Here is a 55917-nt window from a genome sequence, read left to right as displayed (position 1 = left end):
CGTCGAGGCGCGAGCCGTCCCAGGCGCGACCCTGCGACTGCGTCCCGGCAGTACGCGTGGCCCGCCCGGCAGCGCGGCGGCGCATTGCCTCGATGCGTTCGATCGCGGCAATGTCTCGATGCCATTCCAGCATCTGCCGACGCAGCGAGGCGAGCGTGCGACCCTTCAGGCTGTACGCCGCATCGCGCTGGTGCACGGCGCCGATATAGTCGCATAGATCGTCGATCTCCTCCTTCGACGCGGGCTGCCCGCAGAAGAACCGTGTCACCTCGCGCCAGAAGGCCAGATCGTTACGTGGCGTGCGCGCGATTTTCGACTTGGCAAGTCGGGCCGCCAACCCGGAATCATCCGTGTAGGACCGGGCGATCGCCACCCAAAACGCCTCGTCGAACGTGAAATCGCCGGGCAAGTTCAAGAAGCAATGCACCTCCTTGCGAGACAGCCACGCACAGGCGCCCGCCTTGTAGAGAGAGTCACCACGCGCCACCGCGATATACCAAGCCTTGCGAAGCGCAATCTCTTCGGCATTCAACCCCGAGCTGTCCAGCCAGATACCCTCGAGCGCGGCTGTAACGGGGTAGCGCGCATAGAGATGACGCGCCGCGGCCAGCCGCAGCCGCGCGGGGTCGCGCGTCTTCAGCTTTGGACGCCACAGCGCGCCGTCGCGGATCGCCATGCCGGCAAACCGGCGACGTGCCTCGTCGAGCGCCCGCTCGAAATCCGGAGCGGGACGCGGGACGGGAAAAACCCGCCGCAGCGTTACGGCATATGCTTCAATGCGTTCGCGCTCGGCATCCTGCCTGCGCTGGATCATGGACTTTGCCATGGCCGTTCTTCCCGATTGGAACTCTGTCAGCCGCACGCAATTCCAGCGTCGGCACGGAATGTGTCGATCTGGATCGCCGGGTCATTGACAGGTCTCCTTTCAGGACGACGGATCAGAATGGGCGGCTTCTCTAAGCTCGCCGCCAATTTGACGCAAGAGCTATTCTTTCCACGCCCTCCATAGTTTGACGGGTGTTGCAAAGGTGCATCGTCGTCGCCATCACCGTGTCCGGCCGATGCGTTTCCAATAGATGAGGGTAGCTGTGAGCCCGCCATGCGGCTTCAGCGCATAATCCGGTATTTCGCCGGCCAGCGTGAAGCCGAGCTTTTCATAGAGGCCGGAAGCCCCCTCTTCTTTTGCCGTGTCGAGGACCAACAGGGTACGGCCTTTCTCCATGGCAACGACTTCCGCCGCCTCCATCAGGCGGGTTGCTATGCCCTTGCCGCGGTAATCGAGGCGGGTCATCAGCTTGGCGATCTCGGCCCGGTGCGGCTGGTTGGGAGGGCAGTCGAGCAGCAAGGTGACTGTGCCGACCAGCGCCTCGCCGTTCCAGGCTCCAAGCACCGCCCTTTCGCCTCTGGCGGCCGCTTGAAGCGACTTGTTCCAGAAGGCCGCGGCCATCTCCGGCGCCAGCAGATGCATGAAGCTGACCGAGCCGCCGGCGGCGACTGTTCCGATCAGCAGATCGACCAGCATTTTTTGCGTTCCGTGAGTACTGGTGAGTGGCCTGATTTCGATCGAACTCATGTGGTTTCCCTGCGCCGCCCGTCAGTCGAAATGACTGGATCGCTTCCGCTTCCTGGCCCGGCGGATTTCCGCGATGCGATCAGCGTCTTCCTCTTGCAGATGTCGCCCGCGTTCCAGCAGTTCGAGCGTGTATTCCTCATAGGTCAGGCCCAGCCGCTCGGCCTTGTCCAGCCGCATCAGCATGATCTCGCGGCTCGGCACTTTCCATGCCTGGGCATGGGCGGTCCGCCAGGCAAGAAAGACATAGGGATCGCCCTTGCCCCAGGGCGGACCGTTATAGTCGTCGAGCGGCGGACCGCCATTGTCGGAGCGTTTCGGACGGCGCGCCTTCACCTCAGCTCCTGGCCAACGCAACCAGATAGTCGGCGGCGTCCGGGCCCGGAGCGTGAAAGACGCAATCGGATGGCGCGCCGAGCGCCAGGCAGTCGCCGGGTTCGAGGCTGTGAACGATGTCGCCCTCGGTGAATTCCAGCCGCCCGGAGATCAGCCAGATCTGTTGCCTGATGAAGGCATAGGACGCCGCCGGGAAACTTACCTTGGCGCCCACCGGCAGTTGGACTCGGATCAGTTCGAGCGGCATGTCCGAAACCGGCGAAAGGTGCCGCCGCACATAACCGGTAGCCGGATCGCTCCAGACCGGCTGATCACGTTCGCGAAGCAGGCCGCCGCCTTGCAATTCCGCCCTTGCTATCAAAGTGGAGAGCGTCATGCCGAAGGCGGCCGCAATGCGCACGAGGAGTGCCGCCGTCGGGCTCGTCATGCCGCGCTCTATCGTGCTCAGCATGGCTTTCGAGACATCGGACCGCTCCGCCAATTCAGCCAGGGACCAGCTGCGAACCACCCTTTCGGCATGTATTCTTCTGCCGATGGTCGAGGATATGTCGTTCGCTATATCATCCATTAGTCCGATATATCGAAGATTTTTCGACGAAGCAACGACCGTTTCGTCCAGTTTTCGTAAACTCCTTAATGTCCGCTAAACCATCCGGCCTCATCCCACCTTAACCCCGTTCGCCTAGGCTCATCACTCGGGAAAAGGGGACCGGCCTGTCCATGCTCGTTGAACGCGAAGCCTCCATTGGAGAATCGACTTTGCTGGAGCGCCGCAGGGCGGAGCAGAACGACAAGCGGATTCTGGGCAATGTCGTGCAATGCGACGGGGCGCGCGCCACCATCAGCGCCTATGCCGACGATATCGAAGGCACGGTCACCGGTCTGTGGAGCGTCGGCAAGATGATCTCGATCAATCTCGGCACATCACGAACCGTCGGCCTGGTCTACGAAATCGGCAAGTCGGATCGTGCCTGGAGCAGCGAGGGCCAGAATCCGATCGAGGTCAGCATCGAATTGATCGGCGAGGTGCGCGACGGTGCCGAACCCGGCGCGAAGCCGGTCTTCGACCGTGGCATCACGACCTATCCGCATATCGGCGCCATTGCCCATCGTATCCGCAGCCGCGATCTGCAGGCCGTCTACGATCTCGCCGGTCGTCATTCGATCACCATCGGCACGTTGTCGCAGGACGAGGCCATCGACGCCAATATCGCCATCGACGATACGCTGGCGCGGCATTTCGCCATTGTCGGCACCACTGGGGTCGGCAAATCGACCGCCGTCTCGCTGCTCTTGCGCAAGTCGATCGCCGCCCGGCCCGACCTGCGCGTGCTCATCCTCGATCCACACAACGAGTTCGCCGCGTCGTTGCCCGAATATTGCGTCAGGGTCGATTCGACGACGCTCGACCTGCCCTTCTGGATGTTCAAGCTCGAAGAATTTGCCGAAGTGCTGTTTCGCGGCCGCGAGACGATCCCGGAAGAGGTCGACGCCTTGCGCGATCTTATTCCCGCGGCCAAGAACCTCTACCGCAATCCTAACTCCGGCAACTTTCTTCGGCGCAGCACCGATGCGCTGACCGCCGACGCTCCGGTGCCCTATCGCATTGCCGACCTCATCAAGCTGGTCGACGAGCGCATGGGATTGCTGGAAAGCAAGAACGATCGCCCGACCCTCAGGTCACTGAAGACACGTATCGAATTGGCGGCATCCGATCCGCGCTACCGTTTCATGTTCAACTCGCGCCTGATCGAAGACACCATCCACGAGACGATCGGCAACATTTTCCGCGTGCCGCATCATGGCCGCCCGGTGACCTGCTTCGAAATGGCCGGCATGCCTTCCGAGGTTGTCAATTCCGTTTGCTCGGTGCTGGCGCGGCTGGCCTTCGACCTGGCGTTGTGGAGCGAAGGCCGCCTGCGGCTGCTCTTCCTGTGCGAGGAAGCGCATCGCTACATGCCGGCCGATCTGCGTCTCGGTTTCGCACCGACGCGGCACGCGCTGTCGCGCATCGCCAAGGAAGGCCGCAAATATGGCTGTTATCTCGGCGTCGTCACCCAGCGCCCGGGCGAACTCGACCCGACCATCCTGTCGCAGTGCTCGACGTTCTTTGCCATGCGGCTCGCCAACGAGCAGGACCAGGCGATCATCCGCTCGGCGATCGCCGACTCCTCGGCTTCGACGCTGGCGTTCCTGTCTTCCATGGGCCAGCGCGAGGCCATCGCCTTCGGGGAAGGCGTGGCGACGACGATGCGGATGAAGTTCGAAAAGCTCTCCGAGGATTTGATCCCCGGCACGGCCAAGCGCGCGGACGCCTTGCCGTCCGAAACCGGCGACGAGGTCGACCTCGTGGCGATCGTCGAACGGCTGCGCAACGTGCCTAAATCACAGCAGGCAATGCCTTTCGCGGAAGTCGTCGATCCGGGCCGCCAGGCCGGCGATTCGGACTATCGCAAGCCGTCGGCCGCACGCACCCAGCGGAACGACGATTTCGACTTGCGCTACGGCCTCAAGCCGGCGACCTTCGGGCTGCGTCCCCCAGAGTGATTGAGCCGAGCGACTTTTAGGCAGCGCCCGCAGATATCACAGCTGAGCTTCGATGGCTGTCTTGTCTATAACTGACCACACCTGGCGAATTTTCCCTCTCTGAAACTCATAGAATACGTTCTCGGCAAACGAAATTCTCTTCCCGCTTACATCGAGCCCAAGGAACGTTCCCCTTGGCGCGCAGTCGAAGCTTAGCCGGCTCGCTATATAAGGCGGATCGGCAACCAATAGCTGAATGTCGAAGTAAAGGTCCGGAATTTCGTCGAAGTCTCTCACCAACATTTCGAGATAGCCGGACAATCCGAGCTTGCGACCGTTGTGGGTCACTTCATCATGAACAAACCGCCACAGATTTGGCCAATCCTGCTTGTTCAGGCATGCAATGTAGTCCCGGTAAAGATCGGAGAGGTCGGATTTGGTCACGGCAACACCTCTATTTCCGGCAAGCTCCGCAAAGGCAGCATCTCAGCTTGACTGGATGACGTCGGTCTGCGTGCATCGGAAACGCAGAAAACGATACCAGACGGCCAGCATCACGAATTCAATGACGGAATTTCAGGCACAGACGCGGTTGCGACCTTGCCTCTTCGCCTCATAGAGCTGGCGGTCGGCGCGGCGATAGAACTCCTCGGCGGTCTCCTTGCGATCCCAGACGGCAAGCCCGACGCTAGTGGTAATTTTCAGTCGGACATTGCCTGTCAGCACCGACATGTTGGCGATCGCCTTGCGGATGCGCTCGGCAAATTTGGACAGCAGCTCGGCGTCCATATTGGGCGTGACCACCGCGAACTCCTCGCCGCCCAGGCGCGCCACCACGTCGTGATAGCGTGTCATGTCCTTGAGACAGTTGGCGACGGCCCGCAACACCTCGTCGCCGACATCGTGGCCGTGGCTGTCGTTGACCTGCTTGAAATGGTCAAGGTCGAGGATCATCAGCCCTACTGGTTTTTCGATGCGACGGAACTCTTCGAGATATTCCTTCAGCGCATCGTCGAAGTAGCGCCGGTTCTGCATGCCGGTGAGGCTGTCGGTGAGCGCCGCATGCTCCAGCGTCTCCGAACGCGCGCTGAGCGAAACGGTCATGGCGCGCAGCTTGCCTTCTTCCGTCGCCTGCTTTCGGATCAACGGGTAGATGAAGAAAATGCCGAAGAACAGCGCAGTCGCCAGCAGCACGCCGGTCGCAAACAGCAGCTTGTTGAGATAGATGATTTCATCGAGTTCCGAAGGCGTATTGCTAATGTCGGCGGCCAGGGTTTGCAGGAGCCCATAGGCGTAAAGCGTCACCAGGCCGGCGGCCAGGATCACAAAAATAAAGACGAAAAAGGCTGATTCCGCCTTGTGGAAACGCATCTGCTCCCCGTTGGAAAGTTCCCATCGATCTTATGGCACGCGGGAACTTACGGACAGTTAACCTGGACAACTTCAACGCGAAATGTTCCCTCGGTGTCAACTTTTCAGGTTGCGCTCGAAGGAGGGGGTGAGAGCATCGAGTCGATGCCCTCACCAGGACGCAATCTCTGCCATTCCGGGCCCAATTGGTGTCTGAACCAGGTCGCCTGCCGTTTGGCATATTGCCGCGTCGCGATTTTCGCGCGCTCGATGGCCTCGGGAAAACTGAAGGCGCCGGCCAGCGCGGCCTGAAGCTCGCGAACACCGATTGCTTTCATCGCCGGCAGGTCGGGATCGAGGCCGAGCGCTGAAAGCTGTTTGACCTCGTCCAGTGCCCCCTTGTCCAGCATACGGTCGAAGCGGGCATCGATCCGCTCTAACAGCGCCGCTCGCTCCGGCTCGATGACGAAAAAGCGCGCGCTGCTCCTGTCGATCAACGGCCGGCCACGCGCGGCCTGCCAGTCCAGGATGGAACGGCCCGACGCGTCGAGCACCTCCAGTGCCCGCACGATGCGCTGGCCATCCGTCGGCTTCAGCATCATGCCGGCCGCAGAATCCTCGCGCAACAGGATGCGGTGCAATCTCACTGCACCCTGTTCCTGGAGCTCGTAGCGCCAGCGATCGCGGATCGATTTCGGAATGTCGGGCATCTCCGAGATACCTTCCGTGAGCGCCCGGAAATAAAGCCCGGTACCGCCGACGAAAATCACTGGCCGCTCCGAGAGCGTGCCGTCGTCGATCAGTTTCGTGACATCACGCAACCAGGCGCCGGTGGAATACGCGGTGGACGGATCGACGTGTCCATAAAGAAAGTGGGGAACGCGGGCGAGTTCGGCAGGACCAGGCCGCGCCGTCAGCACGTCGAGCACCGAATAGCCTTGCATGGAATCGGTGTTGACGATGACACCGCCATTGCGCTCGGCGAGGTCGAGTGCGAGCGCCGACTTGCCGCTGGCGGTCGGCCCGGCTATCAGGATCGCGTTCTTCACGCGGCCTTCGCCCGCCTGTCCGCTGGAATTTTCGATGCCGCTGATCGCCACGCTTCTATCCCATCCCGCCAGCCGCGCATTGACGCCGACGCTAGCGAATATGGCCTCGCGGTCGGTCGGCGCAAGCGCTGTTCGCTGGCTGGCCGAAGGCATCGCCTGCGAGCTCGACTTGCCGGAGACCGCCGACGCATCCGAAATAACGGCGCGCCTGCATGCCGCGTTTGCTTCCGAACCGATCGACGTGGCCGTCCAGCCGGCTGAGAACAGGCGCAAGAAGATCCTGATCGCCGACATGGATTCGACGATGATCGACCAGGAATGCATCGACGAGCTTGCCGACGAGATCGGCGTCAAGGATCGTGTCGCCGCCATCACCGCGCGATCGATGAACGGCGAGATCGCATTCGAGCCGGCCTTGCGCGAGCGCGTGGCCCTGCTCGAGGGTCTCGATGCCGCAATCATCGACCGCATCATAGATAATCGCCTGACGCTTGCCTCCGGCGGCCGCACGCTCGTCCAGACAATGGCGGCCAATGGCGCCTGGACGGCGCTGATCTCCGGTGGCTTCGACATCTTCACCACCCGCATCGCAGCATTGCTCGGCTTTCACGAAAATCGCGCCAACCGCCTGATCGAGCAGGATCGCCGATTCACCGGCTTGGTCGCCGAACCGATCCTCGGCCGCGCCGCCAAGGCCGAAGCCCTTATCGAGATTTCCGCCCGCCTCGGCCTGACGCCTGCCGATGCCATTGCCGTCGGCGATGGAGCCAACGATCTCGACATGATCCGTCTTGCCGGCATCGGCGTCGCCTTGCATGCCAAGCCGGCCGTGGCAGCCGAGGCAAAGATCCGCATCGACCACGGCGACCTCACCGCCTTGCTTTATCTGCAGGGTTATCGCCGGGAGGAATTTGTCGAATGACGCCGATCCGCACCGAGCGCCTGATCCTGCGCAACTGGGAAGATCGTGACCGCGAGCTCTTCCATCGCATCAATTCCGACGAGCGCGTCATGGAATTCTTTCCGTTTCGGCGCGATCGTGCCCAGTCGGACGCCAAGATGGAGGAGTTGCGCGCGGCTATCGATCGCGACGGCTTCGGCTTCGCGGCCGCTGAGATCGCAGCCACAGGTGAATGCATCGGCTTCGTCGGCATAACCCGCACCGATCATTTGCCATTCCTGCCGCCCGGCACAATCGAGATCGGCTGGCGGCTGGCACCCGAATTCTGGGGCCGCTTCTATGTCACCGAAGCAGCCGAAGCCTGGCTCACCTATGGCTTTGAAAGACTTGGCCTCGACGAAATCGTGTCCTTCGCCGTCAAGGATAACAGCCGGTCCACTGCCGTCATGGAGCGCCTGGGCATGATCGCCGACCCGGCCTCCGACTTCGACCATCCCGGTGTTCCGGACAGCCACACCGCACTCAGGCGACATGTCTTTTACAGGCTGCCACGCACAGACTGGCAGGCAAGAAAAAGGGCGGCCCGCTAGCCGCCCTTTTTCTTTTCAAGATCAGAGTGTTACAGGCTCATCCGGACTCAATCCATCCGGATCGTCACAAACCTCAGCTCGCCGGTCTTCGACGCCAGCATCAAAAGCGCGTTCTTGCGCCCTTGCTCCTTCAGCGCGCCGATCCGGTCCATGACGTCCTTGGGCGTCGCGACCGATTCCTGCGCGATCTCGGTGATCACCTCGCCCGGCTGGATGCCGCGTTCGGCCGCCGCCGAATCCTTTGAGACGTCGGTCACGACGACGCCGGAGACGTCGGCGGCGATGCCGAACTTCGTGCGCGTCTCATCGTTGAGCTCGCCGATCGTCATGCCGAGCACAGCAGCCGTCGAAACTGCAGGCGCCTTGTCGGCATCGTCCTGGTCGGTATTGCCATTTTCACCGCCGCTGGCAAGCTTTTCGCCATCCTCGAGCCGGCCGAGCGTCACCTTGACCGTCTGCTCGACCCCTTTGCGTACGATGATCACGTCGACCGCCTTGCCGACCGGGCTCTCCGCCACGACGCGTGGCAGGTCGCGCATTTCGTGGATGTCCTTGCCGTCGAACTTGATGATCACGTCGCCGGCCTGGATTGTGCCGTTGTCGACCGGCCCGCCCTTGATGACGCCGGCAACCAGCGCGCCCTTGGCGGTCGCCATGCCCAGGCTCTCGGCAATGTCGTCGGTCACCGGCTGGATGCGCACGCCGAGCCAGCCGCGCCGCGTCTCGCCGAACTGGCGAAGCTGGTCGACGACGCCCGATGCAAGCTGCGATGGGATCGAGAAGCCGATGCCGATCGAGCCGCCTGACGGCGAGATGATTGCCGTGTTGATGCCGATGACCTCGCCGCTGCTGTTGAACAGCGGTCCACCGGAATTGCCGCGGTTGATCGCGGCATCGGTCTGGATGAAGTCGTCATACGGGCCGGAATTGATGTCGCGATTGCGCGCGGAGACGATGCCGACCGTCACCGTGCCGCCGAGACCGAACGGATTGCCGATCGCCATCACCCAGTCGCCGACACGCATCGTGTTGGAATCGCCGAACTTCACCGCTGTCAGCTTGTGCCCTTTCGGATCGACCTTCAGCACCGCGACGTCGGTCTTGGTGTCGGTGCCGACCAGCGTCGCCTTGAGCGTCACCCCGTCGGAGAAATTCACCTCGATGTCGTCGGCATCGGCAATGACGTGGTTGTTAGTCACCACGATGCCCTGCTCGGCGTCGACCACAAAGCCGGAGCCTAGCGACTGCACCTTTTGACCGCCGCCGCCCTTGTCGCCGCCACGGTTCTTGAAGAAATCGTCGAAGAAGTCCTGGAAGGGTGAGCCTTCCGGGAGTTGCGGCATCGGCACCGCGCCCGGCCCCTCAGTGCCCTTCACCGTCTGCGACGTCGAGATATTGACCACCGCGCCGAGCAGGCCGGCGGCGAGATCGGCAACCGAGGGCGGCCCGTCGGCTGCCACTGTCGGCGTCACGAACGACGGAACGGCAACGGCGCCGACCAGAAGCGCAGCGGCCCCGGCGATGAACGTCCGCCTCGCTGAACGCAGAAGGGTGGTGGATGTCATCGAAAGGCCTCCGGGTGTTCTAAAAACGCGCTTCGGCAAAAACGCCGCGTCGCGTCATGTTGGCAAGAAATAAGGCACGTTTGCGGCTACGGCTACCGCCAGAGGATAAATCCTCCGTTACGCCGGCTATCCCTGCACCGGCCCTACTGGCCGGTGCCTGGCTGCGCCGCCGGTGCGGCGGGAGCGGCAGGTGGTGCTGCCGGGGCTGCAGGCGTTTCCTTGCTGTCCGGGTCGCGAAAGAAGCGGAAGAACTCGGAATTCGGCGACAGCACCATCGTCGTTCCGGTGCTGTTCAGCGCCGTGCCATAGGCATTCATCGATCGATAGAAATCGAAGAAGGCCGGATCGCGCTGATAGGCCCCGGCAAACGTCGCGCTGCGCTGGGCTTCACCTTCACCGCGCAGGATTTCAGACTCTTTCTGGGCTTCCGCGACGATTTCGACCACTTCGCGGTCGGCGCGAGCCCTGATCCGCTGCGCTGCCTCATTGCCTCGCGCCCTCAGCCGCTCGGCTTCGGCGAGACGTTCGGCCTTCATGCGGTCGAAGGTCTGCTGCGAGACTTCGGCCGTGAGATCGGTGCGGCGGATGCGGACATCCTCGATCTGCAGGCCAAGCGAGGTGGCATCGGGCCTCAGCTGATCGCGCACCTCGCGCATCATTACGGCACGCTCTTCCGAGAGTGCCGCCTCGAAGTCGCGCAGGCCGTAGACGCGGCGCAAGGCGGCGTCGAGACGCGTCCTCAGCCGGGCCTCGGCCAGTTCGATCTGGCCGGAGACCGCGGCGCGGAACACACGCGGATCCGAGATGCGATAGGCGATGAAGGCATCGACCTCATAGAACTTGCCGCCCGAAACCTGGACGCGGATGTTGTCGAGGTCGAAGCGCAGGACCCTGTTTTCGATCAGCTGCACGGTGTCGGCATCGAAGAAGGAGAATGGCGCCTTGAAATAGATGCCCGGCTGGTTCTTGACGTCGACGATTTCGCCGAACCTGAGCACCAGCGCCTGCTGGCGCGCATTGACGACGAAGACCGACGAATAGAGCAGGAACAGGATGACCGCGGCGATGACCGCAATGACGGGAAGACGGTTGGCCATCACTGGTTTCCTCCGGTGGCCGGTGCCGGCGCCTTCTGCTGCAATGCCGGCAGCGGCAGGTAGGGAACGACCCCTTGCCCGTTGCCTTGCTCGACGATGACCTTGCTCGAATCCTTCAGCACCCTCTCCATCGTTTCCAGGTAGAGCCGCTTGCGCGTCACCTCCGGCGCCTTGGCATATTCGTCATAAACCGAGATGAAGCGCTGCGCCTCGCCTTCGGCCTCCTGCACGACCCGGTTCTTGTAGGCGGCCGCGTCTTCGCGGATCTGTGCGGCCGCACCGCGCGCCTGGCCGAGCTTCTGATTGGAATACTGATTGGCCTGCTCGACGAACTTGTCCTCGTCTTGCTCGGCGCGCTGCACCTCGTCGAACGCGTCCGCCACCTCGCGCGGCGGCGCGGCGTCCTCGATCGAAATGGCGTTGACATTGAGGCCGGCCTTGTAGCCGTCCAGCGTCGTCTGGATGATCTCACGCACCGACGCCGCAATGCCTTGCCGGTCGTCGCGGAAAATGTCCTGCGCCGGGCGCCGGCCGACAGCTTCGCGCATCGCGCTTTCGGCGACCTGCTGCAGCATGCCGTCCGGGTCGGACACGTCGAACAGATAGGCCTTAGGGTCGGAGACCTGATAGGCCACAGAGAACTGCACATTGACGATGTTCTGGTCGCCGGAAAGCATCAGGCCGTTGCCGCTGGAACTGCCGCCGCCGATACTGACAAGCTGCTCGGCAATGTTGGCGGTCTCGACCGTTTCGATGGGCCACCAATGGAAATGCAGGCCAGGCTGCGAGAGCTCCGCCTTCGGCTGGCCGAACCTGAGCTCGACCGCAACTTCGTCGGGCTGCACTGTGTAGACCGCCTTGAACGCCCATAGCACCACCAGCGCCGCAGCTATCAGTCCGAACACGGCCGGGCTCGCGCCACCGCCGCCCGGCAGTGCGCGCCGCAACCTGTCCTGCCCACGCCGGATGATATCCTCGAGATCGGGAGGCGAGCCCTGCGGGCCGCTGGGTCCCTTGGGTCCCTGTCCCCAAGGTCCCTGATTGTTGCCGCCGCCCCATGGGCCGCCGCCGCCGCTCTTGTCGTTCCAGGGCATGAATGTCCTTTCGCTTGGAATTCCCTCAAGCGCCGGCTCGCCGGCGCAAAATCCAATATTATTCTTCTATAGGGATGCAACGGCACGCTTTCAACGCGATCGGCTGCCGTCACGGTCCACCTTTGGGTCCATTTAGACCTGTCGCGACGCTTTGTCGTCTTCAATTCACGTCGCGGCGACGCTCGTAAACCGAATAGCGTGTCGCATGGCTGTCCTTCTCACCGGCCTCAACCTCCTGTGAGCGGACGATCCGCCATAGCGCCGGGTCGATCGGCGGGAAATGGGCGTCGCCGTCGACCGCGGCCAGAACATGGGTCACGTGCAGCCGATCGGCCAGCGGCAGCGCCTGAGCATAGATCTCGCCGCCGCCGATGACGCAGATCTCGTCGGCGCCGGCCATGCAGCGCCCGCGCACCGTCGCCAGCGCGATTGCGTCCTCGATCGAGTGCGCGACTTCGACGCCCTCGGCGCGCCATGCCCTGTCCCGCGTCACCACGATGTTGAGCCTGCCCGGCAATGGGCGGCCGATGCCTTCATAGGTCTTGCGGCCCATGATGATGGGTTTGCCCATCGTATCGGCTTTGAACCGCTTGAGATCGGTGGACAGCCGCCACGGCAACCCACCCTCGCGCCCGATCACGCCGTTCTCGGCGATGGCGACATAAATCGCGAGGTCCATCAGCCGCCGTTTCCGCCATCGGATGGCTCCAGCAGCAATATGTCTATGTCGTGCTCGGGGTAGAAGTTCTGCGCCTTCATTTCGAACGTCGTCGGTCCGACCTTCCTGACGTTTTCGCCGCAAAACGAGACCAGGTTCTTCGGATCGCCCTTGTCGACGGTCAGCTTGAACGTACCGATGTTTCCCGACGCCCAGTTGCCGCCCGTGGTCAGGATATAGGCGATGCGGTTCTCGAAATATTTGGGGTAGCCGTCGGGATCGTCCTTGGCTGCCTTGCGCACGGCGTTTTCGAAGGCATCGTCCATGCAGTAGCGTGTCTTGTAGGCGGCATACTGGCCCTGGAACTGGCCATCATAGAAGAAGCTGACCGAGGAGGTGCCGCCGACGCTCGGCTTGTAGCGATGCGAGACATGGACCGCCTTGTTGGCTGGAAAAGTCGAGCGCCACCAATAGGTCGATCGCAATTGCCAGAACGGCGTGTAGACGGTCTTCATGCCCGAACCGTCGTCGGCAGTGTCCTCGATGATGATGCCGCGGTTGACCCAGTCGTCGGTGACCGCTTGCGGAAGCTTTGCCAGCGCTGCCTTGGCCGCGTCGCCGAACGGATAGAACGGCACGCCCTGCGCCTTCAGGTCGGCGCCGATATCGATGCCGAGCGCGAACACTTTCTGCTCGAGCTGCGGCTTTGCCGGCACCCCGTCGATCGTCACTTCGAAGCCGAGGAAATTGTCGCTCTGTGCCTCCGGAATCGCCGGGATTTCTTCGGGGTCGCCTTCGATGTCGGGCATCGGAAAGGCGACGATCGCATCGACATCCTTGTCGGTGTTGTTGCGGAAGACATAATCGACCGTCACCTTTTCCGGCGAGATGTAGAGATCCTCGCTTTCCATCGCCACCGCATCGCTGCGCGAAAGGATCAGCCCACCGGTGCCGAGTTCGGCAACCGAATCATTGGCGAGCGCAGGCGTAGCCGAGAGCGCCAACGCTGCGGTCAGGACGTAACGGAACATGGAAACTCCCCCGGCGAAAATGCCAACATGACTCTAGCCGTTCAATGTGGCCTTTCAAAGCCTTTCGGCAAACGCGCCAGCGCCTGCCGGCATGTCATGTCGGTCTAGACACGCCGGTCCCGATCGGGCAGGAGTTCGCCCATGCGCAAGCTTCTTGTCATTGGCATCGGCGCCGGCAATCCGGAGCACATGACGGTCCAGGCCATTAACGGCCTCAATCGGGCCGACGTGCTATTCATTCCCGACAAGGGCGCCAAGAAGAACGATCTCGCCGAATTGCGCCGCCAGATCTGCGACCGCTTCGTCACTAACCCAAACTCGCGCCGCGTTGAATTCGATGTGCCGGTGCGCGCCGAGCCGGCGCCTTCCTACCGCTCGACTGTCGACGACTGGCACGAGGCGATCGCCGCGATCTACGAAGGCCTGATCCGCGACGAACTCCCCGAAGATGGCTGCGGCGCCTTCCTGATCTGGGGCGATCCGTCGCTCTACGACAGCGCGCTGCGCATCCTCGAGCGCGTGCACCTCAGAGGCAATGTCGCGTTCGAGCTGGAGGTCATCCCTGGCATCACCGCCATCCAGGCACTCGCAGCCAGCCACAAAATGGCATTGAACCGCATCGGCGACGCTATTTTGATCACCACCGGCCGCCGGCTCGCCGAGGAAGGTCTGCCCGAAAACGCCGGCAGCACCATCGTCATGCTGGACGGCAAATGCGCCTTCAATACGCTGGACGACAAGGACGTTACCGTCCACTGGGGCGCCTATCTCGGAACGCCCGACGAGATCGTGATCTCGGGCCGGATTGGCGACGTCGGCGACGAGATTGTGAGCACCCGTGAGGAGGCCCGCCGGAAAAAAGGCTGGATCATGGACACCTATCTGCTGCGCAAGCCCGGCGAGCCTGAGGAGTAGCAGAGATCGAGCGCGGCATGAATTCCGCCGAATTCACGCAGCGTCGATCTCGGCCTGCAGCGCCTCCATATGCGCCGCCGCTGCTGAAGACGCAGCCCGCTCGATCGCGCGGAAGCGGCTGACCACAGCAAGGCCGACCGACGTCAACTGGGCGCCACCGCCTTTCTTACCGCCCGTCTGTGCCGCAACCAGCGGTTTACCGAACACGCGGTTCATGTCTTCGACCAGATCCCAAGCGTGCTTATAAGACATCTCCATGCCGCGCGCCGCGGCCGAAATCGAGCCGAAGGCGGCGATCTGTTCCAGAAGCTCGATCTTGCCCGGCCCGATGCGGCCGTCTGGGTCGAGATTTATCCGCAAACTCAGCGACGGCATTTGCTCCTCCGCGGTCACGCTATTCTACAAGTTCTCCAGCGATACCGCTATTCCAAAACAATATAGCGTCTCATCGGCCGTTCACCCATCCGCCTCGGCCGGCAAGCCGGCGCCGGTATTCGCCCGGTCGAAGCTCACTGTCTTGACCACCGCGAAGACTGTTCGACCAGGCCGAAGCCCCAGCGTCTGCCGCGATTGTTCGGTGATGCGGGCAAGCACGGTTGCGCCATTGCAGTCGAGGCCAATCTCGACCGTAGGCCCTTCGCCCGGTTCTATCGCCACAATCGTGCCCGGCAGTATGTTGAGCGCGCTGAGGCCGACCGGCTGCTCGGTGGCGATCATCACGTCGCGGGCACGGATGCGGACGCGCACCGGCGCACCGACCGGCGTTGCCAGAAGCGGCACACGGATCTCGCCCGCCAATGAGCCCAGCACGGTCATGCCAAACGCCTCGTCGTGGCGCAGAACCGCGGCATCCAGAACGGCACCGCCCTCGCCGCGCTCTTCGGCCGGCAACAGATCCAGACGCTGCATGATCGCTCCGGTCGGACCGGAAGCGGCGACCTTGCCTTGCATCAGCACCACGACGTCGCTCGCCAGCCGCGCGACTTCGGCGATCGAGTGGCTGACATAGACGATCGGAATTTTCGTCTCGTCGCGCAGCCGCTCGATATAAGGCAAGATCTCGGCCTTGCGCGCCTCGTCGAGCGAAGCCAGCGGCTCGTCCATCAGCAGCAATTTCGGACTGGCAAGCAGCGCCCGGCCGATTGCCACGCGCTGCTTCTCGCCACCGGAGAGTTTTGCCGGCCGCCGGTCGAGCAAATGGCCGATCCCGAGCAGTTCGACCACGCTATTGATATCCGCATAGCGCTCGGCAGCCGGCGTGAACCAGCGGCCATAGCGCAGATTGCTCGCCACGCTCATATGCGGAAACAGCCGCGCATCCTGGAACACCATGCCGATCCGCCGCTTGTGCTTCGGCACGAACAGGCCTGCATCGCTATCGACTAGAACGCGGCCCTCGGCCGCGATACGGCCTTTGTCGGGGCGGATCAGCCCGGCAATCAAATTGATCAGCGTCGTTTTTCCGGAGCCGGAAGGCCCGAACAGCGCAGTCAGCCGCCCGGCGCTCTCAAAGCGGGCATTGACGACGAAATCGCCAAGCCGGTGGCTGATGTCGACCTGAACCGTCATTCGATGTCCATCCGCCGGCCGACGCGCCGCGCCAGCACTTCCGAGGCCACGAGTGCAGCCATCGAGATGACGATAGAGATCAGCGTCAGCCTGAGCGCGCCGGCGTCGCCGCCGGGAACCTGCGTGAACGTGTAGATCGCCGACGGCAGCGTCTGCGTCTCGTTGGGGATGTTGGAGACGAAGGTGATCGTCGCGCCGAATTCGCCCATCGCCTTGGCGAAGGAGAGGATCGCACCGGCGATCAGCCCGGGCAGTATCAACGGCAGCGTGATCGTGCCGAATACCCATAGCGGATTGGCGCCGAGCGTGCCGGCGGCCGCCTCGATTTTGCGGTCGACCGCTTCGATCGACAGCCGGATCGCCCGCACCATCAGCGGAAAGCCCATCACACCGCAGGCGAGCGCGGCGCCCGTCCAGCGAAAGGAAAAAACGATGCCGAAATGCTCGGCCAGGAAAGCGCCGGCCGGACCGCGCTTGCCGAAAGTCAAAAGCAGCAAATAGCCGGTCACCACCGGCGGCAAGATCAGCGGCAGATGCACCAGGCCGTTGAGCAGTGTCTTGCCCCAGAACTGGCCGCGGGCGAGCACAAGGGCGATTGCTACGCCCGGCGGCAGGCTGGCAATCATCGCCACGGTCGCCACTTTGATGGATAGCCGGACGGCATTCCATTCGTTGGGAGCGAGATCCAGCAGCCAGCTCATGCTCAGGGCCGTTCTTCAGTTGCTCGGCGCGAGGATTGTAAAACCTTGCGCCTTGAAGAGTTCGCCAGCCTTTGCGGATTGCAGGCATTTCAGGAACGCCGGGGTATGCTTGCCCTTCGAATCCGCAAGCTGGGCAACCGGATAGATGATCGGCGGATGTGTATTGTCGGGGAAAGCGCCGATCACCTTCACGCCGGGCTCCGCATGCGCATCCGTGGCATAGACGATGCCGAGTGCTGCCTCGCCGGTCGACACCAGTTTTAGGGCGGCGCGCACGTTCTCGGCCTGCGCCACCTTGCCTTCGACGGAAGACCAGACGCCGAGCGATTCGAGGGCTGCCTTGCCGTATTTGCCTGCCGGCACCGCCTTGACATCGCCCATGGCAAGTTTGCCGTCACCGACCAGTCCGGCAAGATCGAACCCCTTTTCAATCCTGGCCTCGACCTTGGAATCCTGCGGCGCAATCAGCACGATCTGGTTGCCAAGCAGTTTCACTTCGGTTTCGGGCTTGGTCAACTTCCTGTCGGAAAGATATTTCATCCAGTCGAGATCGGCCGAGATGAACACGTCCGCCGGCGCGCCGCTTTCAATCTGCTTGGCCAGCGCCGAGCTCGCCGCATAGGAAATGGTTGCCGCCTCGCCGACATCGGCCTCGCAGGCCTTGTTGACGGCATCGAGCCCGTCCTTCAGACTCGCCGCAGCAAACACGACCACCTTGTCATCGGCATGGGCAGCCGACACCGCGGCCATCAGCATGGCGGTGAGACCCGCGATGGCAATCGTCGTCGAACCTTTGCGCGCCAGCATGAAACTCTCCTCGTCTCGGAACGCCCGAAGCCGTCCATCGATATATCCATGTGAACATAACAAGGAAAGGCTCTTTACCGGCGACGGCATTCTGAGCTCAGGTTTCTCGGCGTGCGATAACCTCCGTTGGATACAGCGGTATCGAGGCCAAAGGAAATATCACATGAAATCAGTACCCGCGGCACGGGCAAACGAGGGCGCAGCCGCAGTAGGCAATTTCGATATGGACAGTCAGGTAGGTCCTAGACCGCGATCGGCGCCTTGATCGTCGCGTCGGCGAAATAGTTCTCGAGCCGGAAATCCTCGAAGCGGAAGGCAAAGAGATCCTTCACCTCGGGATTTATCCAGAGCGTCGGCAACGCCTTGGGCGTGCGCCGCAATTGTTCGCGCGCCTGCTCGAAATGGTTCGAGTAAAGATGTGCGTCGCCGAGCGTGTGGATGAAATCGCCGGGTTTCAATCCGGTCACCTGCGCCACCATCAGCGTCAACAACGCATAGGAAGCGATGTTGAACGGCACACCGAGAAAGATATCGCCCGACCGCTGATAGAGCTGGCAGGAAAGCTTGCCTTCAGAAACATAAAACTGGAACAGGCAATGGCAGGGCGGCAACGCCATGGCCTCCACCTCGGCCGGGTTCCACGCCGAAACAATCAGCCGCCGCGAATTAGGATTTTTGCGTATCTCCTTCAGAAGATTCGCAATCTGGTCGATGGCACCACCCTGGCCGTCCGGCCACGAACGCCACTGTTTGCCATAGACCGGGCCGAGATCGCCGTTCTCGTCGGCCCATTCATCCCAGATCGAGACGCCGTGATCGTTGAGATATTTGATGTTGGTGTCGCCGGCCAGGAACCACAAAAGCTCGTGGATGATCGACTTCAGGTGCAGCTTCTTGGTGGTGGTGACCGGAAAGCCGCGGGCCAGGTCGAAGCGCATCTGATAGCCGAATACCGAGCGCGTTCCGGTGCCGGTACGGTCGCCGCGATCGGCGCCGTTTTCCAGCACATGCTGCAGAAGGTCGAGATACTGGCGCATCGGCTCCGATCCGATTCGGGTTGTCAGTCATCATAGCCGAATGACCGTCGGCCGAACACAGCAAAGCGAGACGATTCCACCGGAGCCCACCGGCACCGGCGGCGAGTTTGTTCAGAGCGAGCCGAGCATGCCCAGATCCTTGGCGACGAGATAATAGAAGGTCACCCGGCTCTTGCTGTTGTCGGCCGCCATCGCCTTGCAGGTCTTTTCGATAGCCGCATCTGCCTTGGCGCCGTCGGTGACGCCGAGCTTGCCGGCGACCCAGCTGTTCCTGACGCGCTTCAGTTCCTCCGGGTCGGTGCAGGACACCAGCGAGGAATCGCGGTTCCTGAGCGCGATGCCCAGATGCTTGACGATCTTGGCGACCGCGTCGGCATCCGCCGCCGCATCATATTTCTTTACGTCTGCGAGATAGTCGGCCATCGAATTTCCCCTCGTCGGCGCCACGGGATCCGGTCGATGAGGATTGTGGCGCGCTGCCGCAAATTATGCGCTAGGTCTCCTCACCGCCACAAAGCTTCGGTTGAGACCGGCGGCAAGTCAACCCCTCGATGATCCACTTTGACACGGACGAAAGTGGCATTCCGGCCTTTCATTTTCCACCGCCAGTCCCTATATTCGCGTCGTCGGCTCGACCGACTATGGTGATAAACAGGCGATGAAATAAGCCGTTCGGACCCGGGGGCGGTACCCGGCGCCTCCACCAAAAACCGCTGTTCAGGAGCGGCTTTTGCTGGGGGCGAAATAGGATCGACGAAGGTGTAAAGATCGTACTTTTGCCCGGCATTGTACCACCGTTATCGGGCTAAACTTATAGTTGCCAACGACAACTATGCGGAAGCACGTCTCGCCGCGTAAGCGGTGCGATAGCTTCAATTCAAGCCCTAGTGGTTCGCACTTCTAGGCGGGGTTCGGAGGTACCTGGCAACAGAAACCTCCATTTCTCCCTTTTTGATATGTGCGGCTGCAGGCCTGGGCTTTTTATGCGCCCTGATGCGCCGAAGGCGCCGCGGCGTTTATACCAGTCCCTGGCTGACCGTATCGATCGCACCGGCGAATGTTTCACCTGTGGCCGCGTCGTCGGGCAACAGCATCTCATTGTGCCCCCTGCCCGTCTGGATCATCGGAAAACAATTGGCGAGCCTGGCAACACGACAGTCGAAGAGCACCGGCCGGTCCACATCGATCATTTCCTGTATCGCATCGTCAAGGTCGGCTGGTTTGTCGCAGCGCAGGCCGACCGCTCCGAACGCCTCGGCCAATTTGACAAAATCGGGCAAGGCCTCGGAATAGGAATGCGCGAGGCGGTTGCCGTGAAGAATTTGCTGCCACTGGCGAACCATGCCCATATATCCGTTGTTCAGGATGAATATCTTGATCGGCGCGTCGTACTGGACTGCAGTCGACATCTCCTTCATGGTCATCTGAACCGACGCGTCGCCGGCGATATCGATGACGAGGCTGTCCGGATGCGCGATCTGCACGCCCAGCGCCGCCGGCAGGCCGTAGCCCATCGTCCCGAGGCCGCCCGAACTCATCCAGCGGTTCGGCTTTTCGAAGCCGTAGAATTGGGCCGCCCACATCTGATGCTGGCCGACTTCAGTGGTGATGTATGTGTCGCGATCCTTCGTCAACTCATAGAGGCGCTGCACCGCATATTGCGGCATGATCACGTCCTTGTTCATCTCATAGGAGAATGAATTGCGCGCGCGCCAGCCGGCGATCTTTCTCCACCAGTCCTGGAGGCGGCCTCGATCCGGTTTCTGAGGCAATGCGCGCCATTGACGAACCATGTCATCCAGAACATTGCCGACATCGCCTTGTATGCCGATATCGACATGGACGTTCTTGTTGATCGAGGACGGATCTATATCGATATGGATCTTGCTGGAGTTGGGCGAAAAAGCATCCACACGCGAGGTCACGCGGTCGTCGAAGCGCGCGCCGATACAGATCATGACGTCGCAATCGTGCATCGCCATGTTCGCCTCATAGGAACCGTGCAGACCGACCATCTTGAGCCAGTTCTTGCCGGAGGCGGGGTAAGCCCCAAGGCCCATAAGCGTCGAGGTGACCGGAAAGTCGGTCAGTTGAACCAGCTCCCGAAGCAATCTCGATGCTTCCGGGCCGGAATTGACGATGCCGCCGCCGGCATAAATAACGGGACGGCTCGCATTGGCCATCAATTCTAGCGCCTGGCCGATCTTGCCGATATCGCCCTGCAGCTTCGGTTGATAGCTCTTCAGTGCGACAACGTCCGAAGGCGGCGTGTACACGCCGGACGCAAACAGAACGTCCTTTGGCATGGCGACGAGAACCGGCCCCGGTCGCCCCGACCTGGCGATGTGGAATGCCCTATGGATCGCTGACGCCAGGTCATTGACGTCTTTGACCAAAGAGTTGTGCTTGGTGCAGGATCGCGTGATGCCAATCGTGTCACATTCCTGAAAGGCATCGGAGCCGATCAATGTTGTCGGCACTTGTCCGGACAGACAGACAATCGGCACCGAATCCATCAGCGCGTCTTGCAGGGGCGTCACGGCATTCGTCGTGCCTGGGCCTGACGTGACCAGCATCACGCCGACCTTGCCCGTGGACCGGGCATAACCCTCGGCGGCATGGCCGGCGCCCTGTTCGTGGCGCACGAGGATATGCTTGATGTCGTCCTGCTGGAATATCTCGTCATAGATCGGCAATATGGCCGCGCCGGGATAGCCGAAAATATGCTCCACCCCATTGTCTTTGAGTGCGCGGAGAACGATCTCCGCTCCTGTCATGCGGTTGCTCGTATCCCGAATGGAATTATCGCTTGTCATGGTTCTGTCCCGTAGCGTGATGAGGATGGGTTGACGGGGCATCGCCGAAATCGGGCGTAAGAGGATTTTCGGGCATAAAAAAGGCCCCGTCGGGAGCCTGTTTGTCGCGCACGGGTGGCTGTCGCCGGATGGTTACACCATCCTGCCCGTGCGCTTTCCTACCACTGCAAGAACCATTGCGATCGTCATTATGATCGCTGCTACACAGAAAATCGCGCATCGTCAACGTCTCGGGCTGAGGCGTCTCAGGCTGAGGCGAAAGCCCAACAGCCTCCCATCATCGGAACCTCCGATGGCAGCATTCGTTTCTTCCCGTTTCCCTTCTTCCACGCCTTTGCGGGACAAGGCCTCAGTTTCTCGCCGCGTGTGGTCATGCCCGGCGAGCTGCCTCATGGAGATAAGATGAACCAGGAAACCACACCAAAACACGAACGCATCCTGATCGTTGGCGGCAGTTCCGGCATGGGGCTGTCGCTTGCCGAACAGCAGCTTGCCGCCGGGGCCGAGGTTACGATCGTCGGGCGCTCCGAGGACCGGTTGTCGGCCGCGCGGCAGCGCTTGCCTCATCCGGAAAGGCTGAGGACGATAGCAGCCGACGTCACAAACGAGGACGAGGTCCAGCGCCTGTTCCAGGATGTCGGCACGCTCGACCACATCGTCTCGACCGCCGCCGACGTTACCGGCGTCTATGTGTTGCTTCCCGAGATGGATATCTCGGTGGCGCGGAAAGTGATGGATTCCAAAATCGTCGGGCCGCTGCTTCTTGCCAAGCATGGCGCGCCTCGTCTGACGCCCGGCGGATCGATCACGCTGACCTCGGGCATCGCCGCCTATCGTCCGGCGGCGAAAGGCTCGGTGGTGGCAGCCGTTAATGGGGCCCTTGGCTCACTCGCCTGCGCGCTTGCCATCGAACTGGCGCCGGTCCGCGTCAACGTCGTTTCGCCCGGCTGGGTCGACACGCCGATTTGGGATGCCGTCGTCGGCAGCGGCAAGACGGCCGCGCTGGAGGCCATGGCAAAGCGCCTGCTCGTCGGCCGGATCGGCCAGGCAGCCGACGTTGCCCAAGCCATTACGTCCCTGATGCACAACGGCTTCATCACCGGAACCGTGCTTCATGTCGATGGCGGCCAGCGGCTGGTCTAGTGACGGCCAAATTTCGCGTACCATTGCGAGGAACAGCCGCAAGACCGGCGCTTGAATGCGCCGGTGGCGCCATACCATGGTGACCGGCGTCACCGGGCTGCTTCCGACCCAAGGCAGCACGACGATATTGGCGTCAGCGGCAGAAGCCACGAGACGCGGGACCAGCGCGCATCCCAGACCGCCTTCAACAAGGCTCCGTATCGCGCCCATGCTGGCGAACTCGCCAACCAGCCTCGGACGGTCGGGCAGCGTCGCTGCGAACGCTTCGTCGAACATCCGCCGATAGACGCAGCCGCGCTGGGTGACGAGGAAAGCCTCGTCAGCCAGATCGTCGGGCGTCATGGCAGAATGTCCGGCCAACCGGTGATTTGCCGGCATTATGGTGACGAGCTCTTCTACTGCCACTTGCTCGCTTCGCAGCTCCGGCGCCGCCGCCGGGACGGCCCCGAAATGGAAAGATACGTCCAGCGCCCCGCTTGTCACGCCGGCACGCAACCCACTGCTATCGTCCACCCTGAGGTTCAGTTCCACATCGGGATGACGCCGATGGAATTCCCCCAGCAAAGCTGGCAAGCGTGTCGAGCAAAGCGTCTCCAGGCCGCCGACCGTCAGGCGGCCGGCAAGCGTGCCGCTCGCGTCGGCGACAGCGGAACGGGCTTCGTCCGCGAGGTCGAGGAGATCGTTTGCGTAGTCCAGCAGGCGCTGTCCCGCCGCCGTCAGCTTCAAGCCACGCCGTGACCTGTCGAACAGCGACGTGCCCAGATCGGCTTCCAGCGCCTGGATCTGTTCGGTCACGCTCGATTGGGCAAGATGAACCCGCTCGGAGGCGCGCGTGATGTTCAAGGTGGTGGCGACCGCCACGAAGGTCTTGAGATGTCGAAGCTGCATGTCCTGAACCCGTCATATAGGCATAGGCTGCTTTGAACCGGGACCGCAAACGTGAAAAGGCCGGGAACATCGCCCGGCCTTTTTGTCTCGATAGGTGAAGCTTACTCCGCCGGCGCTTCCGCAACGTCCCGGCTGCGGCCGAGCGTTATCTTGGCCAGCGTGAAGGAGATCGCCGCGCAGAGCGTGATGCCCGCCACCATCGGCAGCGGCGTGCCGTCGAAAAACACGCCGGCGACGCCCATGGCGACCGCGCCGATGGCGAAATGCAGCGTGCCCATCAGCGCCGACGCCGTGCCGGCGATCTCGCCATGCTCTTCCATGGCCAGCACCGACGTGGTCGGGATGACCAGGCCGAGAAAGCCGTAGCCGATGAACAGCAGCGCCGCCATCACGTCGAGCCGGTCGACACCCGATGCCATCACCGCGAACAGCACCACCATCGTCGTCGCATAGCCGGTCACCGCGACACGCACCACGCGCTGCAGCCCGAACCGCTCGGATAGCAACCCGGTCAGCTGCGACATGCCGATAAAGGCAACCGCATTGATCGAGAAGAACACGCTGTAAACCGAAGGCGACAGGCCATAATGGTCGATCAGGATGAAGGACGAGCTCGACAGATAGACGAAGAAGCTCGCAATGCCGAAGCCGGCGATGGCCGTCAGGCCAAGGAAGTTGCGGTCGCCCATCAGGAAGCGGTAGCCTGAAAGTGCCGTCCCGAAAGACGACCCGGCGCGCTCCTCGACCGGCCGCGTCTCCTTGAGCGAGGTCGCCAGCAGGATGGTGGCGAGCACGGCCGCGCCCGTCACCGTCCAGAACACGGCGCGCCAGCCGAAGTTCTCGATGATCTGGCTACCGGTCAGCGGTGCCAGGATCGGCGACACCGAAAACACCAGCATCAGTAGCGACATCAGCTTGGCGGCCTCGGTGCCGGTATGCAGGTCGCGCACGATGGCGCGCGGCACGGCCATGCCGGCGCTGGCGCCGAGCCCTTGCAGGAAGCGGAAGGCGATCAGCCATTCGATCGAGGGAGCCAGCGCCGAGCCGACGCCGCCGACCATGAACAGCGCCAGGCCGCCGTAGAGCGGCAGCTTGCGGCCGACCATGTCGGAGATCGGTCCGACGACGATCTGGCCGAAGCCCATGGAAAGAAAGAAGATCAGCAGGCTCATCTGCACCGCGGCAGTGCCGGCATGCAGATCCTCGCCGATCGACGGCAGGGCCGGAAGATACATGTCGATGGCAAACGGGCCGATCGCGGACAATAGGCCGAGCACGACCGCAATGCGGAGGAATTTGGCGTTCATGATAGCAGGCTCTTTCGAATTCTGGTTGCCGCCGAGGACCGACGTGTAACCCTAGGACGTTCCATCCCGTGGAGTTCCGACTCTTCTGCGGACCGAAACCCCCTTCGTGCAAGTCCACAAATTTAGACAGGCTTGTCTAATTCGTCAACCACCTCTATATAGTTTTGCATGAAGGCCAACGTCTCTCCTGACATTTTCCCGCCGCGAGGCCACGAGGCCAAGCGCATGTCGATTGTCGATGCCGCCGCCTCGGTCTTCTGCCGCGAAAGCTTCGCCGGTGCCAATATCGACATGATTGCCGCCGAGGCCGGCGTCTCCCGCCAGACCATCTACAATCATCACGGCGACAAGGAAAAACTCTTCGTTGCCATCGTCCGTGACCTCACCGAACGTTGCAATGCCGGCATCTTTGCCACGATTTCCACTTTTCCCGATCAGCCGAAGGATCTCGAGGCCGACCTCATCGCCTTTGCTGTGCGGATGAATCACAACTGCATCTGCAACCGCGACGGCAAATTCCTGCGCAAGCTGATCCAGACCGAAGGCGGGCGCTATCCCGAGTTGTTCGCCGAATGGCGCGAAGAAGGACCGGGCAGGACATGGCCGGCGATCGCCGCCCGCTTCGCCCGCCTCGCTCATGCCGGCTTCCTTGATATCGACGATCCCGATGTCGCAGCGCGCCAGTTCATGGCGCTTGCCAATGCCGAGTTGCAGACGACCTTCATGCTCGGCGGTACACCAACCGAGGACGAGGTGGTGCAATCGGCGACAAATGGCGTGCGCACGTTCCTGCGCGCCTTCGGCAAGCGGCAGCCGGTGTTCCGGGCAAGCAAACAGGGCGCGCTCGCCAACGCTTGACGATCAAAGCCGTTTGACGATCAAATCGTCGCCAATGGGCTTCGCTTCCGCACGCCGGCGATCTATATCCGGTTTACGCCGCGCTCAAGCTTGATTACAGCTATCAGGACGATTCAACGGAACCCGACAGCCACATGGCCGACGACCACATCCGCTACGACATTCTGGCCCAGGAGGCGTTGCGCGGCGTCATGCGCAAGGTCCTGGCCGAGGTCGCGCGCACCGGTCTCCCGGGCAACCATCATTTCTTCATCACCTTTCTCACCGGCGCGCCGGGTGTGCGCGTGTCGTCGCGGCTGCGCGAGCGCTATCCCGAACAGATGACCATCGTCATCCAGTTCCAGTATTGGGACCTGAAGGTGAGCGACACCGGTTTCGAAGTCGGGCTGTCGTTTTCCGATGTCCCGGAAAAACTGGAAATCCCGTTCTCGGCCGTGCGCGGCTTTTACGACCCGTCCGTCAACTTCGAGCTCGAATTCGACGTCAAGACGGATGCCCCGGCTGAACAGGAGACAAAGGCCAAGCCTGCTCCCGAGCCGCTGGCCATCGTCGCAGAGAAAAAACCCGAGACGAAGAAGAAAGCCGCCGAGGCAGAAAAGAAGCCTGCCGCGGCCGACGCCGGCGCCAAGGGGGCCGACGTGGTGTCGCTTGACGCCTTCCGCAAGAAGTGACCCGACGGGCGGCGTGACATGGCCGAGATCGTCAATCTCCGTCAGGCACGCAAGCGGAAGGCGCGAGCCGAGAAGGAGCGCCTGGCCGAACAGAACCGGGCGCTGCATGGCCGTTCCAAAACCAGCCGGGATCGCGACCGCCTGATCGCCGACAAGGCGGATAAATTCGTCGCCGGCCATCGCCGCGAAAAATCGGGCGATCCGGACGAATCCGATGCTTGAAGTGTGAGTAGGATCGTCGCGTGAGCCCGGTGGAAAAGCGCTCGGTCACCATTCGTGGTCACCGCACCAGCTATTCGCTTGAAAAGCCTTTTTACGACGACCTGGTCGCTATTGCGGATGTGCGAAAATTGACGCTCGCCGCCCTTGTCGCCGAAATCGACGAGAGCCGCCCGCGTGATGCCAACCTCTCCTCGGCACTCCGGCTCTATGTGCTGGATTGGGCCAAGCGCGGCAGGTTGTAGCCTTCAGGCAACGCTATCCTGTTTCCTGCGCCGCGTGCCAAAGCCCAGCAAAGCCGAGCGGTCGCGTTCTTCGGCCTGTTTCTTCGATCTGACGCGCATCAGGTCCTTCCAGCCGACATAGCCCACCAGCCGGGCATTTTCTCGCGTGACGACCGGCAGATGGGACACGTTCGCCATCAGCAGCTTGTCGGAGAGGCCCTCGAGATACTCATCCGGATAGGCCAGCGTGACCTTGCTGCCGGCCAGCAGTTCGCCAAGCATCGTCGTGCGGTGTTTACCGGCGCGTCTCCAGCGCAGGATCGCCGGCGGGTCGATAACGCCGAGCACGTGGCCCTCTTCATCGACGACCGGAAAGCTCGGATGCCGCGTCTCGGGCGCCGTCAGGAACGCTGCCGCGCCGTGCAGCGTCATCGTCGCCGGCACGCTTTCGACCTCGCTGGTCATCACCTCGCGCACCCTTGTCAGGGCGAACGGATCGACACGGTATTCGCGAACCATGTGATGCCCTCGCCTCGCGATTTTTTCGGTGAGGATCGAACGCTTCATCAACAGCACAGTCACCGCATGCGCGGTGGCGGTCGCCGCGATCAGCGGCACCAAGACATGGGTGTTGCCGGTCAGTTCGACCGCAAAGAAGGTGGCGGTCAGCGGCGCACGCATGGTGCCGCCCATCGTCGCCGCCATCGCCAGCAGCGCCCAGAAGCCCGGATCCGCGGCCGGCAGGAAGCCAGCGAGGACCGCGCCCATCGCCCCGCCCATGATCAGCAGCGGCGCCAGCACACCTCCCGACGTCCCCGAGCCGAGTGCGACCGACCAGATGATCGCCTTCACCACCAACAGGGTGAGCGCAGCGGTCGCTATCGTGCGGCCATCCAGCATGTCGGCGATATTGTCATAGCCGACGCCGAGCGCCTGCGGCTCGATCAGCCCGCCAATGCCTACCACCAGGCCGCCGAGCATCGGCCACCACATCCAGTGGATGGGCAGCTTCTGGAAACCGTCCTCGCAGGCGTAGACCATCTGGGTCAGCAACCCCGATAGCAGCCCGGCTGCCAAGCCGACCAGCAGCCAGCCGGCAAGGCCGGGAAATGAAACCTCCATGCCGCCCTGAAACGGGAAGATCGGCCCAGGCAGATGCAGCATGGTGCGCTCGACCTCGGCAATGATGGCAGCGACCGCCACGGGAATGAAGCTGCGCGGCGTCCACTCGAAGAGCAGCAATTCCACTGCAAGCATGATGGCGGCGATCGGCGTTCCAAACACGGTGGTCATGCCGGCCGCCGCACCCGCCACCAGCAGTGTCTTGCGTTCATTGTCGCTGACCGGCAGCATCTGCGCGATCAGCGAACCGATGGCGCCGCCGGTCATGATGATCGGCCCTTCCGCGCCGAATGGCCCGCCGGTACCGATCGAGACTGCCGACGACAACGGCTTCAGGATTGCCACCTTGGCGTCGAGCCGCGAGCGTCCGAGCAGGATCGCCTCGATGGCTTCGGGAATGCCGTGGCCGCGGATCTTTTCGCTTCCGAAGCGAGCCATCACACCGATGATCAGTGCCCCGATCACCGGAACAAATACCGAGGCATAGCCAAGCGGCGTATCCTGCAGTTTCAGGTCGGCGAGCGTGAACTGGCCAAAATAGGCGATGTTCGTGGCAAGCCGGATCAGCTTCAAAAGGGCAATGCCGGCAAACAACCCCGCCGTTGCCACCACCACCGCGATGCCGGCAATGAGCAGCACCCTGGCATCGGTGGTAAAATCGCGCAGATGGCCGGGGTTGGAATGATCGGATTTCATTTGCAAACCTTGCTTTCTGGCGGCGTGCCGACTTGCGGATCGGTCGCTGGCCGTGCCACCGAAGATGGCGGGGACCAGCCACGTTGGTTCGCTCTGTATCGTAACACGATATAAATATTCAAGGCCCGTTTGCGGCTTTGTCGGAAAGGAATCGATGGCAGACACTTCGAAGCCACAAAAGCGCGGCGCCACGATCGGGCCGGCCGACTACCAGAGGCTGTCCGAATTTCGCTACCTGATCCGCTGCTTTCTCGAATTCAGCCAGATCCAGGCGCAGGAAGCCGGCCTGACGCCACGCCAGCACCAGGCCCTGCTTGCGATCAAGGGATTTCCCGGAGGAGGGCCGGTGACCATTGGTGACCTCGCGGAGCGCCTGCGCATCCGCCATCACAGCGCCGTGGAATTGGTCAACCGTCTTTGCGAAGCCGGGCTCGTCGCGAGAGATAACGACGAGGAGGACCACCGCCGCGTGCTGCTGCGGCTGACCGAGCGCGCCGACCACAGTCTCGCCGATCTGTCAGCCGCTCATCTCGACGAACTCGGGCGGATCGAGCCGATGCTCAAGCGCTTGCTTGCTGGACGCGACACATAAGGGAAGAGCCGTCACCCGCCATTCAGCGATTTTAGCAGATCGTCGATCGACGAGGGATCGAACTTGAGCTTTGGCGGCGTCGGCACTGGCGGTGGCACGTTATTTGCGGCCGGTGGCGCCCGTTCCGCTCGCTCCGCCGCGGCCTTGCGTTCGGCGTCGAGCCTTGCCTTCTCTTCCGAGGCGATCCGCAACGCCTCTACCGCCCTCTGGCGTTGCTGTTCTTCGGCCTGCGCTGCTTCCTCGGCAGCCTGTTGCGCCGCCTTGGCTTTGGCTTCGGCATCCGCTTCGGCCTTTGCAGCCGCCTCGGCTTTCGCCCTGGCCTCCGCTTCGGCCTTCGCCGCTGCATCCGCCTTCGCCTTGGCTTCAGCCTGCGCCCTGGCCTCCGCTTCGGCTTGGGCCTGCGCCTCAGCTTTGGCCTTTGCTTTGGCGTCCGCTTCAGCCTTCGCCTCAGCTTCAGCTTTCGCCTTGGCCTCAGCTTGCGCCCTCGCCTCCGCTTCGGCCTCCGCTTCGGCTTGGGCCTGAGCCTCGGCTTCAGCCTTTCCCCTGGCGTCGGCCTCAGCCTTCAGCCGCGCAGCTTCTTCCTGCTTGCGCCGTTCCTCCGCCGCTCTTTCACGCTCGGTTTGCAGGGCAGCGTAGTAGCGCACCTCCCGCCGCAGCCTTTGTTTCTCGAGCAGTGCGGCCTGCATGGCTTCGACCCGCTGCTGCTCCTTTTCCAGCGCACGCTGGGTCAGGAACTGTGCCAGCGGCTCGCTGTCGAACTGCCGTTTGGTGGCGCCGAACGGCCCGTCGACACTGAAATTCAAAACCGGTTCGGAGCCGACCAGCGCCTCGTCGCCGGGCCGGTAGGCGATCTCGCCCTTGGCATTGACGGTGCTGGTGTTCAGATCGGCGGTGATGTCGGCGGACAGCGTCGCGCCCGGGCTTTCGAATTTGACCGGCGGCGCCCTCAGCGTGCCGCCGGCGATGGTGAAGGCAATATCGGTGTCCTGCGCCGGAAAACTGCCGGCCGCGGCGATCTGCGGCACAAAGTCGGCAGTCTTCGACGCGTCGATATTGCGCCCTATCGCGTCGGCCTTGGCGATGAAAGCGCCAAAGGCATCCGGATTGAAGCCGGCAATAGTCATGCCCTTGAGCGTTGCCGTGCCGGAACCGGACAGCGCCGCAACCATCGCGTCGACCGATTTGCCGCTGGTCGAAAGCGCCGTCGAGAACTCGCCGCTTCCGCTGATGCCGGCGTCCGGCAGCACGGCTATCAAATCGGCGCCGGCGAGTTTCATCTGACCGGAGAAGAGCCCGGTGCCGTCATTGTTCTTGAGCTCGAACAGGCCACTCAACGCGCCGCCGAGGAACTTTGCTTTGAGGTCGGAAACGCGGATGCCCTCCTGGTCGAGCTGCAGCGACAGCGCAGCGTCATAGGCGGTGGCAAGCGGGCCGGCGGAAAGCGACGCCGCCGTCAGATCGAGATCGGCGGTAAATGGCAGACTGGATTTCTGGCTGAACGGTGCTGTCGGCCAGGCCCCGTCATTGACAAGGAAGGCCTGGTCGCCGAACAGCATCACCGCCATCGGATCGAGGTCCAGCTCGTCCAGCGACAGCGCGCCGGCAAGATGCGGCAGCCCCTCTTTCACGTCGATATTTACGTCACCGGAAACCGCCGCTTCATTGACGGCGCCGCTGAGGCCGCTCAACACAAGGAGACCGTTGCCGTAGTCGGCATCGGCAGCAAGCGACGTCGACATACCGGTCCCCATGCCGGGCAGGCCGACGCCGGTCGTCATCAGCCATGGCTCGATGTCGGCCGTTTCAAGGCTGACCTTGCCCTTGGCGGCCGCGCCCTGAGGCGTGTCGGCAATTGTCCCGTCGAAACCAGCCTTGAAGTCATTGCCGGCCAGGCTGAATCGTGTCGCCAGGCCGCCGCCAAGCGTGCCTTTGGCCGAGACGTCGGTGGTCGCCTCGCCAAGCATGCCGAGTGGCAGCGCCGGCAGACCGTAAAGCGCCAGAAGCGCGGTGGCGTCGGCGTTCCTTGCGTTGAAGGTCAGCGTCACCGGCGCTTCGAAAGGCCGGTCGAGCGCCCCTTTGCCGGACAGCGATGCGGAAAAGGCCGAGCCACCGGCCTTGCCCTGTGCGCTCATTGCCAGTCCCGTCGTACCGTCGCCATTGTCTGCGGCACTCGTGACCGCGTCGATACGCGCATCCTGGAACAGCTCAGGATAGGCAGCAGCCCTCGCCGCCAGCCCCTTCAGAACCGCATTGTCCGGATAATGCCGGACGGCGACGTCGATCAGCGGCTTGAGGTCGACGGCGACCACAGAGGCGTCGAGCTTGCCGGTCGGGCTCGCCGGGAAATCCTTGATCCGGCCGGTGGCGCTGATCGAGGCGCCGGCAAGTCCGCCGACCGACAGCCGGTCGATCTCAAGCAGCCCATCGCGCAATCTAAGTGCGGTGTCGACGCTGTCGGCGGTCAGGCCGCCGGCGCTGACCGGCCCGGCCTTGATTCGGAAGTCGAGGTCGCGGTCGGAAAAGCGGTTGGCGCCCTTGTCGCTGACGAAGATCGAGGCGAAGGCGGCGAGCCCATCGACATCGAGTTCGCCGCCTTCCAGTTGCATCAGCACCGATGGCCTGGTGTCGTCGGGCTGGCTGGAATCGATGCGGCCGGAGAACTTCGCCTTGCCGAGGATGAGTTCGAGATCGCTGAAGGCCTGGCGCTTCTCGCTCAAATCCACCTTGGCCTTGAAGCCGGCGGCCGGCAAGCGGCGGATCGCCTCGTCGACGTCCTTCGACAGCCATGCGGCAAAGCCGGAGGGCTGCGCCACCGCCAAAAGCAGCGATCCGGTGAAACCGAAATGATCTTCGACGCTGACCATGCCATTGGCTTCCAGCTTGGCGCGGCCGGGCAGTGTCGCGGCCAGCGATTTTACCGCCCAGCCGCCCTCTGCCGGTTCGGCGGACAGGTGCACGTCGCGAACCGTGGTGTCGCCTGCCACCACCGCCGGCAGTTTCACCTCGACCGTGCCCGGTATGGTCGGCTTCGGCAGATCGAGCAGCGCCTGCTCGAGCGCCGCCACCCGCTCGGACAGCGTCAATCCGGCACCGGCCGCCGCCCCCACGGCCTCATCGAACTGCACCTGGGCACCATTGGCCTCGATCGAGAAATGCGGCTTCAGCCCAAGGTCGACCGTAGCCTTGCCGTCGGCGGTGTAGGGATTGTCGAGAGGCCCGGTCTCGAAGCGGAATTCGTCGACGCCGAGCTTCTGGTGGTCGAGCGAAAACTTGCCGTTCAGCCTGAAGCCCGGGTCCGGTTTGCCGGCGCTGACTTTCAGCGCCTCGCCGCCGGTGCCCAGCTGCCGCGCCGCAGTCCGGTCTGCGCCCGATATCTTGAACTGGCCCGAATAGACGGCGGCGCCCTCGACGAGGCCCACATTGCCGTCGGTCTCGATGGCCAGCGGATAGGCATCCGGATCGGCCTTGAGCCTGAGTCGCATTTGCCCGTCCGGTTCGGCCTTGCCGGTGGAAGCGGCGATCGCGGTCCGCAACCCGTCCAGCAACAGCGAACCGTCCAGTCGCCAGGGGCCGGCTAGCGACTTGGCCGAGATCGTCGAGTTGATCCCGGAAATAAGATGGCTGCGCCCGCCGGCGGCGTGGCTAAGCGCGATCTGTCCTTCCGTCACCGTCAGCTTCTCGATGGAGATCTGGCCGGGATCGAAGGGCGAGGACGGCCGTATCGTCCAATCGACCGTGCCGTCGGCGGCGATGTCGATCGTCGCCTTCGGCCGCACCAGGCGCATGTCGAAGATCAGCACTTCACCGCGCAGAAATGGCGCGAGTTCTGCATCCATCGAAAAGGTTTCGACGGTCATCGCCGGCTGGCCGTTGGGACCACCGGCAACGGCGACGTTGGAGAAGGTCACCGAGGGGAACGGCAACAGCCTTGCCGTTGCATCGCCTCGCACGGTCACCTTGCGGCCCAGGACGGCACTCGCCTCGCGCTCGAAATCGGCACGGTAACCTGTCCAGTCGACAAAGTACGGCACCACCAGCGCCGCACACAGCACCAGCACGAGAAGCCCACCGAAGATCACGAACAGGCGTGCGAGCATGAACTCCTGGATAGTTGATTGAAAGTCAGTGGCACTCTACCCGCATCAGCGTGTCGATAAAGAGGCAAATAGGGGCGCGCCGGCGGCCCGATGTCAGTCCTTTCCCGGCAATATCTTGCCGGGGTTCATTATGTTCAGCGGGTCGAGCGCCTGCTTGATCGTGCGCATGATGTCGACGCCATGACCAAGCTCATGCCGCAGGAAGCCGATCTTGCCCTGCCCTATGCCGTGCTCACCAGTGCAGGTGCCGTCCATGGCGATGGCGCGCATATTGAGCCGCGCCACGAATTTTTCCGCCAGCGCGATCTCCTTCGGGTCGTCCACGTCCATCAGCACCAGCACATGGAAATTGCCGTCGCCGGCATGGCCGACGATCGGTGCGATCAGGCCCATCTCGGCGATATCCGCCTCGGTCTCGGTGACACATTCGGCAAAGCGCGAGATCGGCACGCAGACATCGGTCGACAGGCCCTTGGCGCCCGGCCGCAGCGTCAGCGACGACCAGTAGGCATCGTGCCTGGCCTTCCACAATTTCGTCCGCTCTTCGGCGACGCTGGTCCACAGGAACGGCCCGCCGCCATTTTCCTCGGCGATCATGCCGAACGTCTCGGCCTGTTCGGCAACGCTGGCATCGCTGCCGTGGAACTCGACGAACAGGCACGGGCTCTCCGGATAGTCGAGCTTCGAATAGGTCTTCATCGCCCGCATCTGCAGCGCGTTGACCAGTTCGATGCGCGCCACCGGAATGCCCATCTGGATGGTCGCGATCACCGCGTTGCAAGCCGCCTCGACGCTGGGAAACGGGCAGACGCCGCCCGAAATCGCCTGCGGAATGCCCTGCAGCTTCAAGGTCAACTGGGTGATGATGCCAAGCGTGCCCTCCGAACCGATCAGCAGCCGCGTCAGATCATAGCCGGCCGAGCTTTTCTTGGCGCGCTTGCCGGTCGTCACTGCTTCGCCGTCGGCCATCACCGCCGTCAGCGACAGGACGTTCTCGCGCATCGTGCCGTAGCGCACCGCGTTGGTGCCCGACGCACGCGTCGCAGCCATGCCGCCGAGCGACGCGTTGGCGCCCGGATCGATCGGAAAGAACAGGCCGGTGTCGCGCAGGTGCCGGTTCAGATCCTCGCGCGTGACACCGGGCTCGATGGTGCAATCGAGATCCTGCGGATTGACCGCAATGATGCGGTTCATGCGTGACGTATCGAGTGAGATGCCGCCGCCCGGCGCATTGGTGTGGCCCTCCAGCGAAGAGCCGACGCCAAAGGCAATCACCGGCACGCGATGTGCCGCGCATGCGCGCACGATCTCCTGCACCTCCTCCGTCGTCTCGGCAAAGGCGACACCGTCCGGCGCCTGCGTCGGGATATAGGTCGTGGTGTGCGCGTGCTGGGCGCGGATCGCCTGACCGGTCTGGAATCGCTCGCCGAGCCGCTGCTTGAGGATGCCGAGTACGGCGGCGATCCCTTCTTCATTGCGCTCGACCGGATTGAGGTCGCTTAGAGCCATCGATTCCTCCGCGAATGGACCAGCGTCCACCCTTGTTCTGCATCTAGGGATGCGTAGTCTCACCAACCACGCTCTGTCCAGTCCACGCTCATCCCGGCATGACGAGAAGGAAGTTTCCGATGCCCATTCCCGCCCCTTTCGTCTCTCGCGCCATGGACGTCGAGGAGGCCTGGATCGACTACAACGGCCATCTCAACATGGCCTATTACAACGTGCTTTTCGACCGTTGTTCCGACGAAGCCTTCGAGATGATGGGGATGGGGCCGGATTATGTGAAGGAACGACGGCTCACCATCTACACCGCGGAGGTCCATGTCTGCTACGTCCAGGAACTGCATCTCGACCACAAGGTCACGGTCTCGTTCCAACTCCTCGACCATGACGAGAAGCGGCTGAGGGCCTATCAGGAAATCCGCCATCTGGATGGCTGGCTCGCCGCCACCTCCGAAACGCTGTCGCTGCATGTCGACATGGCTGGCCCGAAGGTCGCGCCCTTCCCCGCCGACGTCCTGGCCAGGGTGGAAGCGATGCGCGCCGCCCACGCCGCGCTGCCGATGCCCGAGCGCGCCGGCCGCTCGATCGGTATTCGTCGTAAGCCGGCTTGAACCGCGGTCCAACCGCCGTTAACCTTACCGAGGTTTTAACGTAAACAAGCCGAATTGAGACGTTGAACGACTCAGCGCGGCGTTGGAAAACCATCCGCATCGAATTGCGATACGGGCGGCGGAGCAGCAGCGGTTCGGGGAACGTGCATGAAAACCGACATCAAGGTCGAGGCAGACAGGCTGGCGGCTGATCCACGCATCACCGACTATGATTTCTGGCGCTCGCTGAAGAACCTCAACAACGAGATCTTCCACATCGCCAACAACAACGAGCCGATCCCCTTCGCCATGATCCGCTGGCGCGCCATCCTGAAGCAGGCGCGGATCAAACGCGGCCACGCCTAGCACCGCCGTTGTGAAATAGCTCTCTGCTACGCTGCCCTGTCCGCCTGCCGGCACCCCCTCTCCATCTCGCCGGCGCATTACCGTGATGGTTACAGCATCGGTGAGTTGGATTGTCTTGCCTCAGTGTAAGGAGATGAGGAGATATCGAGCGAAAGATCGGAGCCGAACTGTGCGGGTTGAGCTTTCCGGAGACTTCTATGCAGAGCCTGACGAAAATGGGGCGTACCAGTCGGGCAGTATTTACTACGTTGCTTACAACCGTAGCGGAGGTTCGCTCTGCACCCCGGTCGCGCTCTTCTATGTTTCACAGCCCCAGATCCCAGCCGAAGGCTACTTCAAACATTCAAGGCTGGACTGCTTTTTCAGCAACCGCACACTCGTTCGCAGCCCTGAAATTCTCGCGAAGAACCTCGCAGCGACGTTGATTGCACAGGGTGCCCTCTCCGAACCGTTCTGGCTTTCATGGCATCAGGCCGAGGAGTTGGCCGGGCAAGCCTACGGTGAGGTCTTTGATCTCGACTGACTCATTTGCGCTGGGAAATCCTCCACCTGCTTCAACTCCTCGAACATTTCCGACCCGAACACGATCTTGCTGCGACAGTTACAGCGCTAGTGAATCATATCGTATACTCCCTGCCGAAATGGATTGCTGGCGGATCGCGATGGAGATGCCGAATGGCGAATGACTCGCTGTCTGAAATCGAAGCAGACTTGCCGACATGGGCGGCGGCGATCGCTGATCGACTTGACTTCTTCCGGAGCCGGCATCTCAGCAAACACAGCATCAGTGAGTTGACGGTCGTTCTGGCTGCGCTTCGTCGCCGCGTCGCGGCACCAGGCGGTGGGATCAGGCTCTCCGCGCTTTTCTGCACGCCTGCCTGGCGCTGCTTGAAGAGGCAGCAGCCTCGCGAACAGACCTCGCGAGCATCTCCCGTGACTTGGCAACGATGTGCGACATGGCGCGAACATCCCTTGAGGGCGATTGCGACGATCGGCCATTAATGGACTATGAGGACGATATGAAAGGTTTGTCTGGTGCTTCACACTGGGCCGCCCGAGTCCCGAGTCGCGTGGTTTGGTTGGCCGCCGTGGCTGCCGAGGTGCTTGATGCGGAAGCCGAAGCCGCCGTTAGGCTGGTGAATGACCTGTCTGCCGTTGATGCGGACTTTCCTTTGCGCGCCCTTCGTGTGGCGTCCCGAGCTTAAGCGTCGTCTTGCGGCTCGTGCTTGCGACCGCTGCCGCCGCCCGATAGGGCTACGTGGCTGTTGCCTGCCCGCTCACGAATGATCGCCCCGCCCTTGAACATCAACCCTGCCGCTTTACCGCCTCCAGCGGCGATCGCGGCACCACCGGCGACGACTGGATGATCGCCGTGTTGGTCATCGCATAGGGAATGATGCGGTCGATCACCCGTTCGAGCTCGGCAACCGAGCCGACATGCGCCAGCGCGATGAAGCAGTCCTCGCCGGTCACCCGGTCGCATTGGGCGATTTCCGGCAGGTCGCGGATGATGTCGGCCACCACGGCGAGCTGTCCCGGCACCGGCCTGATGCGCAGCCACGCCGACAGCTTCATGCCGAGCGCGGCCGGATTGATGCGCACCGTATAGGCCTCGATCACGCCGCTTTCCTGCAGCCGCTTGATGCGCTCGGCAACGCTCGGCGCCGACAGGCCGACCGAGCGCGCCAGTTCGGCGGTGCTGGTGCGCGCATCCTTCTCCAGCAGGCGCAGGATTTTCAGGTCGGCCGGGTCCAGATCGCTAATTTCATTTCGAAGGCGTTTCAGCGGAATACTCCTTGCTTTCGGAAAGGAAATGGCCGCAATGCCAGGCCATCATCCATATCAATGGCAAAAATCGCCTGCGATACTGATCCCATGCAAGATCGGACGCAAGCCCCGGCAGCAAGTCCGGCACTCGCCGGCCCCGCCTTTACCTTGGCAAACGCGGTCCCGCCGCATCTCTGGTTCGGCGTCAGCGCCGTGTTCCACTATCTCGGACCGGCCTTCGCGGTGCTGCTGTTCCCGCATGTCGGCGTGCTCGGCATGGCTTGGCTGCGCATCGCCACCGCGGCACTCGTCTTTGCCCCATTGACCCGTCCATGGGCGGTCTTTGCCCGCGCCGATCGCTCGACGCGGTTGTTGCTTGTGGCTTTCGGCGCCTGCCTTGGGGTGATGAATTGCTCGTTCTACCTGGCGCTTGACCGCTTGCCGATCTCGCTGGTGGCGGCGATCGAATTCGTCGGCACCATCGGCGTCGCGCTTGTCGGCCTCAGAAGCCCGCGCAATCTCGTCGCCCTTGCTGTCGCCGTCGCCGGCACCTTGCTGCTGATCGACGTCAAATGGTCGAGCGATCCCGTCGGCCTGTTCTGGGCCTTCCTCAATGGGGCGCTGTTCGTCTTCTATATCGTGCTCGCCCACCGCGTCGCGCGCGCCGGCGCCGGCGACGGCATCGCCGGGCTGGGTGCCGCCATGGCGGTCGCCCTTCTCGTCGTACTGCCGATCGGTTTTGCCGATGCGCTGCCGGCTTTCTCGGTGCCGCCGCTGCTGCTTGCAGCGGTCGGCGTCGGCATCTGCTCGTCGGTCATTCCCTATGTTTGCGACCAGCTTGCCATGTCGCGGCTGCCGCGCTCCAGCTTCGCGCTGATGCTGTCTTTGCTGCCGGTCACCGCGTCGTTGATCGGCGTCATTGTGCTGCGGCAGGTGCCGAGCCTCACCGACTGCATCGGCATCGCGCTGGTGGTGGCCGGCGTTGCATTTCACAAACCGGCGCCCGCCTGATCAGGCCAGCTTCTCCTTGAGGAAGGCGATCGTCCGGCCCCAGGCGAGATCGGCCGCCTTCTTGTCGTAGCGGGCCGCCGACGTGTCGTTGTTGAAGGCATGGTTCGCGCCTTCATAGACATAGACCGAGTATTCGACATGGGCCGCGTCGAGTTCCTTCTTGAAGGCGTCGATGCCGGCATTGGTGCGGGTGTCGAGGCCCGCATAATGCAGCATGAGCGCGGCCTTGATCTTCGGCACGTCCTGGGCCTTCGGCTGCATGCCGTAATAGGCGACGGCGGCGCCGAGGTCCGGCGCGTTGACGGCCAGCATGTTCACCGTGCCGCCGCCCCAGCAGAAGCCGACGGCGCCGACCTTGCCGTTGCCGTCCTTGTAGCCCTTGAGGTAGGCGACCGTTGCCACGGCATTGGCGGCGACCTGTGCTGGATCGAGCTGGGAAAACAGGTCACGTGCCCTGTTTTCATCGTCCGGCGTGCCGCCGAGGGGTGTCATGAAGTCCGGTGCGAGGGCTACGAACCCTTCCAGCGCCACGCGCCGCGCCACATCGCGAATATGCGGGTTGAGGCCCCTGTTCTCATGCACCACGATGACGGTGCCGAGTTTGCCGGTCTGGTCCGCCGGCTTGACCAGATAGCCCTTCATCTGGCCGCCGCTGCCGGGATAGCTGATGTCCTCGCCTTTCACACGCGGATCGTCTTCCGCAACAATAGCCGCCTGGGCCGAGTTCGCCGCCAGCAGCGGCGCGATCGCGGCCGCTGCCGCACCCGATCCGGCAAGCCTGGTCAATTGCTCCATGAAGCGGCGGCGGTCGAGCGTCAGATGCGTGTATTCATCATAGGCATCGATCATCGCCTGAGTAATCACAGGCTCGGTGGAAGTGGGTCCGGCAGATGTTGTCATGGCGCGCTCCTCCTCGGCCCCCCGCGGCAACATAGAGCCGAAGCTTGCCTGGTCCAGTCACGGCTAAGTGAGGCTGCCATAAGTCCCTGCACGGAGGCCGTGATGCGCGCGTCTCACTGTCGTTAAATTTTGGTCCTTTGTGGCAATGCTAAATGCACGCACCACGATGTAAAAGAAGGGCTATGCGTTACTCGGGCCATTTGGCGAAGGAGAATGGCCATTTGGCGGGAAAAGAATGCCTGATTGACTACGAAGGAATACGCCAATGACCTTTCCCTCCGCGCTTCTGGCAAGTGGGTTCGCCCTCGCCGCTATGACTTTGCTGGCGCTGCGGTTCACCGCCTTCAAACGATCGTTGGTCAAGGTCCGCGCCAATCGGCACCCGCCCGCAAACACCAAAGCCTGAGGAAAGGTCATGGACGTTCAGGACATCATCAACACCGTCTCCCAGAAATCCGGTCTCAACCAGGCTTTAACGGAAAAGATCGCCGGCACGATTTTCTCGGTGCTCGAACACGAGGCGGAAGGCACGACCCTGTCCAGCTTCTTCGCCAAGATCCCGGGAGCCGACGCCCTGGCCAAGCAATATGATGTCATGGCTCCCGGCGCAGCTTCCGGTGGTGGCCTCCTGTCCTCGCTGGAGGGCGCGCTCGGCGGCGCTCTCGGTGACAAGACCGGCGCGCTGATCAACGGCGTCGCCATACTCAAGGCATCGGGCCTCACGCTGGCACAGATCAGCCAGGCCGGCACGATGCTGGTCCAGCAGGCCGAGACAGCCGCCGGCCCGCAGCTGACCAGTGAGGTACTTGCATCGGTACCCGACCTGAAGGGGCATCTCGGGCTCTGAAGGAACTTCTCTATTTCGGCAGCGTATAGGCCATCACATAATCGCCCGGCTTGGTGCCGACCGAGCCGTGGCCGCCGGCAACGATGACGACGAACTGGCGTCCGTCGGCTACCGTGTAGGTCATGGGTGTCGACTGCCCGCCCGCCGGCAGCCGCGCCTGCCACAGCTGCTTGCCGGTCGTCAGGTCATAAGCGCGCACATAGTCATCGACCGCCGCACCGAGAAAGGCGACGCCACCGGCTGTGATCATCGGCCCGCCAATGCCGGGCACGCCGACCTTGAACGGCAGCGGCAGCGGCGTCATGTCGTAGACGGTGCCGTTGCGATGCTTGTAGACGATCTTGCCGGTCCGAAGGTCGGCGCCCGCCACATAGCCCCAGGGCGGCGCCTGGCAGGGAATGCCGAGCGGCGACAGGAACGGCTTCAATATGACTGCGTAAGGCGCACCTTCATTGCGGTTCAGGCCCTGTTCGCTGCCCTTGGTGTCGCCGGGCGGCGGCACGTCGGCGCGCGGCACCAGCTTGGAGATGAACGCCAGGTATGTCGGCATGCCGAACATCACTTGCCGGACCGGATCGACTGCCACGCCGCCCCAGTTGAAGGTGCCGAAATTGCCGGGGTAGATCAGCGAGCCCTGCAGTGACGGCGGCGTATAGCGGCCCTCATAGCGCAGCTTCCGAAGCTCGATCCGGCAGGCCAGCTGGTCGAACATGGTGATGCCCCACATGTCGGCGCCAGTCAGCGGTTTCGGACTGAAGCTCAGGTCCGAGAGCGGCTGCGTCGGCGAGGTATGGTCGCCTTCGATCGCGCCGCCCGGCGCCGGTAGTTCCTTGACCGGAACGATCGGCTCGCCGCTGCGCCGGTCGAGCACGTAAAGGTCGCCCTGCTTGGTCGGCCCGACCAGCGCCGGCACCACGCCACTTTCCGTGGTGATGTCGACCAGCGCCGGCTGCGCCGGCACGTCCATGTCCCAGAGATCGTGGTGCACGGTCTGCCGCACCCAGCGCAATTGTCCGCTGTTGAGATCGAGCGCGGTGATCGACGAGGAGAATTTCTCGTCATTGGCGCTGCGCCCGGCGCCGAGCTGGTCCGGCGTCTTGTTGCCGAGCGGCACATAAAGTAGGCCGAGGTTCTCGTCGGCGCTTGCCGTCGACCACATGTTGGGCGAGTTGTTGGTATAGGTCTGGCCTGGCGGCAGCGGCGTCGTCTGGTCCGGATTGCCGGAATCCCAGTTCCACAACAGCGCGCCGGAGTCGGCATCGTAGGCACGGATGACGCCGGACGGCTCCTGCGTCGAATAATTGTCGTTGACCGCGCCGCCGACGATGATCTTGTTGGCGACGATCAGTGGGGCCGAGGTCGAATAATAATAGCCCGGCTTCGGATATGGCATGTTGGCGAGCAGGTTCAGCGTGCCACCTTCGGCGAAAGTCGGGCAGACTTGGCCGTTCGCGGCATCGAGCGCGATCAGCCGGGCGTCGGATGTCGGCAGATAGATGCGTGTGGCACAGGGCTGGCCGGCGGCGATCTTGGCGTCGGAATAATACGACACGCCGCGGCAGGTCTGGTGCTGGCGGTCCTTGTTGAGCTTGACCTGCGGATCGAAGCGCCATTTCTCCTTACCGCTCGCGGCATCGATGGCGATGGCGAAATTATGCGGCGTGCAAATATAGAGCGTGTCGGCAATCTTCAGCGGCGTCACCTGATAGGTCGTCTCGCCGATGTCGTCGGGCCCTTTCACGTCGCCGGTGCGATAGGTCCAGGCCGGCTGCAGATTGGCAACGTTTTCGGCGGTGATCTGGTCGAGCGGCGAATAGCGCTGGCCATATTGCGTGCGACCGTAATAGTGCCATTCGCCGGCCGGCACGTTGCCGCCGAGATCGGCCGTCGGCGTCACCTTGTCGGTGTTGAGTTCACCCGCAATATCCTTTGGATCGACCGTCATCGAATAGCCGGCGACGGCAAGCGAGGCCAGCACGGCGAGGATCAGCGGCGCGCGTCCGTCGGGACCGGTAAGCCCGCGCCGCGCCCATGGCGTCAACAGCCACAGCGCGACAAGCACGATGATGCCGCCGCGCGGGCCGAGTTCCCACCAGTCGAAGCCGGTTTCCCAGACCGCCCAGGCGAGCGTGCCGAGCACGATCGCGGCGTAGAGCCACAGCGCCGTGGATCTGCGCCTGTAGAGCAGCCAGGCGGCGACAAGGAAAGCTAGGCCGGCGATGACGTAATACCAGCTGCCGCCCAGCGTCACGAGCCAGATGCCGCCGCCGCCAAGCGCCAGGCCGATGAGAAAAAGGATCAGGGAGGTGATGACCACAGCCAAGACGGTGCTCCTTCGACTGGTGCGCTCCGCGACGCGTCCATGGGCAACCCCGCATTGCGTTCCTGCCCCCACGCAACTTTCTCCGGCCCGCCTTGTGTGTCAAGCGAGCTCGAAGCAATCCATGATCGGACCAACAACGACGCTGCTGATTTTAGCGCTGCGGGCAAACTCGAGGCCACACGCTAAAGTAACGATCTCACCTTGCCGGTAACCAGGTTTTCCACCAATCTGGCTTGAGCCACCAAAGCCTTGGAGCAACCAGAGTGACGTCATTCCTTGTGCCTACGACGCGAGCAGTGCTTATCGTATACGCTCTCCTTCTCGGGCTGGTCGCCGGGACAGTGGCCGCACCAGCACAGACGATCGGCGAGATCAACAGGGCAAACGGCCTTCACGAGATGCTGATGGGCATCGGCCCCAGTATCGCCAATGGCATAAACTCCATACCGGGACCTCTGTCGAAAAATTTTCAGGAGGCCTGGTCGGAGGCGATGGAAGGCTCCTTCGACGCGGCCAAAATGGAGACGGCCGTCGAATCGCACATGGCGGACAAGCTGACCGCTGCCGATCTATCCGATCTTGCCGCGTTCTACGCTTCGGCTTTGGGCAAACGCGTTACCGCTCTGGAAATTCAATCGTCTGGTTCTGAGGGTAAGGAAAGAAAGAGGACAGATGGCCACCGCATCCTCGCCGAGCTGCCATCCAAGGATCCGGTCCGTCTCGAGTTGTACAGGAAGATCATGGATGACATCAGCGCCGTCGACACGGGCGAAGCAATGGCGCTGAATATAGGCTACGCGATGTTTTCGGGCGTGGTGGGAGCGGCAGGAAAACCCCTCCCGGACGACCAGATCATGGCTCTGGTGCACCGGCAATACGCAAGCATTCGCCAGAAAATCGAACAAAACGTCATGGAAGGTGCCGCCTACACGTACAGAGATCTGCCGCTTGAAGATCTCAAGCTCTATTCGACATTCCTGGCGTCGCCCGCCGGCAGCCGCTACTACGATCAAATGCTGGCCGCTCTGAGCGCGGTGATAGCAGGGGAAGCGCGCTCGTTCGGACACCGGTTGTTCGTAGCACTGGGTTACCGCAAGGCCTGAGCAGGCGGGTATCGCACCGCTCGGGTGCTTTACCAGAACAAAACGGAGACACTTCTGGCCTTTCGCCGCCGAATCACTACATTCGGGGGAAATGTCCGGGTTTTCGGAAGACATGCCCTTTTTTGACGAACCGAACGCGCGGCCCGTGGCCCCGTCGGGCATTGCCGCGCGCGCCATGGCTGCCCGCAGCAACCAAAACAACGCGCCCGATTATCTCAACGGCCTCAACCCCGAGCAGCGGCTGGCGGTGGAAACCACCGAAGGCCCGGTGCTTGTGCTGGCCGGCGCCGGCACCGGCAAGACGCGGGTGCTCACCACCCGCATTGCCCACATCCTTGCCACCGGCAAGGCCTTCCCCTCGCAGATCCTCGCCGTCACCTTCACCAACAAGGCGGCGCGCGAGATGAAGCAGCGCATCGGCCTGTTGATCGGCGACGGCAATGTCGAGGGCATGCCGTGGCTCGGCACCTTCCATTCGATCGGCGTCAAGCTGCTGCGCCGACATGCCGAGCTGGCCGGGCTCAAATCCGACTTCACCATTCTCGACACCGATGATGTCGTGCGGCTGATCAAGCAGCTCATCCAGGCCGAAGGGCTGGACGACAAGCGCTGGCCGGCCAAGCAGTTCGCCCAGATGATCGACGGCTGGAAGAACAAGGGCCTTGGTCCCGCCGACATCCCCGAGGGCGATGCCCGTGCCTTCGCCAACGGCAAGGGCCGCGAGCTCTACAAGGCCTATCAGGAGCGGCTGCAGACGCTGAACGCCTGCGACTTCGGCGATCTGCTGTGCCACCCGATCCGCATCTTCCGCGCCAATCCCGACGTGCTGAAGGAATACCACAAGCGCTTCCGCTACATCCTCGTCGACGAGTATCAGGACACCAACACCGCCCAGTACATGTGGCTGCGCCTGCTGGCACAGCGGCCTCAATCCTCCCCCCTTGAGGGGGAGGTGCCCGCGAAGCGGGCCGAGGGGATTGCCGCAGAAGGCACCGCCGATGCGTCGAGCACTGCCGCACGGACCCCACCCGGCCGGGCTTTGCCGGGCCACCCTCCCCTCAAGGGGGAGGGAAATCCGCGCCCAGCCACCGTAAATATCTGCTGCGTCGGCGACGACGATCAATCGATCTATGGCTGGCGCGGCGCCGAGGTCGACAACATCCTGCGCTTCGACAAGGATTTTCCCGGCGCCACCATCATCCGGCTGGAGCGCAACTACCGCTCGACCGCGCACATCCTCGGCACCGCCTCGCATCTCATCGCCCACAATGAGGGCCGGTTCGGCAAGACGCTGTTCACCGAAAAGATCGCCGAGGACGACGAGAAGGTGCATGTCCACGCCGCCTGGGATTCCGAAGAGGAGGCCCGCGCCGTCGGCGAGACCATCGAGTCCTACCAGCGCCAGAAGCACAATCTCAACGACATGGCGATCCTCGTGCGCGCCTCCTTCCAGATGCGCGAATTCGAGGACCGCTTCGTCACGCTCGGCCTCAACTATCGCGTCATCGGCGGCCCGCGCTTCTACGAGCGGCTCGAGATCCGCGACGCACTGGCCTTCTTCCGCGTCGTCGCGCAAGGCGCCGACGACCTCGCCTTCGAGCGCATCGTCAACGTGCCGAAGCGCGGCTTGGGCGAGGCCACCATCCGCCAGATCCACGACACCGCCAGGGCGCTCCGCATCCCGATGTTGGAGGCCGCCGCCAAGCTCGCCGAGAGCGACGAACTGAAGCCCAAGCCGCGTGCAGCGCTGCGCGAAGTCGCGGCCAATTTCGAGCGCTGGCAGAAGGCGCTGGAAACCACGCCGCACACCGAACTCGCCGAGACCATTCTCGAGGAGAGCGGCTACACCGACATGTGGAAGAACGACCGTTCGGTCGAAGCGCCCGGCCGCCTCGAGAACTTAAAAGAACTGATCCGCTCCATGGAGGAGTACGAATCGCTGCGCTCCTTCCTCGAACATGTCGCCCTGGTAATGGACGCCGAGCAGAACGCCGAGCTCGACGCCGTCAACATCATGACGCTGCATTCGGCCAAGGGCCTCGAATTCGAAACCGTGTTCCTGCCCGGCTGGGAAGAAGGCCTGTTCCCGCACCAGCGTTCCCTGGACGAGGGCGGCCGCTCCGGGCTGGAGGAGGAACGCCGCCTCGCCTATGTCGGCCTGACGCGGGCCAAGAAGAACCTGCACATCTGGTTCGTCTCCAACCGCCGCATCCACGGCCTCTGGCAGTCGACCATCCCGTCGCGCTTTCTCGACGAACTGCCCGAAACCCATGTCGAGGTCGCCGAGAGCGGCAACTCCTATGGCGGCTATGGCAATGCCTATGGAGGCGGCTCGTTCGCCTCCGGTCGTGGCGGCCAAGGGGCAGGCAGGCAGAACCCTTATGGGGCGTCGCGCTTCGACAACCTTGGCGGCAACAACGGTGCTGAAAAATCCGGCGCTTTCTCCAGCACCTATGCGACACCGGGCTGGCAGCGCGCTCAGGCCAACCGCACCGAGGCGACCGACCGCAATTGGGGCACCCGCTCCGGCCACCAGGTCGAGCGCATCGGCTATGGCGAAACCGACTCCGGCTACGGCGCCGGCCGCACCAGCGTCAAGGGCCGCACCATCGACGGCGAGCTGGTCGCCAAATCCGTCGCCGACACGCCGTCCCCCTTCAATGTCGGCGACCGCGTCTTCCACCAGAAATTCGGCAACGGCAACATCTCCGCCATCGAAGGCAACAAGCTGACCATCGACTTCGACAAAGCCGGCCAGAAACGCGTGCTGGACGGGTTTGTCACGGGAGTGTGAGGTCGCCTATCGCTAGCGATACCGCGCCTGGTTCCACTTATGGCCGAGCAGCGACAGGATGATGATCAGGCCGTTGAAGAACTGGACGTAGAAGCCGCTCAGTCCCGCCGCCACCACGCCGGTCTGGATGAAGGAGACGGTGACCGCGCCGATCGCGCCGCCGACGACGGTGCCGATGCCGCCCCAGGTCGGGGTGCCGCCGACGAACACCGATGCCAGCACCGGTAAGAGATAGCCGTCGCCGGCCGTCGGCCACCAGGTGAAGTTGATCATCACCGAAAACGTGCCGGCGATTGCCGCGCCGATGCCGACGAAGACGAACACCTTCACCCTGACGCGCTTGACGTCGATGCCCATCTGCTGGGCGCTGTCGGGATTGTCGCCGACCACCTTGACCTGCGCGCCGAAGCGATGGCGGTTGTAAAGCAGCGCCGACAGCACGACGAAGCCGATGGCCCAGAAGATCTGCACCGGAATGCCGTAAAGCTGGCTGGAGAAGATCTTGTAGGCCCAGCTGTCGGCAAGGCCGGTCAGCGCCGTCGACCTGCCCTCGTTGATGATCTGGATCAGGCCGCGCAGCAGGAAATTCATGCCGAGCGTGGCGATCAGCGACGACAGCCCGCCATAGACGACCAGCGAGCCTACCAGGAAGCCGAGAAGCATGCCGGTGACCATTGCGGCGGCGATGCCGACGAACGGGTCGTAGCCCGCCTGCACGACCAGCGCGAACACCCATGAGGCGAAGCCCATCGTCGCTGGAAACGACAGGTCGATCTCGCCGCAGGTGACGACGAAGACCAGCGGCACCACCACGAACAGCGCCACGGGCAGCGTGGTCAGCACGGAACTATAGAGATACCAGCTGGTGAAGACCGTCGGATTGGCGATCATGAACACGGCCATCATGACGATGAACACCGCAAGCGTGCCGAGAGCGGCGCGGTTGTCGAGGACAAAACCGCGCATCCAGTAATCGGACGGGTGCTTCCATGCCTTCCGGGCGGCTTCGCCGCTCCCGAGAGGGGTCTGCAGATCGGGCTCCATTGTCTTGCTCATCGCGCTGCCTGCTCCCCGGAGTCGTGCAATCCCGCCAGTCCGCCGGGATGTGCCACGTCTTCCATGAAATTGATGAGGTCTTCGGCCGACTTGACCTCGCTCCGGTCGGCGCTGAGTGCGACCTTGCCGCGGTCCAGCACGACGAAGCGGTCGGCGATATCGAAGACGTGGTGGATGTTGTGGCCAATGAACAGGATCGACCGGCCGCTCGCCCGCACCTGGCGCACGAAATGAAAAACCTTCGCCGTTTCGGTCAGTGACAGCGCCGTCGTCGGCTCGTCGAGAATGATCAGGTCGGCTTGCTTGTAGATGGCGCGGGCGATTGCCACGCCCTGGCGTTCGCCGCCCGACAGCTGGCCGACGATCGACTGCGGCGTAAACACTTTCGAGGTGAAGCCGATTTCGCGCATCAGCCGGCTCGCCTCCGCGATCTCCTTGTTGACCTTCAGGAAGCCAAGCCAGCCCGTGAGCTCGCGGCCCATGAAGATGTTGCGCACGATCGTCTGCTGCACGGCGAGCGCCCGGTCCTGGAACACCGTTTCGATGCCGGCGCCGCGCGAGCGCGCGGCGCTCCACCCGGTCACCGGTTTGCCGCGAATGAGGATTTCGCCGCTGGTCGGCTTGACCACGCCGGAAAGGATCTTGATCAGCGTCGACTTGCCGGCGCCATTGTCGCCGATCAGCCCGACCACCTCGCCCCGATCGACGCTGAGATTGACGCCGCCCAGCGCATAAACCTGACCGTAGGACTTGCTGATGTCACGCAATTCGATGATGCGTTCGGCCATGGCGATCCTCGCTTGATTTCGTGCCGGCGTTCTCGCCAGCGGCCCCGTCGGCCGGGCTAATCCCGGACGACGGCTTGGGAGGTCAGCGCAGCGCCTGCTTGGCCAGTTCGGCGACGATCTCGTAATTCTGCGGCGTGACGAAGCCGGCGCCGGTGTCGACATTCATCGGCGCTAGCCCCAGCACCACCTGCTGGCAAAGGCTGAGGATCGGCAGATAGCCCTGCAGGAACGGCTGCTGGTCGGCGGTCAGCTGCACCCAGCCGCCCTTGAAGCCCTCGACGATCTGCGGGCTGGTGTCGAAGCCGAAATTGAAGATCTCGCCAGGTTTCCTGCCCGCCGCCTGCATGTAGGTTGGCACATTGCCCAGCATCTGACCGCCGGGATAGCCGACCGCCTTGACGTCGGGATTGTTGAGCAGTGCCGCGGTGATCACCGGAATGGCCAGGTTGGGATCGGAAGCCCATTCGCCGCTGGGCGGCGAGGAGAGCTGGATGACCTCGACCCCGGCCTCCTTGAGCGCGGCGACCGTGCCGCGCTCGCGCGCGCCGCGGCTTTCGTTCTCGAACGGGCCGATCATGATCGCCTTGTCGCCTGCCTTGAGCCCGGCCAGCTTGAGCGCCTCGGCGCCGAGCGCGCGGCCCTGTTGCTCCTGTTGGGCGCCGACATAGCCTCCGCCGAACGCCGCCGTGACCGTCGGCACCGGCACGTTCTGGTACATCATCTTGATGCCGTCCTTATGCGCCTGTTCGGCCAGCGGCATGATCGCGGCGTCGCCCGGGTGGCCCATCATGGCGATACCTTGGGGCTTGACCGCAACCGCCTCGCGCAATTGCTGCACCATCTTCTCGACGTCCCACTGGGAAAAGATGTAGTCGACTTTCGGCCCGAGATCGGCCGCCGCCTGCTTGGCGCCATTATAGACGATCGTACCGAAGGCATCGCCTTCCGCCCCGCCGACGAAGAAACGGATATGGACATCCTTGCACCACTGGGCGTCGAGCGCCTGCGCCGGCAAGGTCGAGAGTGCGGCGGCGAGCGCCATCGCGGCCGCCGCGACGGTCGAGCGCAGAACTGTCCTTCTCATCGTAATGCTCATGCACTTATCCTCCCTTTGTTCCCTCGCTAGCCGAGGGGTTTGACGATCGCTCGGCATTGCGCCGCAATCTTTCGCTGGCCGGCACCTCCCGCGGGCCGACTTCTCACACCGGGTTCGGCAGGTAGCTCGCGCCTCCCCGGCATTGTTGGAGATAATCCAGCGCACGCGCCTGGCCGGTGATCTCGAGATCGCCGCGGTAGACCGGGTCGTGCCAGCCCTCGATGTCGATGGCGCCCTTGTAGCCGGCCAGCCGCAGCTCGCTTATCACCCGCGTCCAGTCGCTGTCGCCAAAGCCCGGCGTGCGCATCTGAACGAATGGCAGGCGGCCGAACACGCCATGTTCGCGGATCACGTCCCAGCGCACCGTCGCGTCCTTGCCATGGACGTGGAAGATGCGCGGCGCCCATTTGCGGATCTGCGGGATCGGGTCGATCAGATAGACCAGCTGGTGGCAGGGCTCCCATTCAAGGCCGAGATTGTCGTCCGGCAATTCGTTGAACATCAACTCCCAGGCGTCCGGATTGTGGGCAATGTTCCAGTCGCCGCTGGCCCAGTTGCCGTCCATGGCGCAGTTTTCGAAGGCGATGCGCACGCCCTTGTCGGCGGCACGTTTTGCCAGCCTCCCCCAGACCTCGCGGAAGCGCCGCAGGCTGTCGGGCAGCGGCTTGCCGCGAATGCGGCCGGTAAAGCCGCTGACAATATTGGTGCCGAACAGATGCGCGTTGTCGATGATCGTTTCCCACGCCTGGAGCACGCCGCGATCGACTTCACCGCTCTCCAGCGGATTGCCGAACACGCCGATCGACGAGACGACGACATCGGCATCGCCGATCGCCTCGCGGATCTCGCCTGCCAGCCGTGGAATGTCCTTGCCGCCCAGCGTCTGCCAGAAGAACGGCTGGATGCTCTCGAAGCCGAGCGGCAAGATCTGCCTGACATAGGCGGCCGGGTCGTCGAGATTGGCCCGCACCATGGTGCCGATCCTGATGTCGAGCAGCGGGTTTGGCATCATGATCCTTCCTGTGCAGCGATGGCGACCCGGCGCCCGGTTTCGGCGCTCTCGATCGCAGCGAAAACCATGGCCAGGCTCTTGATGTTGTCGGCGCCGCGCGTCTCCGGCTCGGTACCGGTTTCGACGGCGCGGACGAAATCCTGGATGATGCCGAGATGGCCGCCGACGCGATCGGCCGGGTCGAGCGGCGGCACGGCTATCGGTTCGGTGCGATCGAACAGGCCTTCACGGACCGGCCGCACGACTTCCGCCTTCAGCCCGTCCTCGCCGTCCCAGACAATGCTGCCGCGCTCGGCGACGATGCGCCATGTACTGTCCCAGCTGGTACGGAAGCCGGCCGCGCACCAGCTGCCGGCATAGGTGAACAGCTTGCCGCCGCCGAGGTCGAAGCTTGCGGCTGCCGACGACCCTTGCCGATACCAGGAATTGGCCGGCTCCCACTCCTGGCAATAGACGCCGGCCGGTTCGCCGGCCACCATGTAGCGGGCGGCATCGAATGTGTGGATCGCCATATCGAGCAGCAGCACATGGCGCATCTCTTCGCGAAAACCGCCGAAATGCGGCGCTACGAAGAACTCGGCGTGGATGCTGGTCGCAGCACCAATGACGCCGGAATCGAGAAAGCGCCGGATGCGCCTGACGTTGGCGACATAGCGGCGGTTCTGCACGACGGCATGGATACGCCCGGCGCTGCGGGCGGCCTCGACAATGGCACGCGCATTATCCGGGCTGTCGGCCAGCGGCTTTTCGGTCAAGAGATGGCAATGGTGGGCAAAGGCGGAAAGCGCGACCTCGCGGCGGGCGGCGGGAACCACCACGTCGAATACCGCGTCGGGCCTGGTCTGGTCGAGCATGGCGTCGAGATCTGTTCCGATGATGGCGCCGGAAAGCTCGTATTCGCGCGCCCTCGCTCGCGCCCTTTCGGCATCGAGATCGACCAGGCCGACAATGGCGAGCCCGTCGATCTGCCTGGCCGTATCGAGCCAGGCCTTGCTCATCGCTCCGCAGCCGACCAGGACGACATTGATCATCCAGCACTCCTCCCTCTCGGCCCCTCCAGACCGATCGTCACGGCATTCACGGCAGGGCCGTAAACCTTTTTCCGTAAACGTTTACGAGAACACACCCGATGACGTACAATGTCAATTAGCCGGTGCGAAAAATCGTCCTGCCGCCTTGGCCCGAAGAGCCGCCGGTGCTAGCCAAGCAAGGGGGAGAACTGTCCTTTGGCGTCCAGTATTCACGACCTTGCGCGTCACCTGAACATTTCGATCGGCACAGTGTCGCGCGCGCTCAACGGCCGCGCCGATGTCAATGCCGACACGCGCCAGCGCGTGCTCGATGCGGCCAAGAAGCTGAATTATTCGCCGAACCAGTCCGGCCGCAGCCTGCGGCGCGGCGCCACCCATTCAATCGCCTTCATGCTGCAGCCGCATCCGGGCGACCAGGAATATGGCGAGCCGTTCTTCATTCCGTTCCTGACCGGACTGCAGGCCAAGCTCGCCGAAAGCGGCCTCGACCTGATCGTCGTGATGGGTGCGCCGGGCGACTATCAGCAGGAGCGCCTGCGCCGTGTCGTCGAGACACGCCGGGCCGATGCCGTGGTGCTGGCCTGGACGCGGCGCGAGGACGAGCGTATCGACTATTTGACCCAGGCCGGTTTCCCGTTCGCGACGCTCGGCCGCAGCCGCTCCGGCGGCGATTCCTACCCCTCGCTCGACCTCGACTTCGAAAAAGCCGGGGCTGACGCGGTCGATCGCCTCGTCGCACGCGGCCACCGCCGCATCGCCGCCATCCGCCCGTCGCTCGACCTCAATTTCGGCTATCTGTTCCTCGCCGGCTATCGCAAGGCGCTGCGGCGGCATGGCATCGAATTCGACCCCGAACTGATCGCTGACGGCTTCATCAACGAGGCCGGCGGCTACGCGGTGACGCCGAAGGTCATGCGCTCCAAGGACCCGCCGACCGCCATCATCTTCAACAACGACGCGATGGCGCTTGGCGGCTGCAAGGCTCTGGCCGAGGCGGGCATCAGGCCCGGCCACGACATCGCGGTGATCGTCATCGTCGACACGCCGCTCTGCCGCTATTTTTCGCCGGCTCTGACCGGCTTCCGCCCGGCGCTTGAACCGATGGGCGAGCGGCTGGCCGAAATGCTGCTGGCATCGATCCCGGCTTACGCCGGCGCCGAAGGCGCCCGCATCACCCGCGAGGTCTGGCCGCTGGAGCTTATCGCGCGCGACAGCGATTGAATCGCGGCAATCACTGAGCAGGCTGAGGTCGGTCAAGCCGGCCGCGCTCGCGCTCCGGCGTTGCGACCAGCGAGGCAGCGGCGGCATTGGCGGCGGCAAGTGCCGCCTCGACAGCCTCTCCACGCGCAAGCCCCGCCGCAAAGGCGCCGACGAATTCATCACCGGCACCGTGGGTGCTGACCACCTTCACCGGCATCGCCGGCAAGGCGAATGCCTGGCCGTCGCGGTCGCAATAGGCAACGCCCTCGCCGCCGGCCGTGACAATCGCAGCCGGATAGGAACCGACGAGCATACCGGCCGCCTTCGCCGCACCCTCGAGCGTGTCGACGACAGGAACGCCGGCCAGGAACTCCGCCTCGATGGCGTTGACGATGACGATGTCGGTCAACGCGATCAGTTCGGCTGACAGCTTTCGCGCCGGCGCCGCGTTGAGGACGACGCGGCTGCCATGCGCCTTCACCGCCCGCGCCGCGGCAATGTTGGCGGCGTCCGGCACCTCGTTCTGCAGCAGCAGCACCGTCGTTTGCGCGATCAGCTCACCCGCCTCGGCAATGTCCTTTTCGCCGAGAGTGAGATTGCTGCCCGAGACGATCACCGCGCCATAGTCGCCGCTGGCGTCGAAAATCGCGACGCTCATGCCCGAGCCGGCGCCGGAAGCCAGTCCCACGAAGCGCTGGTCGACGCCGTTGCGATCGAGATTATCGAGAAGCGCGCGGCCGAAATCGTCATCGCCGACGGCACCGATCATTGCCGCACGCACACCGGCCCGCGCTGCCGACACCGCCTGGTTGCCGCCCTTGCCGCCGCATTTTGGATGCCAGGCATGTCCGGTCACCGTTTCGCCCTTGCGCGGACGATCGGGGGCTTCGACCATGATATCGTAATGCAGGCTGCCGAATACGGTCACCAGCGGCGGGGAAGCCGTCATGTGCCCCTGTCTTTCCGTTTCGACGTCACCGCAGACATGGTGCGGCCGAGATTGCGCTCCGCCGCCTGGTAGTCGCGTTGCGCGACCGCGACGAACAGCGCGTCGAGAATGTTGAGCTGGGCAATGCGCGCCGCTGCGTTCTCACCCATCAACGGCGAGCCTTGCGCCGTCGAGCAGAGCACGATGTCGGCAACGGCCGCCAACGGCGAGTTGTCGTAGTTGGTGATGGCCAGCGTGCGCGCGCCGCTTTTGCGCGCAAGCTGGATGGCGTCGATGACGGCGCTCGTGTTGCCGGAATGCGAGAAGCCGACAGCAATGTCGTCGGCGCCGAGCAGCGAGGCCGACATCAGCATCATATGCGAATCGTCGTAGACAGAGGTGCGGATGCCGATGCGCAGGAATTTGTGCGAGACGTCGCGTGCGATCTGCGCCGAGCCGCCGACGCCGTAGAAATCGCGATTCCTGGCGCGGTAAAGCAGATCGGCGGCACGGTCGAAATCGTCCATGTCGAGAATCGCCAGCGTCTCCTCCAGCGCCTGGATGGAGGTGCGGAACACCTTCTGCACGATCTCGGCCGAGCTGTCGTCCACCGACAGCTCCTGATGCATCTCGGCGGTCGGCAGGCGGCTGTACTCATAGACGGCGGTGCGGAAATCGCGATAGCCGGAAAAACCCAGCTTCTTGGCGATCTTGACCACCATCGCCTCCGACACACCGGCCTCCTCGGCGATCTGCTTGAGCGGGATGGTCTCGTCGAAGCCGCGCCGTCCGAACACGGTTTCAACCACCTTCGCCTCGAGCGGCGTCAGATGCGGCATCATCATGCGGATGCGCGGTCCTACTGCTTTCAGGTCCAGGCCGGTCAAGGTCATCCACGTCCCCTCGTCACGCGATCGATAAGCATCGCGGCGAGGATTATAAGGCCAGTTGCCAAGAGCTGATAGAAGGACTGCACGTTCATCAGCGTCAGGCCGTTGCGCATGCTGCCGAGGATGACGGCACCCAGGATGGTGCCGACGACGCTGCCCTTGCCGCCCATCAGCGAAGCACCGCCGATCGCCGCCGCTGCTATGGCGTCGAGCTCCCAGAGATTGCCGAGAATGGGTTCGGCCGCACCCAACCGGCCGATCAGGATCTGTGCGGCAAGTGCTGCCAGCAGGCCCGAGATCATATAGGCGGCGATCTTGGTGCGGGCGATCGGCACGCCGGCTATGTGGGCTGCCTCCTCATTGCCGCCGACGGCGAGCAGATATTCGCCGAACGGCGTCTTCTTGAGGATGATCCAGGCAATCAGCGCGACCACGGCCACGATGATGACCGCCAACGGCAATCCGAACAGCGAGCCGTTGAAGATGGCGCGAAAGCCGGCAGGCAGGCCGAGCACCGGATTGCCGCCGGTATAGATCAGCGCCAGCGCCCGGTAGGTGCTCAGCGTGCCGAGCGTGACGATGAAAGGCTGCAGCCCGACATAAGCGACCAGCACGCCGTTGAGCAGCCCGCAGACAAGGCCGATGGCGAAGCCAGCGGCGATGGCGAGCGGAAACGGCACGCCGGCAACCAGCATCGAGGCCGAGATGACGGCCGAAAGGGCTGCCGTCGGCCCGACGGACAGGTCGATGCCGCCCGAGATGATGACCAGCGTCATGCCCAACGCCAGGCAGGCATTGATGCTCGACTGCTGCAGGATGTTGATCAGGTTACGCTCGGCAAAAAAGCCGGGGACCAGCGCCCCGAAGACGGCAAGGATCACCACCAGGCCGATCAGCGTGCCGGCGTCGCGCACTGAAAACCGGTGCAGGAAATCTGCCCTCGGGCGCGCTGCTGTGTGTTCGGTTATATCGGTCATCCGCTGGTCCTGTCCGTTATGCACCGGCCCGATGGCCTTGCGCCTTGCCGGCCTCAATCTCCGTTTGGGGTATGGCGTGCGCGGCGATCGCGTGTTCGCTGAGACTTGTGCGGCCCAGTTCGGCGGCGACCGTGCCGTCGCGCATGACCAGCACGCGGTCGGCGAGCCGGATCACCTCGGGGAGTTCGGACGACACGACGATTACCGAATGGCCTTCGGCGGCGAGTTCCTCGATCAGGTGGTAGATCTCCGCCTTGGCGCCGACATCGATGCCGCGCGTCGGCTCGTCGAACAGAAGGATCCGCG

The 55917-nt window shown here is 63.2% G+C and carries 54 protein-coding genes, 1 other RNA gene and 1 pseudogene (2 of these 56 cut by a window edge); 20 read left to right on the top strand and 36 right to left on the bottom strand.

The window, feature by feature from the left end:
* The 4 genes from AC0L2Y_RS15280 to AC0L2Y_RS15265 form a co-directional block, all read right to left on the bottom strand.
* Positions 1-826, bottom strand: the 5' portion of a protein-coding gene (locus AC0L2Y_RS15280) for a PcfJ domain-containing protein (RefSeq protein ID WP_473557384.1). 335 nt of this gene lie to the left of the window's left edge; the window shows 826 of its 1161 coding nt (coding positions 1-826); the start codon lies at positions 824-826; its stop codon lies beyond the left edge, outside the window.
* Positions 827-1045: 219 nt separating this feature from the next.
* Positions 1046-1573 carry a GNAT family N-acetyltransferase gene (locus AC0L2Y_RS15275; RefSeq protein ID WP_473557382.1) on the bottom strand — a complete coding sequence of 176 codons (528 nt, stop codon included), beginning with the start codon at positions 1571-1573 and terminating at the stop codon, positions 1046-1048.
* 21 nt (positions 1574-1594) lie between these two features.
* On the bottom strand, positions 1595-1906 hold the full coding sequence (locus AC0L2Y_RS15270) for a hypothetical protein (RefSeq protein WP_473557379.1): 312 nt from the start codon (positions 1904-1906) through the stop codon (positions 1595-1597).
* A gap of 1 nt (position 1907) precedes the next feature.
* Entirely contained in the window at positions 1908-2474 is a 567-nt protein-coding gene (locus tag AC0L2Y_RS15265; RefSeq protein WP_473557378.1) for a helix-turn-helix domain-containing protein, read from the bottom strand.
* Positions 2475-2626: 152 nt separating this feature from the next.
* On the opposite strand from AC0L2Y_RS15265, the gene AC0L2Y_RS15260 reads away from it, so the two are divergent.
* On the top strand, positions 2627-4453 hold the full coding sequence (locus tag AC0L2Y_RS15260) for an ATP-binding protein (RefSeq protein ID WP_473557376.1): 1827 nt from the start codon (positions 2627-2629) through the stop codon (positions 4451-4453).
* Between the two features lie 36 nt (positions 4454-4489).
* Here AC0L2Y_RS15260 and AC0L2Y_RS15255 read toward each other — a convergent pair whose 3' ends face one another.
* From AC0L2Y_RS15255 to miaA, 3 genes are all read right to left on the bottom strand, one after another.
* Positions 4490-4876: an ester cyclase gene (locus AC0L2Y_RS15255; protein WP_473557373.1), complete on the bottom strand. Its 387-nt coding sequence runs from the start codon at positions 4874-4876 to the stop codon at positions 4490-4492.
* A gap of 132 nt (positions 4877-5008) precedes the next feature.
* Positions 5009-5803: a GGDEF domain-containing protein gene (locus AC0L2Y_RS15250; RefSeq protein WP_254818928.1), complete on the bottom strand. Its 795-nt coding sequence runs from the start codon at positions 5801-5803 to the stop codon at positions 5009-5011.
* A gap of 104 nt (positions 5804-5907) precedes the next feature.
* Complete coding sequence (gene miaA / locus AC0L2Y_RS15245; RefSeq protein WP_473557528.1) at positions 5908-6876, bottom strand: tRNA (adenosine(37)-N6)-dimethylallyltransferase MiaA; 969 nt, start codon at positions 6874-6876, stop codon at positions 5908-5910.
* Between miaA and serB the strand changes: the two genes are divergently transcribed.
* Both serB and AC0L2Y_RS15235 read left to right on the top strand, forming a co-directional pair.
* Complete coding sequence (gene serB, locus AC0L2Y_RS15240) at positions 6866-7753, top strand: phosphoserine phosphatase SerB (RefSeq protein WP_473557371.1); 888 nt, start codon at positions 6866-6868, stop codon at positions 7751-7753. The genes miaA and serB overlap by 11 nt on opposite strands.
* Positions 7750-8322: a GNAT family N-acetyltransferase gene (locus AC0L2Y_RS15235; protein ID WP_473557368.1), complete on the top strand. Its 573-nt coding sequence runs from the start codon at positions 7750-7752 to the stop codon at positions 8320-8322. Before serB ends, AC0L2Y_RS15235 begins: the two co-directional genes overlap by 4 nt.
* A 47-nt stretch (positions 8323-8369) precedes the next feature.
* Here the strand turns inward: AC0L2Y_RS15235 and AC0L2Y_RS15230 are convergent, their stop codons facing one another.
* The 5 genes from AC0L2Y_RS15230 to AC0L2Y_RS15210 all read right to left on the bottom strand — a co-directional run bounded on the left by AC0L2Y_RS15230 (position 8370) and on the right by AC0L2Y_RS15210 (position 13767).
* On the bottom strand, positions 8370-9887 hold the full coding sequence (locus tag AC0L2Y_RS15230; protein ID WP_352490304.1) for a DegQ family serine endoprotease: 1518 nt from the start codon (positions 9885-9887) through the stop codon (positions 8370-8372).
* Between the two features lie 143 nt (positions 9888-10030).
* A complete protein-coding gene (gene hflC, locus AC0L2Y_RS15225) occupies positions 10031-10984 on the bottom strand; it encodes a protease modulator HflC (protein WP_352490305.1) in 954 nt (317 codons plus the stop codon).
* Complete coding sequence (hflK, locus tag AC0L2Y_RS15220; RefSeq protein ID WP_352490306.1) at positions 10984-12078, bottom strand: FtsH protease activity modulator HflK; 1095 nt, start codon at positions 12076-12078, stop codon at positions 10984-10986. Before hflK ends, hflC begins: the two co-directional genes overlap by 1 nt.
* 160 nt (positions 12079-12238) lie before the next feature.
* The gene (locus AC0L2Y_RS15215; protein ID WP_352490307.1) at positions 12239-12757 is read right to left on the bottom strand and encodes a dihydrofolate reductase; all 519 of its coding nucleotides are present in this window, start codon (positions 12755-12757) and stop codon (positions 12239-12241) included.
* Positions 12757-13767 (bottom strand): DUF4424 domain-containing protein, encoded by a 1011-nt coding sequence (locus tag AC0L2Y_RS15210; RefSeq protein WP_473557365.1) that lies wholly within the window; start codon positions 13765-13767, stop codon positions 12757-12759. The genes AC0L2Y_RS15215 and AC0L2Y_RS15210 overlap by 1 nt, the downstream gene beginning before the upstream one ends.
* Before the next feature lie 141 nt (positions 13768-13908).
* Between AC0L2Y_RS15210 and cobF the strand changes: the two genes are divergently transcribed.
* The gene (gene cobF, locus AC0L2Y_RS15205; protein WP_473557363.1) at positions 13909-14682 is read left to right on the top strand and encodes a precorrin-6A synthase (deacetylating); all 774 of its coding nucleotides are present in this window, start codon (positions 13909-13911) and stop codon (positions 14680-14682) included.
* Between the two features lie 33 nt (positions 14683-14715).
* On the opposite strand, the gene AC0L2Y_RS15200 is transcribed toward cobF, so the two are convergent.
* From AC0L2Y_RS15200 to AC0L2Y_RS15175, 6 genes are all read right to left on the bottom strand, one after another.
* Positions 14716-15057, bottom strand: a complete 342-nt coding sequence (locus AC0L2Y_RS15200) for a winged helix-turn-helix domain-containing protein (protein WP_023676697.1) — start codon at positions 15055-15057, stop codon at positions 14716-14718.
* Between the two features lie 81 nt (positions 15058-15138).
* Complete coding sequence (gene modC / locus AC0L2Y_RS15195) at positions 15139-16251, bottom strand: molybdenum ABC transporter ATP-binding protein (RefSeq protein ID WP_473557361.1); 1113 nt, start codon at positions 16249-16251, stop codon at positions 15139-15141.
* Complete coding sequence (gene modB / locus AC0L2Y_RS15190) at positions 16248-16952, bottom strand: molybdate ABC transporter permease subunit (RefSeq protein WP_473557358.1); 705 nt, start codon at positions 16950-16952, stop codon at positions 16248-16250. The genes modC and modB overlap by 4 nt, the downstream gene beginning before the upstream one ends.
* Positions 16953-16967: 15 nt before the next feature.
* Entirely contained in the window at positions 16968-17759 is a 792-nt protein-coding gene (gene modA, locus AC0L2Y_RS15185) for a molybdate ABC transporter substrate-binding protein (RefSeq protein WP_473557356.1), read from the bottom strand.
* A gap of 242 nt (positions 17760-18001) precedes the next feature.
* Positions 18002-18796, bottom strand: coding sequence for a thymidylate synthase (locus AC0L2Y_RS15180; RefSeq protein ID WP_473557354.1), 795 nt, complete (start codon positions 18794-18796; stop codon positions 18002-18004).
* Positions 18797-18907: 111 nt separating this feature from the next.
* A complete protein-coding gene (locus AC0L2Y_RS15175) occupies positions 18908-19219 on the bottom strand; it encodes a DUF2853 family protein (protein ID WP_023676702.1) in 312 nt (103 codons plus the stop codon).
* 163 nt (positions 19220-19382) lie between these two features.
* Here AC0L2Y_RS15175 and ssrA point away from each other — a divergent pair.
* Positions 19383-19738: a transfer-messenger RNA gene (gene ssrA, locus AC0L2Y_RS15170) on the top strand.
* 74 nt (positions 19739-19812) lie between these two features.
* Here the strand turns inward: ssrA and AC0L2Y_RS15165 are convergent.
* On the bottom strand, positions 19813-21612 hold the full coding sequence (locus AC0L2Y_RS15165) for an acetolactate synthase 3 large subunit (protein ID WP_473557351.1): 1800 nt from the start codon (positions 21610-21612) through the stop codon (positions 19813-19815).
* 402 nt (positions 21613-22014) lie between these two features.
* Here AC0L2Y_RS15165 and AC0L2Y_RS15160 point away from each other — a divergent pair, with 402 nt between their 5' ends.
* On the top strand, positions 22015-22755 hold the full coding sequence (locus tag AC0L2Y_RS15160) for an SDR family oxidoreductase (RefSeq protein ID WP_473557349.1): 741 nt from the start codon (positions 22015-22017) through the stop codon (positions 22753-22755).
* 72 nt (positions 22756-22827) lie between these two features.
* On the opposite strand, the pseudogene AC0L2Y_RS15155 reads toward AC0L2Y_RS15160, so the two are convergent.
* Together AC0L2Y_RS15155 and AC0L2Y_RS15150 are read right to left on the bottom strand one after the other, a co-directional pair.
* Positions 22828-23643 (bottom strand): annotated as a pseudogene (locus AC0L2Y_RS15155) (LysR family transcriptional regulator); the annotation flags it as partial.
* Positions 23644-23744: 101 nt separating this feature from the next.
* On the bottom strand, positions 23745-24950 hold the full coding sequence (locus tag AC0L2Y_RS15150; RefSeq protein WP_023676705.1) for a multidrug effflux MFS transporter: 1206 nt from the start codon (positions 24948-24950) through the stop codon (positions 23745-23747).
* A gap of 168 nt (positions 24951-25118) precedes the next feature.
* On the opposite strand from AC0L2Y_RS15150, the gene AC0L2Y_RS15145 reads away from it, so the two are divergent.
* From AC0L2Y_RS15145 to AC0L2Y_RS15130, 4 genes are all read left to right on the top strand, one after another.
* Positions 25119-25808 carry a TetR/AcrR family transcriptional regulator gene (locus tag AC0L2Y_RS15145; protein ID WP_473557346.1) on the top strand — a complete coding sequence of 230 codons (690 nt, stop codon included), beginning with the start codon at positions 25119-25121 and terminating at the stop codon, positions 25806-25808.
* A gap of 134 nt (positions 25809-25942) precedes the next feature.
* Positions 25943-26479, top strand: coding sequence for an SspB family protein (locus AC0L2Y_RS15140; RefSeq protein ID WP_352863770.1), 537 nt, complete (start codon positions 25943-25945; stop codon positions 26477-26479).
* A gap of 18 nt (positions 26480-26497) precedes the next feature.
* Entirely contained in the window at positions 26498-26701 is a 204-nt protein-coding gene (locus tag AC0L2Y_RS15135) for a DUF4169 family protein (protein ID WP_473557344.1), read from the top strand.
* Between the two features lie 20 nt (positions 26702-26721).
* A complete protein-coding gene (locus tag AC0L2Y_RS15130; RefSeq protein ID WP_352490316.1) occupies positions 26722-26943 on the top strand; it encodes a ribbon-helix-helix domain-containing protein in 222 nt (73 codons plus the stop codon).
* A gap of 3 nt (positions 26944-26946) precedes the next feature.
* Here the strand turns inward: AC0L2Y_RS15130 and AC0L2Y_RS15125 are convergent, their stop codons facing one another.
* Complete coding sequence (locus AC0L2Y_RS15125) at positions 26947-28740, bottom strand: chloride channel protein (protein WP_352564505.1); 1794 nt, start codon at positions 28738-28740, stop codon at positions 26947-26949.
* Between the two features lie 154 nt (positions 28741-28894).
* On the opposite strand from AC0L2Y_RS15125, the gene AC0L2Y_RS15120 reads away from it, so the two are divergent.
* Positions 28895-29332: a MarR family winged helix-turn-helix transcriptional regulator gene (locus AC0L2Y_RS15120; RefSeq protein ID WP_352490318.1), complete on the top strand. Its 438-nt coding sequence runs from the start codon at positions 28895-28897 to the stop codon at positions 29330-29332.
* 11 nt (positions 29333-29343) lie between these two features.
* On the opposite strand, the gene AC0L2Y_RS15115 is transcribed toward AC0L2Y_RS15120, so the two are convergent.
* Positions 29344-33429 carry an AsmA family protein gene (locus AC0L2Y_RS15115; protein WP_473557341.1) on the bottom strand — a complete coding sequence of 1362 codons (4086 nt, stop codon included), beginning with the start codon at positions 33427-33429 and terminating at the stop codon, positions 29344-29346.
* 93 nt (positions 33430-33522) lie between these two features.
* Positions 33523-34938 (bottom strand): FAD-binding oxidoreductase, encoded by a 1416-nt coding sequence (locus AC0L2Y_RS15110; RefSeq protein ID WP_352490320.1) that lies wholly within the window; start codon positions 34936-34938, stop codon positions 33523-33525.
* A 119-nt stretch (positions 34939-35057) separates the two neighbouring features.
* Here AC0L2Y_RS15110 and AC0L2Y_RS15105 point away from each other — a divergent pair, with 119 nt between their 5' ends.
* The 3 genes from AC0L2Y_RS15105 (at position 35058) to AC0L2Y_RS15095 (ending at position 36411) form a co-directional block, all read left to right on the top strand.
* Entirely contained in the window at positions 35058-35543 is a 486-nt protein-coding gene (locus AC0L2Y_RS15105; protein WP_473557338.1) for a thioesterase family protein, read from the top strand.
* 147 nt (positions 35544-35690) lie between these two features.
* The gene (locus tag AC0L2Y_RS15100) at positions 35691-35888 is read left to right on the top strand and encodes a hypothetical protein (RefSeq protein WP_352466944.1); all 198 of its coding nucleotides are present in this window, start codon (positions 35691-35693) and stop codon (positions 35886-35888) included.
* Between the two features lie 169 nt (positions 35889-36057).
* On the top strand, positions 36058-36411 hold the full coding sequence (locus AC0L2Y_RS15095; RefSeq protein ID WP_473557336.1) for a hypothetical protein: 354 nt from the start codon (positions 36058-36060) through the stop codon (positions 36409-36411).
* 782 nt (positions 36412-37193) lie between these two features.
* Here AC0L2Y_RS15095 and AC0L2Y_RS15090 read toward each other — a convergent pair.
* Positions 37194-37673: an Lrp/AsnC family transcriptional regulator gene (locus AC0L2Y_RS15090; protein ID WP_473557527.1), complete on the bottom strand. Its 480-nt coding sequence runs from the start codon at positions 37671-37673 to the stop codon at positions 37194-37196.
* A 90-nt stretch (positions 37674-37763) separates the two neighbouring features.
* On the opposite strand from AC0L2Y_RS15090, the gene AC0L2Y_RS15085 reads away from it, so the two are divergent.
* A complete protein-coding gene (locus AC0L2Y_RS15085) occupies positions 37764-38666 on the top strand; it encodes an EamA family transporter (RefSeq protein WP_473557334.1) in 903 nt (300 codons plus the stop codon).
* On the opposite strand, the gene AC0L2Y_RS15080 is transcribed toward AC0L2Y_RS15085, so the two are convergent.
* Complete coding sequence (locus AC0L2Y_RS15080; protein ID WP_473557332.1) at positions 38667-39566, bottom strand: dienelactone hydrolase family protein; 900 nt, start codon at positions 39564-39566, stop codon at positions 38667-38669.
* 265 nt (positions 39567-39831) lie between these two features.
* Here AC0L2Y_RS15080 and AC0L2Y_RS15075 point away from each other — a divergent pair, with 265 nt between their 5' ends.
* Together AC0L2Y_RS15075 and AC0L2Y_RS15070 are read left to right on the top strand one after the other, a co-directional pair.
* Positions 39832-39972: a hypothetical protein gene (locus AC0L2Y_RS15075; protein ID WP_352490323.1), complete on the top strand. Its 141-nt coding sequence runs from the start codon at positions 39832-39834 to the stop codon at positions 39970-39972.
* Positions 39973-39981: 9 nt separating this feature from the next.
* On the top strand, positions 39982-40413 hold the full coding sequence (locus AC0L2Y_RS15070) for a hypothetical protein (RefSeq protein WP_473557329.1): 432 nt from the start codon (positions 39982-39984) through the stop codon (positions 40411-40413).
* A 10-nt stretch (positions 40414-40423) separates the two neighbouring features.
* Here the strand turns inward: AC0L2Y_RS15070 and AC0L2Y_RS15065 are convergent, their stop codons facing one another.
* On the bottom strand, positions 40424-42736 hold the full coding sequence (locus AC0L2Y_RS15065) for a glucose/quinate/shikimate family membrane-bound PQQ-dependent dehydrogenase (RefSeq protein ID WP_473557327.1): 2313 nt from the start codon (positions 42734-42736) through the stop codon (positions 40424-40426).
* Positions 42737-43032: 296 nt separating this feature from the next.
* Here AC0L2Y_RS15065 and AC0L2Y_RS15060 point away from each other — a divergent pair, with 296 nt between their 5' ends.
* Both AC0L2Y_RS15060 and AC0L2Y_RS15055 read left to right on the top strand, forming a co-directional pair.
* Positions 43033-43839 (top strand): DUF2059 domain-containing protein, encoded by an 807-nt coding sequence (locus AC0L2Y_RS15060; RefSeq protein ID WP_473557325.1) that lies wholly within the window; start codon positions 43033-43035, stop codon positions 43837-43839.
* Positions 43840-43930: 91 nt separating this feature from the next.
* On the top strand, positions 43931-46633 hold the full coding sequence (locus AC0L2Y_RS15055) for an ATP-dependent helicase (protein ID WP_473557322.1): 2703 nt from the start codon (positions 43931-43933) through the stop codon (positions 46631-46633).
* Between the two features lie 12 nt (positions 46634-46645).
* Here the strand turns inward: AC0L2Y_RS15055 and AC0L2Y_RS15050 are convergent, their stop codons facing one another.
* The 5 genes from AC0L2Y_RS15050 to AC0L2Y_RS15030 all read right to left on the bottom strand — a co-directional run bounded on the left by AC0L2Y_RS15050 (position 46646) and on the right by AC0L2Y_RS15030 (position 51616).
* Entirely contained in the window at positions 46646-47689 is a 1044-nt protein-coding gene (locus AC0L2Y_RS15050) for an ABC transporter permease (protein WP_352490328.1), read from the bottom strand.
* Positions 47686-48477 (bottom strand): ATP-binding cassette domain-containing protein, encoded by a 792-nt coding sequence (locus AC0L2Y_RS15045; protein WP_473557319.1) that lies wholly within the window; start codon positions 48475-48477, stop codon positions 47686-47688. The genes AC0L2Y_RS15050 and AC0L2Y_RS15045 overlap by 4 nt, the downstream gene beginning before the upstream one ends.
* 82 nt (positions 48478-48559) lie before the next feature.
* Positions 48560-49573: a substrate-binding domain-containing protein gene (locus AC0L2Y_RS15040; RefSeq protein WP_473557317.1), complete on the bottom strand. Its 1014-nt coding sequence runs from the start codon at positions 49571-49573 to the stop codon at positions 48560-48562.
* Between the two features lie 103 nt (positions 49574-49676).
* Positions 49677-50582, bottom strand: coding sequence for a sugar phosphate isomerase/epimerase family protein (locus AC0L2Y_RS15035; protein WP_473557525.1), 906 nt, complete (start codon positions 50580-50582; stop codon positions 49677-49679).
* The gene (locus AC0L2Y_RS15030) at positions 50582-51616 is read right to left on the bottom strand and encodes a Gfo/Idh/MocA family protein (RefSeq protein WP_473557316.1); all 1035 of its coding nucleotides are present in this window, start codon (positions 51614-51616) and stop codon (positions 50582-50584) included. Before AC0L2Y_RS15030 ends, AC0L2Y_RS15035 begins: the two co-directional genes overlap by 1 nt.
* Before the next feature lie 195 nt (positions 51617-51811).
* Here AC0L2Y_RS15030 and AC0L2Y_RS15025 point away from each other — a divergent pair, with 195 nt between their 5' ends.
* Entirely contained in the window at positions 51812-52837 is a 1026-nt protein-coding gene (locus AC0L2Y_RS15025; RefSeq protein ID WP_473557314.1) for a LacI family DNA-binding transcriptional regulator, read from the top strand.
* A 10-nt stretch (positions 52838-52847) separates the two neighbouring features.
* On the opposite strand, the gene AC0L2Y_RS15020 is transcribed toward AC0L2Y_RS15025, so the two are convergent.
* The 4 genes in view from AC0L2Y_RS15020 to AC0L2Y_RS15005 are tightly spaced (at most 16 nt apart) and all read right to left on the bottom strand, a layout consistent with a single transcriptional unit that may run on beyond the window.
* Positions 52848-53765: a ribokinase gene (locus tag AC0L2Y_RS15020; RefSeq protein ID WP_473557311.1), complete on the bottom strand. Its 918-nt coding sequence runs from the start codon at positions 53763-53765 to the stop codon at positions 52848-52850.
* On the bottom strand, positions 53762-54637 hold the full coding sequence (locus AC0L2Y_RS15015) for a MurR/RpiR family transcriptional regulator (protein WP_352490334.1): 876 nt from the start codon (positions 54635-54637) through the stop codon (positions 53762-53764). The genes AC0L2Y_RS15020 and AC0L2Y_RS15015 overlap by 4 nt, the downstream gene beginning before the upstream one ends.
* The gene (locus tag AC0L2Y_RS15010; protein ID WP_473557309.1) at positions 54634-55611 is read right to left on the bottom strand and encodes an ABC transporter permease; all 978 of its coding nucleotides are present in this window, start codon (positions 55609-55611) and stop codon (positions 54634-54636) included. The genes AC0L2Y_RS15015 and AC0L2Y_RS15010 overlap by 4 nt, the downstream gene beginning before the upstream one ends.
* 16 nt (positions 55612-55627) lie before the next feature.
* Positions 55628-55917, bottom strand: the 3' portion of a protein-coding gene (locus AC0L2Y_RS15005) for a sugar ABC transporter ATP-binding protein (protein WP_473557308.1). 1237 nt of this gene lie beyond the right edge of the window; 290 of the gene's 1527 nt are visible here — the last part of the coding sequence; its start codon lies beyond the right edge, outside the window; its stop codon occupies positions 55628-55630.

It is taken from the genome of Mesorhizobium sp. WSM4830, from assembly GCF_055811495.1.
The sequence above is the reverse complement of the archived record's forward strand: the minus strand, read 5'-3'. Positions and strand labels throughout refer to the sequence as shown.

Bases quoted from the DNA above. Each gene is read 5' to 3' on its own strand.
- AC0L2Y_RS15275 (WP_473557382.1), bottom strand. From the start codon at position 1,573: ATGAGTTCGATCGAAATCAGGCCACTCACCAGTACTCACGGAACGCAA.
- AC0L2Y_RS15265 (WP_473557378.1), bottom strand. From the start codon at position 2,474: ATGGATGATATAGCGAACGACATATCCTCGACCATCGGCAGAAGAATA.
- AC0L2Y_RS15260 (WP_473557376.1), top strand. From the start codon at position 2,627: ATGCTCGTTGAACGCGAAGCCTCCATTGGAGAATCGACTTTGCTGGAG.
- AC0L2Y_RS15250 (WP_254818928.1), bottom strand. From the start codon at position 5,803: ATGCGTTTCCACAAGGCGGAATCAGCCTTTTTCGTCTTTATTTTTGTG.
- serB (WP_473557371.1), top strand. From the start codon at position 6,866: ATGCCGCTGATCGCCACGCTTCTATCCCATCCCGCCAGCCGCGCATTG.
- AC0L2Y_RS15235 (WP_473557368.1), top strand. From the start codon at position 7,750: ATGACGCCGATCCGCACCGAGCGCCTGATCCTGCGCAACTGGGAAGAT.
- AC0L2Y_RS15230 (WP_352490304.1), bottom strand. From the start codon at position 9,887: ATGACATCCACCACCCTTCTGCGTTCAGCGAGGCGGACGTTCATCGCC.
- hflC (WP_352490305.1), bottom strand. From the start codon at position 10,984: ATGGCCAACCGTCTTCCCGTCATTGCGGTCATCGCCGCGGTCATCCTG.
- hflK (WP_352490306.1), bottom strand. From the start codon at position 12,078: ATGCCCTGGAACGACAAGAGCGGCGGCGGCGGCCCATGGGGCGGCGGC.
- AC0L2Y_RS15215 (WP_352490307.1), bottom strand. From the start codon at position 12,757: ATGGACCTCGCGATTTATGTCGCCATCGCCGAGAACGGCGTGATCGGG.
- AC0L2Y_RS15210 (WP_473557365.1), bottom strand. From the start codon at position 13,767: ATGTTCCGTTACGTCCTGACCGCAGCGTTGGCGCTCTCGGCTACGCCT.
- cobF (WP_473557363.1), top strand. From the start codon at position 13,909: ATGCGCAAGCTTCTTGTCATTGGCATCGGCGCCGGCAATCCGGAGCAC.
- AC0L2Y_RS15200 (WP_023676697.1), bottom strand. From the start codon at position 15,057: ATGCCGTCGCTGAGTTTGCGGATAAATCTCGACCCAGACGGCCGCATC.
- modC (WP_473557361.1), bottom strand. From the start codon at position 16,251: ATGACGGTTCAGGTCGACATCAGCCACCGGCTTGGCGATTTCGTCGTC.
- modB (WP_473557358.1), bottom strand. From the start codon at position 16,952: ATGAGCTGGCTGCTGGATCTCGCTCCCAACGAATGGAATGCCGTCCGG.
- modA (WP_473557356.1), bottom strand. From the start codon at position 17,759: ATGCTGGCGCGCAAAGGTTCGACGACGATTGCCATCGCGGGTCTCACC.
- AC0L2Y_RS15180 (WP_473557354.1), bottom strand. From the start codon at position 18,796: ATGCGCCAGTATCTCGACCTTCTGCAGCATGTGCTGGAAAACGGCGCC.
- AC0L2Y_RS15175 (WP_023676702.1), bottom strand. From the start codon at position 19,219: ATGGCCGACTATCTCGCAGACGTAAAGAAATATGATGCGGCGGCGGAT.
- AC0L2Y_RS15165 (WP_473557351.1), bottom strand. From the start codon at position 21,612: ATGACAAGCGATAATTCCATTCGGGATACGAGCAACCGCATGACAGGA.
- AC0L2Y_RS15160 (WP_473557349.1), top strand. From the start codon at position 22,015: ATGAACCAGGAAACCACACCAAAACACGAACGCATCCTGATCGTTGGC.
- AC0L2Y_RS15150 (WP_023676705.1), bottom strand. From the start codon at position 24,950: ATGAACGCCAAATTCCTCCGCATTGCGGTCGTGCTCGGCCTATTGTCC.
- AC0L2Y_RS15145 (WP_473557346.1), top strand. From the start codon at position 25,119: ATGAAGGCCAACGTCTCTCCTGACATTTTCCCGCCGCGAGGCCACGAG.
- AC0L2Y_RS15140 (WP_352863770.1), top strand. From the start codon at position 25,943: ATGGCCGACGACCACATCCGCTACGACATTCTGGCCCAGGAGGCGTTG.
- AC0L2Y_RS15135 (WP_473557344.1), top strand. From the start codon at position 26,498: ATGGCCGAGATCGTCAATCTCCGTCAGGCACGCAAGCGGAAGGCGCGA.
- AC0L2Y_RS15125 (WP_352564505.1), bottom strand. From the start codon at position 28,740: ATGAAATCCGATCATTCCAACCCCGGCCATCTGCGCGATTTTACCACC.
- AC0L2Y_RS15120 (WP_352490318.1), top strand. From the start codon at position 28,895: ATGGCAGACACTTCGAAGCCACAAAAGCGCGGCGCCACGATCGGGCCG.
- AC0L2Y_RS15115 (WP_473557341.1), bottom strand. From the start codon at position 33,429: ATGCTCGCACGCCTGTTCGTGATCTTCGGTGGGCTTCTCGTGCTGGTG.
- AC0L2Y_RS15110 (WP_352490320.1), bottom strand. From the start codon at position 34,938: ATGGCTCTAAGCGACCTCAATCCGGTCGAGCGCAATGAAGAAGGGATC.
- AC0L2Y_RS15105 (WP_473557338.1), top strand. From the start codon at position 35,058: ATGCCCATTCCCGCCCCTTTCGTCTCTCGCGCCATGGACGTCGAGGAG.
- AC0L2Y_RS15100 (WP_352466944.1), top strand. From the start codon at position 35,691: ATGAAAACCGACATCAAGGTCGAGGCAGACAGGCTGGCGGCTGATCCA.
- AC0L2Y_RS15085 (WP_473557334.1), top strand. From the start codon at position 37,764: ATGCAAGATCGGACGCAAGCCCCGGCAGCAAGTCCGGCACTCGCCGGC.
- AC0L2Y_RS15080 (WP_473557332.1), bottom strand. From the start codon at position 39,566: ATGACAACATCTGCCGGACCCACTTCCACCGAGCCTGTGATTACTCAG.
- AC0L2Y_RS15075 (WP_352490323.1), top strand. From the start codon at position 39,832: ATGACCTTTCCCTCCGCGCTTCTGGCAAGTGGGTTCGCCCTCGCCGCT.
- AC0L2Y_RS15070 (WP_473557329.1), top strand. From the start codon at position 39,982: ATGGACGTTCAGGACATCATCAACACCGTCTCCCAGAAATCCGGTCTC.
- AC0L2Y_RS15055 (WP_473557322.1), top strand. From the start codon at position 43,931: ATGTCCGGGTTTTCGGAAGACATGCCCTTTTTTGACGAACCGAACGCG.
- AC0L2Y_RS15050 (WP_352490328.1), bottom strand. From the start codon at position 47,689: ATGAGCAAGACAATGGAGCCCGATCTGCAGACCCCTCTCGGGAGCGGC.
- AC0L2Y_RS15045 (WP_473557319.1), bottom strand. From the start codon at position 48,477: ATGGCCGAACGCATCATCGAATTGCGTGACATCAGCAAGTCCTACGGT.
- AC0L2Y_RS15040 (WP_473557317.1), bottom strand. From the start codon at position 49,573: ATGAGCATTACGATGAGAAGGACAGTTCTGCGCTCGACCGTCGCGGCG.
- AC0L2Y_RS15035 (WP_473557525.1), bottom strand. From the start codon at position 50,582: ATGCCAAACCCGCTGCTCGACATCAGGATCGGCACCATGGTGCGGGCC.
- AC0L2Y_RS15030 (WP_473557316.1), bottom strand. From the start codon at position 51,616: ATGATCAATGTCGTCCTGGTCGGCTGCGGAGCGATGAGCAAGGCCTGG.
- AC0L2Y_RS15020 (WP_473557311.1), bottom strand. From the start codon at position 53,765: ATGACGGCTTCCCCGCCGCTGGTGACCGTATTCGGCAGCCTGCATTAC.
- AC0L2Y_RS15015 (WP_352490334.1), bottom strand. From the start codon at position 54,637: ATGACCTTGACCGGCCTGGACCTGAAAGCAGTAGGACCGCGCATCCGC.
- AC0L2Y_RS15010 (WP_473557309.1), bottom strand. From the start codon at position 55,611: ATGACCGATATAACCGAACACACAGCAGCGCGCCCGAGGGCAGATTTC.